This window comes from Neoaquamicrobium microcysteis (genome assembly GCF_008180155.1).
Taxonomy (GTDB): Bacteria; Pseudomonadota; Alphaproteobacteria; order Rhizobiales; family Rhizobiaceae; genus Aerobium; species Aerobium microcysteis.
Genome location: NZ_VSZS01000063.1, coordinates 165,970 through 221,387, shown reverse-complemented (window position 1 = coordinate 221,387; position 55,418 = coordinate 165,970). Strand labels below are relative to the sequence as shown.

At 65.2% G+C, this 55,418-nt stretch carries 57 protein-coding genes and 1 pseudogene (2 of these 58 only partly in view); 35 read left to right on the top strand and 23 right to left on the bottom strand.

Features of this window, described 5'->3' with window-relative positions:
• The 7 genes in view from FY036_RS13075 to glcF are tightly spaced (at most 56 nt apart) and all read left to right on the top strand, a layout consistent with a single transcriptional unit that may run on beyond the window.
• Positions 1-866 carry the 3' portion of an FAD-linked oxidase C-terminal domain-containing protein gene (locus FY036_RS13075; RefSeq protein WP_148915171.1) on the top strand. Its footprint begins 631 nt before the window's first position, so the window shows 866 of its 1,497 coding nt (coding positions 632-1,497); its start codon lies off the left edge, out of view; it ends in the stop codon at positions 864-866.
• Between the two features lie 56 nt (positions 867-922).
• Entirely contained in the window at positions 923-1,174 is a 252-nt protein-coding gene (locus tag FY036_RS13070) for an AbrB/MazE/SpoVT family DNA-binding domain-containing protein (RefSeq protein WP_148915170.1), read from the top strand.
• On the top strand, positions 1,171-1,578 hold the full coding sequence (locus FY036_RS13065; protein WP_148915169.1) for a type II toxin-antitoxin system VapC family toxin: 408 nt from the start codon (positions 1,171-1,173) through the stop codon (positions 1,576-1,578). The genes FY036_RS13070 and FY036_RS13065 overlap by 4 nt, the downstream gene beginning before the upstream one ends.
• Positions 1,575-2,774 carry a glycolate oxidase subunit GlcE gene (gene glcE, locus FY036_RS13060; protein ID WP_148915168.1) on the top strand — a complete coding sequence of 400 codons (1,200 nt, stop codon included), beginning with the start codon at positions 1,575-1,577 and terminating at the stop codon, positions 2,772-2,774. The genes FY036_RS13065 and glcE overlap by 4 nt, the downstream gene beginning before the upstream one ends.
• A gap of 51 nt (positions 2,775-2,825) precedes the next feature.
• Positions 2,826-3,203, top strand: a complete 378-nt coding sequence (locus tag FY036_RS13055) for a DUF4870 family protein (protein ID WP_148915167.1) — start codon at positions 2,826-2,828, stop codon at positions 3,201-3,203.
• Positions 3,204-3,236: 33 nt separating this feature from the next.
• A complete protein-coding gene (locus FY036_RS13050) occupies positions 3,237-3,716 on the top strand; it encodes a hypothetical protein (protein WP_148915166.1) in 480 nt (159 codons plus the stop codon).
• Positions 3,716-5,035 carry a glycolate oxidase subunit GlcF gene (glcF, locus tag FY036_RS13045; RefSeq protein ID WP_148915165.1) on the top strand — a complete coding sequence of 440 codons (1,320 nt, stop codon included), beginning with the start codon at positions 3,716-3,718 and terminating at the stop codon, positions 5,033-5,035. Before FY036_RS13050 ends, glcF begins: the two co-directional genes overlap by 1 nt.
• Before the next feature lies 1 nt (position 5,036).
• Here the strand turns inward: glcF and FY036_RS13040 are convergent, their stop codons facing one another.
• From FY036_RS13040 to FY036_RS13025, 4 genes are all read right to left on the bottom strand, one after another.
• Entirely contained in the window at positions 5,037-5,399 is a 363-nt protein-coding gene (locus FY036_RS13040; protein ID WP_148915164.1) for an HVO_A0114 family putative DNA-binding protein, read from the bottom strand.
• On the bottom strand, positions 5,392-5,646 hold the full coding sequence (locus FY036_RS13035; RefSeq protein ID WP_235897664.1) for a toxin-antitoxin system TumE family protein: 255 nt from the start codon (positions 5,644-5,646) through the stop codon (positions 5,392-5,394). Before FY036_RS13035 ends, FY036_RS13040 begins: the two co-directional genes overlap by 8 nt.
• A gap of 70 nt (positions 5,647-5,716) precedes the next feature.
• A complete protein-coding gene (locus FY036_RS13030; protein WP_148915162.1) occupies positions 5,717-6,574 on the bottom strand; it encodes a bile acid:sodium symporter family protein in 858 nt (285 codons plus the stop codon).
• 238 nt (positions 6,575-6,812) lie between these two features.
• Positions 6,813-7,589, bottom strand: coding sequence for a L,D-transpeptidase (locus FY036_RS13025; RefSeq protein ID WP_148915161.1), 777 nt, complete (start codon positions 7,587-7,589; stop codon positions 6,813-6,815).
• A gap of 194 nt (positions 7,590-7,783) precedes the next feature.
• Here FY036_RS13025 and FY036_RS13020 point away from each other — a divergent pair, with 194 nt between their 5' ends.
• Entirely contained in the window at positions 7,784-8,419 is a 636-nt protein-coding gene (locus tag FY036_RS13020; protein ID WP_148915160.1) for a DNA-3-methyladenine glycosylase I, read from the top strand.
• A gap of 100 nt (positions 8,420-8,519) precedes the next feature.
• On the opposite strand, the gene FY036_RS13015 is transcribed toward FY036_RS13020, so the two are convergent.
• Entirely contained in the window at positions 8,520-10,379 is a 1,860-nt protein-coding gene (locus FY036_RS13015) for a pilus assembly protein (protein WP_148915159.1), read from the bottom strand.
• Positions 10,380-10,581: 202 nt separating this feature from the next.
• Between FY036_RS13015 and FY036_RS13010 the strand changes: the two genes are divergently transcribed.
• Together FY036_RS13010 and FY036_RS13005 are read left to right on the top strand one after the other, a co-directional pair.
• Positions 10,582-11,436, top strand: a complete 855-nt coding sequence (locus FY036_RS13010; protein ID WP_148915158.1) for a TIGR01459 family HAD-type hydrolase — start codon at positions 10,582-10,584, stop codon at positions 11,434-11,436.
• A gap of 7 nt (positions 11,437-11,443) precedes the next feature.
• Entirely contained in the window at positions 11,444-12,430 is a 987-nt protein-coding gene (locus FY036_RS13005; protein WP_148915157.1) for a bifunctional riboflavin kinase/FAD synthetase, read from the top strand.
• A 3-nt stretch (positions 12,431-12,433) separates the two neighbouring features.
• Here the strand turns inward: FY036_RS13005 and vapC are convergent, their stop codons facing one another.
• Positions 12,434-12,826 carry a type II toxin-antitoxin system VapC family toxin gene (vapC, locus tag FY036_RS13000; RefSeq protein WP_148915156.1) on the bottom strand — a complete coding sequence of 131 codons (393 nt, stop codon included), beginning with the start codon at positions 12,824-12,826 and terminating at the stop codon, positions 12,434-12,436.
• On the bottom strand, positions 12,827-13,036 hold the full coding sequence (locus FY036_RS12995) for a type II toxin-antitoxin system VapB family antitoxin (RefSeq protein WP_148915155.1): 210 nt from the start codon (positions 13,034-13,036) through the stop codon (positions 12,827-12,829).
• A gap of 158 nt (positions 13,037-13,194) precedes the next feature.
• Here FY036_RS12995 and FY036_RS12990 point away from each other — a divergent pair, with 158 nt between their 5' ends.
• The 3 genes from FY036_RS12990 to FY036_RS12980 all read left to right on the top strand — a co-directional run bounded on the left by FY036_RS12990 (position 13,195) and on the right by FY036_RS12980 (position 17,989).
• Entirely contained in the window at positions 13,195-13,998 is an 804-nt protein-coding gene (locus FY036_RS12990) for a MipA/OmpV family protein (RefSeq protein WP_235897663.1), read from the top strand.
• A gap of 247 nt (positions 13,999-14,245) precedes the next feature.
• Positions 14,246-17,188, top strand: a complete 2,943-nt coding sequence (ileS, locus tag FY036_RS12985; RefSeq protein ID WP_148915153.1) for an isoleucine--tRNA ligase — start codon at positions 14,246-14,248, stop codon at positions 17,186-17,188.
• A gap of 138 nt (positions 17,189-17,326) precedes the next feature.
• Positions 17,327-17,989 (top strand): hypothetical protein, encoded by a 663-nt coding sequence (locus tag FY036_RS12980; RefSeq protein ID WP_407941182.1) that lies wholly within the window; start codon positions 17,327-17,329, stop codon positions 17,987-17,989.
• An 11-nt stretch (positions 17,990-18,000) separates the two neighbouring features.
• Here FY036_RS12980 and FY036_RS12975 read toward each other — a convergent pair whose 3' ends face one another.
• Positions 18,001-18,447 (bottom strand): nucleoside deaminase, encoded by a 447-nt coding sequence (locus FY036_RS12975; RefSeq protein ID WP_235897662.1) that lies wholly within the window; start codon positions 18,445-18,447, stop codon positions 18,001-18,003.
• A gap of 78 nt (positions 18,448-18,525) precedes the next feature.
• Between FY036_RS12975 and FY036_RS12970 the strand changes: the two genes are divergently transcribed.
• The 6 genes and pseudogenes from FY036_RS12970 (at position 18,526) to FY036_RS23775 (ending at position 25,065) form a co-directional block, all read left to right on the top strand.
• Positions 18,526-20,436 (top strand): pseudouridine synthase, encoded by a 1,911-nt coding sequence (locus tag FY036_RS12970; protein ID WP_148915152.1) that lies wholly within the window; start codon positions 18,526-18,528, stop codon positions 20,434-20,436.
• 3 nt (positions 20,437-20,439) lie between these two features.
• Positions 20,440-20,994: a 16S rRNA (guanine(966)-N(2))-methyltransferase RsmD gene (rsmD, locus tag FY036_RS12965; protein ID WP_148915151.1), complete on the top strand. Its 555-nt coding sequence runs from the start codon at positions 20,440-20,442 to the stop codon at positions 20,992-20,994.
• 104 nt (positions 20,995-21,098) lie between these two features.
• A complete protein-coding gene (locus FY036_RS12960; RefSeq protein WP_148915150.1) occupies positions 21,099-22,472 on the top strand; it encodes a M16 family metallopeptidase in 1,374 nt (457 codons plus the stop codon).
• Positions 22,469-23,599, top strand: a pseudogene (locus FY036_RS12955) (M16 family metallopeptidase); the annotation flags it as partial. The gene FY036_RS12960 and the pseudogene FY036_RS12955, both read left to right, overlap by 4 nt.
• Before the next feature lie 243 nt (positions 23,600-23,842).
• Positions 23,843-24,745, top strand: a complete 903-nt coding sequence (locus FY036_RS12950; protein ID WP_148915148.1) for a patatin-like phospholipase family protein — start codon at positions 23,843-23,845, stop codon at positions 24,743-24,745.
• A 146-nt stretch (positions 24,746-24,891) separates the two neighbouring features.
• The gene (locus FY036_RS23775; RefSeq protein ID WP_161601132.1) at positions 24,892-25,065 is read left to right on the top strand and encodes a hypothetical protein; all 174 of its coding nucleotides are present in this window, start codon (positions 24,892-24,894) and stop codon (positions 25,063-25,065) included.
• A 3-nt stretch (positions 25,066-25,068) separates the two neighbouring features.
• On the opposite strand, the gene FY036_RS12945 is transcribed toward FY036_RS23775, so the two are convergent.
• The gene (locus FY036_RS12945) at positions 25,069-26,499 is read right to left on the bottom strand and encodes an MATE family efflux transporter (protein ID WP_235897661.1); all 1,431 of its coding nucleotides are present in this window, start codon (positions 26,497-26,499) and stop codon (positions 25,069-25,071) included.
• A gap of 135 nt (positions 26,500-26,634) precedes the next feature.
• Here FY036_RS12945 and FY036_RS12940 point away from each other — a divergent pair, with 135 nt between their 5' ends.
• The 6 genes from FY036_RS12940 to lpxK all read left to right on the top strand — a co-directional run bounded on the left by FY036_RS12940 (position 26,635) and on the right by lpxK (position 32,302).
• Positions 26,635-27,978, top strand: coding sequence for a TldD/PmbA family protein (locus tag FY036_RS12940; protein WP_148915147.1), 1,344 nt, complete (start codon positions 26,635-26,637; stop codon positions 27,976-27,978).
• Positions 27,965-28,762 (top strand): 3'(2'),5'-bisphosphate nucleotidase CysQ, encoded by a 798-nt coding sequence (locus FY036_RS12935; RefSeq protein WP_148915146.1) that lies wholly within the window; start codon positions 27,965-27,967, stop codon positions 28,760-28,762. Before FY036_RS12940 ends, FY036_RS12935 begins: the two co-directional genes overlap by 14 nt.
• A 115-nt stretch (positions 28,763-28,877) precedes the next feature.
• Positions 28,878-29,114, top strand: coding sequence for a DUF4170 domain-containing protein (locus FY036_RS12930; RefSeq protein WP_148915145.1), 237 nt, complete (start codon positions 28,878-28,880; stop codon positions 29,112-29,114).
• 35 nt (positions 29,115-29,149) lie between these two features.
• The gene (locus FY036_RS12925; protein ID WP_148915144.1) at positions 29,150-29,941 is read left to right on the top strand and encodes a lysophospholipid acyltransferase family protein; all 792 of its coding nucleotides are present in this window, start codon (positions 29,150-29,152) and stop codon (positions 29,939-29,941) included.
• Positions 29,938-31,263 carry a lipid IV(A) 3-deoxy-D-manno-octulosonic acid transferase gene (gene waaA, locus FY036_RS12920; RefSeq protein WP_148915143.1) on the top strand — a complete coding sequence of 442 codons (1,326 nt, stop codon included), beginning with the start codon at positions 29,938-29,940 and terminating at the stop codon, positions 31,261-31,263. The genes FY036_RS12925 and waaA overlap by 4 nt, the downstream gene beginning before the upstream one ends.
• 7 nt (positions 31,264-31,270) lie before the next feature.
• Positions 31,271-32,302, top strand: coding sequence for a tetraacyldisaccharide 4'-kinase (gene lpxK, locus FY036_RS12915; protein WP_148915142.1), 1,032 nt, complete (start codon positions 31,271-31,273; stop codon positions 32,300-32,302).
• Between the two features lie 2 nt (positions 32,303-32,304).
• Here the strand turns inward: lpxK and FY036_RS12910 are convergent, their stop codons facing one another.
• The 6 genes from FY036_RS12910 to FY036_RS12885 all read right to left on the bottom strand — a co-directional run bounded on the left by FY036_RS12910 (position 32,305) and on the right by FY036_RS12885 (position 38,203).
• Positions 32,305-32,535: a DUF2093 domain-containing protein gene (locus tag FY036_RS12910; RefSeq protein ID WP_148915141.1), complete on the bottom strand. Its 231-nt coding sequence runs from the start codon at positions 32,533-32,535 to the stop codon at positions 32,305-32,307.
• Positions 32,536-32,605: 70 nt separating this feature from the next.
• On the bottom strand, positions 32,606-34,417 hold the full coding sequence (mutL, locus tag FY036_RS12905) for a DNA mismatch repair endonuclease MutL (protein ID WP_148915140.1): 1,812 nt from the start codon (positions 34,415-34,417) through the stop codon (positions 32,606-32,608).
• Positions 34,418-34,589: 172 nt separating this feature from the next.
• A complete protein-coding gene (locus FY036_RS12900; protein WP_148915139.1) occupies positions 34,590-35,774 on the bottom strand; it encodes a glycine C-acetyltransferase in 1,185 nt (394 codons plus the stop codon).
• Between the two features lie 117 nt (positions 35,775-35,891).
• Positions 35,892-36,938 carry an amino acid ABC transporter permease gene (locus FY036_RS12895; protein WP_235897660.1) on the bottom strand — a complete coding sequence of 349 codons (1,047 nt, stop codon included), beginning with the start codon at positions 36,936-36,938 and terminating at the stop codon, positions 35,892-35,894.
• A 1-nt stretch (position 36,939) separates the two neighbouring features.
• The gene (locus FY036_RS12890; RefSeq protein WP_148915138.1) at positions 36,940-37,767 is read right to left on the bottom strand and encodes a transporter substrate-binding domain-containing protein; all 828 of its coding nucleotides are present in this window, start codon (positions 37,765-37,767) and stop codon (positions 36,940-36,942) included.
• On the bottom strand, positions 37,694-38,203 hold the full coding sequence (locus tag FY036_RS12885; RefSeq protein WP_148915137.1) for a hypothetical protein: 510 nt from the start codon (positions 38,201-38,203) through the stop codon (positions 37,694-37,696). The genes FY036_RS12890 and FY036_RS12885 overlap by 74 nt, the downstream gene beginning before the upstream one ends.
• Before the next feature lie 217 nt (positions 38,204-38,420).
• On the opposite strand from FY036_RS12885, the gene FY036_RS12880 reads away from it, so the two are divergent.
• Positions 38,421-40,487 carry a putative bifunctional diguanylate cyclase/phosphodiesterase gene (locus tag FY036_RS12880; RefSeq protein ID WP_235897659.1) on the top strand — a complete coding sequence of 689 codons (2,067 nt, stop codon included), beginning with the start codon at positions 38,421-38,423 and terminating at the stop codon, positions 40,485-40,487.
• A gap of 6 nt (positions 40,488-40,493) precedes the next feature.
• Here the strand turns inward: FY036_RS12880 and FY036_RS12875 are convergent, their stop codons facing one another.
• Positions 40,494-42,536, bottom strand: coding sequence for an NADH:flavin oxidoreductase (locus tag FY036_RS12875; RefSeq protein ID WP_148915136.1), 2,043 nt, complete (start codon positions 42,534-42,536; stop codon positions 40,494-40,496).
• Positions 42,537-42,573: 37 nt separating this feature from the next.
• The gene (locus FY036_RS12870; RefSeq protein ID WP_148915135.1) at positions 42,574-44,136 is read right to left on the bottom strand and encodes a trimethylamine methyltransferase family protein; all 1,563 of its coding nucleotides are present in this window, start codon (positions 44,134-44,136) and stop codon (positions 42,574-42,576) included.
• A 127-nt stretch (positions 44,137-44,263) separates the two neighbouring features.
• On the opposite strand from FY036_RS12870, the gene tdh reads away from it, so the two are divergent.
• A complete protein-coding gene (tdh, locus tag FY036_RS12865; RefSeq protein WP_148915134.1) occupies positions 44,264-45,298 on the top strand; it encodes an L-threonine 3-dehydrogenase in 1,035 nt (344 codons plus the stop codon).
• A 3-nt stretch (positions 45,299-45,301) separates the two neighbouring features.
• Here tdh and FY036_RS23770 read toward each other — a convergent pair whose 3' ends face one another.
• The gene (locus tag FY036_RS23770; protein ID WP_161601131.1) at positions 45,302-45,466 is read right to left on the bottom strand and encodes a hypothetical protein; all 165 of its coding nucleotides are present in this window, start codon (positions 45,464-45,466) and stop codon (positions 45,302-45,304) included.
• On the bottom strand, positions 45,466-45,705 hold the full coding sequence (locus FY036_RS12860) for a hypothetical protein (RefSeq protein ID WP_148915133.1): 240 nt from the start codon (positions 45,703-45,705) through the stop codon (positions 45,466-45,468). Before FY036_RS12860 ends, FY036_RS23770 begins: the two co-directional genes overlap by 1 nt.
• A 233-nt stretch (positions 45,706-45,938) precedes the next feature.
• Here FY036_RS12860 and FY036_RS12855 point away from each other — a divergent pair, with 233 nt between their 5' ends.
• Positions 45,939-46,874: a hypothetical protein gene (locus tag FY036_RS12855; RefSeq protein WP_148915132.1), complete on the top strand. Its 936-nt coding sequence runs from the start codon at positions 45,939-45,941 to the stop codon at positions 46,872-46,874.
• A 42-nt stretch (positions 46,875-46,916) separates the two neighbouring features.
• Here FY036_RS12855 and FY036_RS12850 read toward each other — a convergent pair whose 3' ends face one another.
• Positions 46,917-47,363 (bottom strand): MarR family winged helix-turn-helix transcriptional regulator, encoded by a 447-nt coding sequence (locus tag FY036_RS12850; protein WP_148915131.1) that lies wholly within the window; start codon positions 47,361-47,363, stop codon positions 46,917-46,919.
• A 106-nt stretch (positions 47,364-47,469) separates the two neighbouring features.
• Here FY036_RS12850 and hmgA point away from each other — a divergent pair, with 106 nt between their 5' ends.
• The 5 genes from hmgA to FY036_RS12825 all read left to right on the top strand — a co-directional run bounded on the left by hmgA (position 47,470) and on the right by FY036_RS12825 (position 52,141).
• Positions 47,470-48,783: a homogentisate 1,2-dioxygenase gene (gene hmgA, locus FY036_RS12845; RefSeq protein WP_148915130.1), complete on the top strand. Its 1,314-nt coding sequence runs from the start codon at positions 47,470-47,472 to the stop codon at positions 48,781-48,783.
• A gap of 74 nt (positions 48,784-48,857) precedes the next feature.
• The gene (locus FY036_RS12840) at positions 48,858-49,211 is read left to right on the top strand and encodes a DUF1428 domain-containing protein (RefSeq protein ID WP_148915129.1); all 354 of its coding nucleotides are present in this window, start codon (positions 48,858-48,860) and stop codon (positions 49,209-49,211) included.
• Between the two features lie 10 nt (positions 49,212-49,221).
• Positions 49,222-50,235 carry a fumarylacetoacetate hydrolase family protein gene (locus FY036_RS12835; protein ID WP_148915128.1) on the top strand — a complete coding sequence of 338 codons (1,014 nt, stop codon included), beginning with the start codon at positions 49,222-49,224 and terminating at the stop codon, positions 50,233-50,235.
• Between the two features lie 42 nt (positions 50,236-50,277).
• A complete protein-coding gene (locus FY036_RS12830; protein ID WP_148915127.1) occupies positions 50,278-51,228 on the top strand; it encodes an MBL fold metallo-hydrolase in 951 nt (316 codons plus the stop codon).
• A gap of 358 nt (positions 51,229-51,586) precedes the next feature.
• The gene (locus FY036_RS12825; RefSeq protein ID WP_328593103.1) at positions 51,587-52,141 is read left to right on the top strand and encodes a DinB family protein; all 555 of its coding nucleotides are present in this window, start codon (positions 51,587-51,589) and stop codon (positions 52,139-52,141) included.
• Here FY036_RS12825 and FY036_RS12820 read toward each other — a convergent pair.
• Together FY036_RS12820 and FY036_RS12815 are read right to left on the bottom strand one after the other, a co-directional pair.
• On the bottom strand, positions 52,113-52,484 hold the full coding sequence (locus FY036_RS12820; protein ID WP_148915126.1) for a type II toxin-antitoxin system VapC family toxin: 372 nt from the start codon (positions 52,482-52,484) through the stop codon (positions 52,113-52,115). The two genes, FY036_RS12825 and FY036_RS12820, sit on opposite strands and share 29 nt — an antisense overlap.
• Positions 52,481-52,708: a type II toxin-antitoxin system Phd/YefM family antitoxin gene (locus tag FY036_RS12815; protein WP_148915125.1), complete on the bottom strand. Its 228-nt coding sequence runs from the start codon at positions 52,706-52,708 to the stop codon at positions 52,481-52,483. The genes FY036_RS12820 and FY036_RS12815 overlap by 4 nt, the downstream gene beginning before the upstream one ends.
• Before the next feature lie 66 nt (positions 52,709-52,774).
• Between FY036_RS12815 and FY036_RS12810 the strand changes: the two genes are divergently transcribed.
• The gene (locus FY036_RS12810; protein WP_148915124.1) at positions 52,775-54,397 is read left to right on the top strand and encodes an FAD-dependent oxidoreductase; all 1,623 of its coding nucleotides are present in this window, start codon (positions 52,775-52,777) and stop codon (positions 54,395-54,397) included.
• On the top strand, positions 54,397-54,588 hold the full coding sequence (locus tag FY036_RS12805) for a DUF2783 domain-containing protein (RefSeq protein WP_148915123.1): 192 nt from the start codon (positions 54,397-54,399) through the stop codon (positions 54,586-54,588). Before FY036_RS12810 ends, FY036_RS12805 begins: the two co-directional genes overlap by 1 nt.
• A gap of 16 nt (positions 54,589-54,604) precedes the next feature.
• Here the strand turns inward: FY036_RS12805 and hppD are convergent, their stop codons facing one another.
• Positions 54,605-55,418 carry the 3' portion of a 4-hydroxyphenylpyruvate dioxygenase gene (gene hppD / locus FY036_RS12800; RefSeq protein WP_148915122.1) on the bottom strand. It continues 302 nt past the right edge of the window, so the window shows 814 of its 1,116 coding nt (coding positions 303-1,116); the start codon falls outside the window, past its right edge — the gene reads right to left on this strand; its stop codon occupies positions 54,605-54,607.

The following is a 55,418-nucleotide window of genomic DNA, read 5'->3' as shown; positions in this document are numbered from 1 at the left end:
GCTCCGAAGGCCTGCTCGGCGTCGTTACCGAGGTAACTGTACGCATCCTCAAGAAACCCGAGACCGCACGCGCCGTGCTGCTTGGCTTCCCGTCCAGCGAGCAGGCGGGGCAATGCGTTGCCGACATCATCGGCGCGGGCATCATTCCCGGCGGCATGGAGATGATGGACCGCCCGGCCATCAAGGCGGCGGAGGATTTCGTTCAGGTCGGCTACCCGCTCGACGTCGAGGCGCTGCTGATCGTGGAACTCGACGGCCCCGCCGCCGAGGTCGATCATCTGATTTCCGAGGTCGAGGCCATCGCGTTGCGCAACGGCTCCACCACCTGCCGCATCTCCACCTCGGAAGAGGAGCGCATGGCGTTCTGGGCCGGCCGCAAGGCGGCGTTCCCTGCCGTGGGCCGTATCTCGCCCGACTATCTGTGCATGGACGGCACCATTCCCCGCAAGGAACTGCCGAAGGTGCTGGCCGGCATGCGCGAGCTCTCGGAAAAATACGGCCTGCGCGTCGCCAACGTCTTCCATGCCGGCGATGGAAACCTCCATCCCCTCATCCTCTACGACGCCAACAAGGATGACGAGCTGGAGCGCGCGGAAGCCTTCGGTGCCGACATATTGCGGCTCTGCGTTAGGGTAGGCGGCGTGCTGACGGGCGAGCACGGCGTCGGCGTCGAAAAGCGCGATCTCATGCCCGAAATGTTCTCAGAGGACGATCTGAACCAGCAGATCCGCGTCAAATGCGCCTTCGACCCCAACCATTTACTCAATCCGGGCAAGGTGTTTCCCCAACTCCACCGCTGCGCCGAGCTCGGCCGCATGCACGTCCACCGTGGGCAAGTCGCCTTCCCGGACATCCCGAGGTTCTGACATTGAAGGTAAGGCAAATATGCCTTACTTTTGAGTGTCAACGCAGGAGACGTGTCATGACGACTTTGACTGTGACGGCCAAGGGGCAGGTCACCCTCAAGAAGGAGCTGCTGCAGCATCTCGGCGTGAAGCCGGGGCAGAAGGTGGAGGTAGATGTCGCGCCCGGCCGGCGTCTGACGGTCAAGGCCTCCGAGCGAAAGAGCGGATGGGAAGAGGTCTATGGAATATTGGCAGGCAGAACTGACAAGGTGGCTACGATCGAGGAAATGAACGAGGCTATCAGGAAAGGATGGGCCGGCCTTAAATGAGGATAACGGCAGACACCAACCTCCTGGTTCGGATCGCTGTCAAAGATGATCTCGAACAGGCGCGCGTGGCATTTGAACTGCTATCGTCGGCGGACCTCGTAGTCATCCCGCTTCCGTGCCTTTGCGAGGTCGTGTGGGTTCTGGATAGCATCTATAATTTCTCGAACGCTGAACTCGAGATGGCCATTCGTGCAATCGTCGAGCCACGAAATGCCGTCGTCGACACTGCGGTCGTCGAAGCAGGGCTGACCATGCTTTCTCTTGGCGGAGATTTCGCCGACGCGGTGATTGCAGCCGCTGGAAATATTAGGGGGGGAGAGATGTTCGTATCCTTTGATCGCAAGGCTGTCTCGCGCCTCAGCGCCATGGGCTTTTCGGCCGGAACACCTCGCGACCTGGCATGACCACCTTCACCCCCACCACTGCCGAAGAAACGCTCGACGCCGTCCGCTGGGCCGTGTCCGAGGAGACGCCGCTGGAAGTGCTCGGCCATGGGTCCAAGCGCGGGATCGGCCGGCCCGCCCAGACCGAGCACGCCATCGACCTCTCGCAACTCACAGGCGTCACGCTTTACGAGCCCGAGGAACTGGTGCTGTCGGTCCGCGCCGGCACGCCGCTGGCCGAAATCGAGAAGTTGCTCGAAGCGCACAATCAGGAGTTCGCGTTCGAGCCTATGGACTACGCGCCGCTTCTGGGAGGCGAGGCGGGCAGGGGCACCATCGGTGGCATGCTTGCGGCCAACCTTTCCGGCCCGAGGCGCATCAAGGCCGGTGCCGCGCGCGATCACGTGCTGGGCGTCCACGCCGTCTCCGGTCGTGGCGAGATTTTCAAGTCGGGGGGGCGGGTGGTCAAGAACGTCACCGGCTACGATCTGTCCAAGGCCATGGCCGGTTCGTGGGGCACGCTGGCCGTCGTCACCGACGTCACGTTCAAAGTGCTGCCGCGTTCGCAGACGGAGGCCACCCTCGTGCTTCGCGGCCTCACCGAGGAGCAGGCTGCCGACGCTATGGCGGTCTCCATGGGCTCCAGCGGCGAGGTGGCCGCCGCCGCCCATTTGCCCGAGAGCGTCACCGGCCGCGTGCTGTCCGGTGCGCTGCGGGGCAGGGGCTCGACGCTGCTGCGGCTGGAAGGTTTCGGCCCGTCCGTCGATTATCGTTTCGCAAGGCTGGCAGACCTGCTTGCCGGTTTCGGCGCGGCGGAGCGGCTGGAGGCGGAAGACTCGCGAAAGCTGTGGCGCGAGATGCGCGACTGCACCCCGTTCGTTGACGGCACGCAGCGCCCGGTCTGGCGTGTTTCGATGGCGCCGTCGCAGGGGCATCGCATGGTCATGGCGCTGCGCATGCAGGCTGCCGTCGACGCCTTCTACGACTGGCAGGGCGGGCTGATCTGGCTGCGCATGGAAGCCGACCCGGAAGCCGAAACGCTGCGCGCGCTGGTCGCCGCACATGGCGGCGGCCACGCGACGCTGGCGCGCGCCGCGCCCGCCATCCGCGCCGCAACGCAGGTGTTCCAGCCACAGCCGCCGGCGCTTGCGGCCTTGTCGGTCAGGCTCAAGGAACAGTTCGATCCGCATGGTCTGCTCAATCCGGGCAGGATGTAAGCACTCGGGCGCCGTGATAGCCTGCGTGTCATTGAAAGGGGGAATACGACAATGAGCGATCCGAACATGTCACCCGCCACCCGGCCCGGCGATGGCTGGCTGGACCCGGGGCCGTCCAACATCCAGCTCATCTACATCTGCTATCTCGTCGGCTTCGTCGTCGGCATCACCACGCTCATTGGCGTAGTCGTCGCCTACCTGAACCGGGGCAAGGCGGGCGGCTGGGTCGAAACCCACTACACCTGGGCGATCCGCACCTTTTGGATAGGCCTGCTCTACGGCTTCGTCTCGTTCCTGCTGATGTTCCTCGTCATCGGGTTCCTCACCGCGCTGGCAACCGTCATATGGGTCATCGTCCGCGTGGTCATCGGTCTGCAGGCCGTCAGCAAGCGCGAGCCGATCCGGAACCCTGAAAGCTGGATCATCTAGAGAGATACGGAAGCGGAAAAGCGAGCGGCCAATATGAAATTATATACCTTTATATGCAAGAATAAGACAAATATCTGGGCAGGAATAGGAGCCGGATTGTGGGCTGTTTCCGATGCGGATCCTTCAATTATGAAGGCAAGAAGAACCAGATCGTACAATATAAGGCCTGGAAATATTGGGTTGATATATTGTAGCGACGAATCAAGTAAGTCTCTAACCACTCCCTTCATATTTGTTTCCGCGCCGGATCCGGAAGAGACGGAAAAGGATGTGTGGCCTGAAGAGTGGAAGATGCCTTTTCGGATTCACCCGTTGGGAACTCCGCGCAAAGAGTGGAACGCTCATGAAGCAGCGAAAGCTCTACCCTTCAATACAGCGTCGCAAAACACCAACGTCACAAGTGTTTTCAAAGCAGTCGGCACCGCCGTCTTCACGCCCATTGAAATTGGTGATGAAGATTGGGCGATGATCCTGGATCGCCTGGCCGACAAGACATCTGCCGGTTCCAAATAGTGCAAACCAGCTTCTCGCTTGCCCAGCTTGCCGATCCGCACGTGGCGGAGTCGGAAGCCATCTTGCGCAAATGCGTGCATTGCGGCTTCTGCACCGCCACCTGCCCGACCTACGTCACGCTGGGCAACGAGCTGGATTCGCCGCGCGGCCGCATCTACCTCATCAAGGACATGCTGGAGAACGGCCGCCCTGCCGACGAGCAGATCGTCACCCATATCGACCGCTGCCTCTCCTGCCTGTCCTGCATGACGACATGCCCTTCCGGCGTGCACTATATGCATCTGGTCGATCACGCTCGCGCGCATATCGAGCAGACCTACAGGCGGCCGCTTCTGGACAGGCTCACCCGCTCGCTGCTTGCGGCCATCCTGCCCTATCCGGCGCGCTTCCGCGCCGCACTCCGGCTGGCGGGTCTTGGCCGTCCCTTCGCCGGGCTGTTCGACGCCATTAAGCCGCTGAGGCCGGTGGCTGCCATGCTGCGTCTTGCGCCCTCCGCCGTGCCGCCAAGGTCGCCGGTCTCGGATCCTTCGACCCATCCGGCCGCCGGTCCGCAGCGTGGCCGCGTCGCAATCCTCACCGGCTGCGCGCAATCGGTGCTGGAGCCGGGCATCAACGAGGCGACGGTATCGCTGTTGACCCGCCTCGGCGTCGAGGTGGTCGTCCCGCAGGGCGAGGGCTGCTGCGGCGCGCTGGTGCACCATATGGGTCGCGAGGAAGCAGCACTCGATGCCGCCCGCCGCAACGTCGATGCCTGGACGCGCGAGATCGAAGCCGGCGGGCTGGACGCGATCGTCATCACCGCGTCGGGCTGCGGCACGACGATCAAGGACTACGGCTTCATGCTGCGCCTCGATTCGGCCTATGCCGAAAAAGCCGCTCGCGTGTCGGGTCTGGCCAAGGACGTAACGGAGTATCTTTCGACGCTCGAACTTCCCGAGCCCGCCATCCGTCCGGGTCTCGCTGTCGCCTACCACTCCGCCTGTTCGATGCAGCACGGGCAGAAGATCGTGCGCCAGCCCAAGGAACTGCTCACCCGCGCCGGCTTCGTGGTGAAGGAGCCGGCAGAAGGGCATCTGTGCTGCGGGTCGGCCGGAACCTACAACATCCTCCAGCCGGAGATTTCAGCGCAGCTGCGTGACCGCAAGGTCAGGAACATCGAGGCAACCGGCGCAGCACTGGTCGCCACCGGCAACATCGGCTGCATGACCCAGATCGCCTCAGGCTCCAGCCTCCCCGTCGTGCACACCGTGCGTCTTCTCGACTGGGCCTATGGCGGAGCAAGGCCCGAAGGTGTGCCGGAGACGGCGCAGGTGGCGTGACCTATGCCACGGCTTCCAGAACCACCTCGGCAGTGATCTTGGACCACGGCACCAGGATTCTGCCGGTTTGATCTTTCTCGACCAACCCGACGTCCATGAGTCTTGCGACGTCTGCGTGTACACCACGGTAGTCGCGCGACAACGCCTGTGCCAGTGCGCGGATAGACGACGGGCCCGTCTCCCTGAGCTTGGTCAGCAACGCCCAGCGGTTCCCCGAAAGCGTTGCAAACAGCTGCTCGGCGCTTTCGAACGAAAGAGATGGTGTGCTGGCGGAAAAATCTCCGGCATCCATCTTCTTTGCCGCTGCATGGGCCGCGGTAAAGAAATCCGGCAGGTTCTCAACGCGTATCTTCAACTCAGTCATTGCCCTGCTCCCGCATGACGTCGGCCATGAAATCGGCCATCAGCCTTTCCATGCTGGTGAACTTGTACGGCGTTTCAAGGTTTCGAAGATGCCGATGGTCGCCTTTGCCCGCCTCGTTGTCATAGCCGACGATACGTTCGCCGGGCCGGCCGTAAAACAGCGAATATTTGAGACCATGAGGTCTTTCCTCGGTGGACAAGGGCAGCCGCCATATTCGAATCTGAATGATATGGCCGCTCGCCAGCACCAGCTTGTCGGAAAGTATCAGTGATGCTTTCCGCAGCATATGTCACATATATCATATGTTGCTGATTTCATCAACGCCCCCGCAGCCACAGCACGAACGGGATCGACACGATGTACATCGTGATGCCGTAGACCGCTGAAGGCAGGCTGAACGGCGGCAGGGCGCTTGCCTGCTCCACGATCAGCGATCCGACGGTGATCCCCAGCGTCGCGTTCTGCACGCCCGTTTCCAGCGCGATTGCCTTGCCCTCGGGCATGGTCAGGCCGAACAGACGGGCAAAGAAGATGCCGGCGGCCAGCAGCACCACGTTCAGGATGATGAGCGCCGGAGCCAGCACGGTCAGGTTGGCAAGAAAAAGGCTCCAATTGGCAGCCAGCGCGCCCACGACCACCACCACGAACAGCACCACGGCGACACGCGAAACGATGGCGTCGAGGCGCAGCGCCGCACTTTCGGCGAAGCTGCGGATGGCAAGGCCGATCAGCACCGGCACCAGCGTGATGAGGAACATCGAGACGCCCAGCGCGGTCACGTCGATGGCCGGCGCATCGAGGCCCATGAAATGGCCGGCGAAGAAAGCGACCAGCACGGGCACGGTGACAACGGCGACGAGGCTGATGATGCCGGTCAGCGAGATCGACAGCGCCACCTCACCGCCCGCAAGCTTGGTCAGCAGGTTGGCGGTCACCCCGCCGGGGCATAGCGCCAGGATCATCATGCCGACGGCAAGCTCCGGCGGCAGCCGAAACAGGATCGTCAGCACATAGGCGACCAGCGGTATGAGGATGAGCTGCGTCGACGCGCCGATGGCGAAGGCCTTGGGCCGCGTGACGACGCGGCGGAAGTCCTCCACCGTAAGCCCGAGCCCCAGCGAGAACATGATGATCGCCAGCGCAAGCGGCAGAAAGACCGTTATCAGGCTGTCCATGAGTGCTCCCCCCTCGAATCAGCGCTTCTGCCGTAAGTGTCGTTCAGGATGGGGAGCGTTCCAACCGCCTTCGACCATGCGCACAAAGACGAAAGGGCGGCGCGGTCCCTCACCGCGCCGCCCTGTCAGCGGCAGTGGAGCTTGCCTGCCGCGTGTCGGCGGCGTCCGTCCCCTGGACGCGCCATCCCCTCTCCGGGATTGTTGCCCGTCGCCGTCGAGCGTACGGTCGTTGGCTCGTCTAGATCACGATCACCGTCGCGCCGACCGGTACGCGCTCGTACAGGTCCATGACATCCTCGTTGCGCATGCGGATGCAGCCTGAAGAAACCGCCTGTCCGATGGTGGTCGGCTGGTTTGTGCCGTGGATGCGGTAGAGCGTCGAGCCGAGATAGAGAGCACGTGCGCCCAGCGGGTTCTCGGGTCCGCCCTTCATGTGGACGGGCAGGATGCGGCCCTTTTTCTTCTCGCGCGCGATCATCTCTGCCGGCGGGCGCCAGTCGGGCCATTCGGCCTTGCGCGTCACCTTGTGCGAGCCGGCCCACTCGAAGCCCGGCTTGCCGGTGCCGACGCCATAGCGCCGCGCCTGTCCGCCCTCTTCGACGAGGTAGAGCAGGTGCTGCGTCGTGTCGATCACGATGGTGCCGGGCTTGTGCGGCCCGTCATAGGCGACCATTTGCGGCAGGAATTTCGGGTCGATCTGGTGCCGCGCGTCGCGGGCGGCGCTCGATACTGCCGCCGTCTGCACCTGGTCGCGCATTGGCGGCTCCGGCGCGCGGTGGCGGCTGCGCACCACCGGTTCGGCCGCGATGCCGACGCGGACGCCGGGAAGGCCATGCTGCACCTGCCGGCGCGGCTGCGCGCCCGGCGTGCGCTGCAATTGCAGCACCCAGGGCGCGGAAAGATCGGGGCTGACGACGACCGGCGGGCGCTCGCGATAGCGCTCCTGCGCAAAGCCGGCCTGCGGCGCTGCCGCGACCATCGTCGCCACCGCCAAGAGGGAAAGTGTGTGCTTCATCGGACGTACTCGCAACGTTTCGCCACGGAGCGCAAACCGGGTGGCTTGCCCTCTTTTCGTCCGCGATTGTCAGCAGAGGCGCCGCAAAAAGAGTGAACGCGCTTCCATAAAATGCGCGGTATCGCGTAAACCGTTTGGTGTGGTTACCGGCCGGTTGAGCGGCATGGTAAAGGCCAGATTAAGCAGGCGGCGGCATGAGCGAATTGAACGGACTGACGGTAGGTGAAGACGGCGAGACGCGCTGCGCATGGCACGGCAACCTGCCGGACTACCGGCGCTACCACGACGAGGAATGGGGCCGCCCGGTCGCAGACGACATCCGCCTGTTCGAAAAGCTCTGCCTCGAAGGTTTCCAGTCGGGTCTGTCGTGGCTCACCATCCTGCGCAAGCGCGAGAACTTTCGTGCGGCCTTCCATGGCTTCGACTTCCGCATTCTAGCGGTCGAGGACGAGGCGCCTGCCGTAGAGCGGCATTTGCAGGATGCCGGCATCATCCGCCATCGCGGCAAGATCGCCTCGGTCTACAACAATGCCCGCCGCGCCGTGGCGCTGGCCGAGGAGCACGGATCGCTCGCCCGCTTCTTCTGGTCGTTCGAGCCCGGCCCTCATCAGCGCCCGAAAGTCATGGACCTATCCGCCCTGCGCGCGATGCCGAAGACCGAGACCTCGACGCGCATCTCGAAGGAGCTGAAAAAGCGAGGCTGGAGCTTCGTCGGCCCGACCACCGTCTATGCCTTCATGCAGGCCATGGGCATGGTCAACGACCATCTGGAAGGCTGCATCTGCCGTCCGCGCATCGAGGAGGCGAGGGCAGCGTTCGACCGGCCTTAAGGCATGTCTCCCGAAAGTGGGAACCGGTTTCGGGACCAAGACATGCGTCAAGACAAGTAGCTAAAGCGCATGGAGCGAATCTGAAAGATCGCGATGCGCTTTAGCCCACTATCCGTAGGTTCGACAGCTCGTTGGCGATGTCCTTGAAATCGTCCGATAGCGTCGCGCCTGTGGCGTTCCAGAACAGCTTTGCCGGCTTCGACGGATCGTTGGGATCCTTGCGAAAACGCGAGCCGGATGCGCAGCTGCGCAGCGAATCGATCGCCGCCGCCTGCACCGAATTGGCGGCGTCGAGGTCCAGCGCCACCGTCATCACGATCACGCCCGAAGCCTTGGCTGCCTCGCACACCGTGTTCATGTGCTGGTTCATCGCCGAAGTGAAGTTGGCGTTGGAGTGGATGGAGCTTGCCACCGTCGATCCCATGTAGAGCCGCGTCCGCGTCTGGCCGGGATAGTTCTTCGCCGTATAGCCCTTGTTGGAATAGATCGACCGGTTGGTGGCGAGGTCGTTGTAGCCGAGCGAACTCGGCGTGTAGTAGGTGTTCTCGCCGTCGGTCAGCACGATCAGCACCTTGTCGTTGCCGATCTCGTTTTCGGGCCGCCCGTGGGCGAACGGCTCGGTGCTCGACAGGGTGCGCCAGCCCCACGCCGTACCCTCCGGCACGTCTGTTCCGCCCAGTGCGGCCATGCTGCCTATCGCGCCTTTCAGCGTTGCCAGCCCTTCCTCAGTCGTCACGTCGGTCAGCGGCGTTATAGGGGTGGAGGAGCACATTCCGTTCGGCCCTTCATACATGCCCTTGGCCGCCGTTCCCTTGGGCGCGGCCTGGAAGTATTTCGGCATGTAGCGCTGGCGCGCGGCATCGTTGCTGCCTGTGGTCACATCGGCCCACCAGTTGCCCATCGCCGCTCGGTTGTTGCCGTCGCGCCGGTCGGTCTCGTCGGGCGCGAACATCGGCACGAACAGCGTGGCCGGCTCCGCGGCCGAAGGTTCGGTCGTGTCGTAGGCATAGGGGTGCGGCCTGGTTTCCACGCATCCGCCCCAGCTTGCGAAGGGCGCGTAGGTATAGGTCGTGGTGCAGGTCTGGTTGCTGCCGCTGCCGGTGCAGGTTTGCTGCTCGTCGGTGATGCGCCGCAACTCGTTGAAGAGCGAGAACCGCGTCACGCGCTGGCCTTCCTCGATCCCCCATCCTTCGCCGACCTTGTAGTGTACGCCAAGCGAGGGCACGACCTTGCGGCCGGTCGGCATGGTCGCCCAGTCGAAATTCTCGTGGTGGTAAGGCGCGCGGCCGTCCGTATCCATCCATGATGCGTCGGCGTTGTCCGTGCCGACATTCACCGACGCGGCGAAGGGCACCAGCGAGAACTGCACCGGCTTTTCGACCTGCTTCATCTGCGCAGCCTGCAGCGCGATGGTCTCGACCAGCTGGGTGGCCGCCTCCTTCAACAGGTCCATCCGCTTCTGGCCCGAGCCCGAACCCAGCCTGTCCATCGAGCCCGAATTGTCGAGCACGAGCGCGACTTCCAGCGTGTTCTTCAGCCGGATTTCCGTGTCGGCGTCATAGGCGACGTTGTTGGACTGCGGCTTGCCGAGCAGTTCCTGGAACACGGGCAGGAAATAGGGCTTGTAGTTCAGCTCGGCCGCCAGCTTCAGCGTTCCGCCGCCGAACTCGTTGCTGGGCAGCGTGACGTGCAGCGTGGCGCTGTCCGGGTCGACGGGGCCGAGATTGGCATGGAAGAAGCTGGTCGCGTAGGCGACGATATCCTGCTCGCTCGCCCCGGTGACGATCTGTCTTGCCGTCGCGATGCCGGCCGCGTCCAGCGCGTTCAGTGTCGCCTGCTTCTGGCGGGTAAGTTCGGCATAGTCGATAGCCAGCGCAACCCCGCCCATGATCGGCACGAGGGCGACGGTCATGGCAATCGCAAAATTGCCGCTGGCGTCGCGCAGAAACCTGCCGATCATGAAAGCCCGCTCCGGTCGTTGCCTCAACCCTGCGACCTTTTCACAAAGCCGCTAACCGACGGTTCGCGAAACGCGTCCAATCGCGCGCCGGCGCGCAACGGCCGGTTAACCAAGCTTCGAAAGCGGGTGACAGTGCCGGCCGGTTCCGCTAATCCCCGAACGCCGCATGCGCCGGTGGATTTGCAGGGACGGACGGAACACGATGGCTGAACTGATAGACGGGCTGGATCGGGTCGTGGATGGCTACGCGGCCATCCTGTGCGATGTGTGGGGCGTCGTGCACAACGGCGTCAGCGTCTTTCCGCAGGCCGTCTCCGCGCTTCGCGCCGCGCGCGACAGGGGCTGCGCCGTGGTGCTCATCACCAACTCCCCCCGGCCCCGCCAGGGCGTCATCGAACAGCTCGAGATCATCGGCGTGCCGCGCGATGCGTGGGACGGCATCGTCACCTCCGGCGACGTGACGCGCGACCTGATCCGCGCCGGCTCCCGGCGCGTGTTCCACCTCGGTCCCGACCGCGACCTGATGATCTATGACGGGCTGGACGTGGAGCTGGTGGAGGAGTTCGAGGCCCATGCGATCGTCTGCACCGGTCTCTTCGACGACGAGACGGAGACGCCGGAAGACTATGCGGAAATGCTGCAGCGTCTGCGCGCCCGCAACCTGCCCTTCATCTGCGCCAATCCCGACATCGTGGTCGAGCGCGGCGACAGGCTCATCTGGTGCGCCGGCGCTCTTGCCCGCGACTATGCCCAGCTCGGCGGCCGCACCGAGATAGCCGGCAAGCCGCATCGCCCCATCTACGAGGCGTCGCTGAAGGTCGCCGCCGAGACGCTGGGGCGCGACCTGTCGCGCAGCGAGGTGCTGGCCATCGGCGACGGCATGTTCACCGACGTCAAGGGCGCGGCCGATTTCGGTCTCGACGTCCTTTACGTGTCGGGCGGCATCCATGCGGCGGAATACGCTGACGGCCATGCCGCGGCCGATCCTGCGCGCCTCGCAGCCTTCCTGGAAAAGCACGGCTACCGGCCGGTCGCCACCATCCCGCGTCTGGCATAGGTCGTCCATGGCGTCGGCATCCATCGAGCGCATCGCCTCGTCCTCCACCCTTCCGGCGACCTGCCGGGGCGGGGTGGTGGCGATCGGCAATTTCGATGGTGTCCATCGCGGCCATCAGACGGTGCTCGCACGCGCTCTTGCCGAAGCCGAACGGCGCGGCGTGCCCGCGCTGGTGCTGACCTTCGAGCCGCATCCGCGTACCGTCTTTCGGCCCGACATACCCCTTTTCCGCATCACGCCAGCGCCCGTGCGGGCCCGGTTGCTGGAGGCGTTGGGCTTCCGCGCCGTGATCGAACAGCCTTTCTCGCGCGATTTCGCCGATCTCAGCGCCGAGGATTTCGTGCGCCGCGTGCTGGTGGAGGATCTCGGTATCGGCCATGCGGTCACCGGCTTCGATTTCCATTTCGGCCACAACCGGCAGGGCGGGCCCGCTTTCTTGATGGAGGCGGGCGAGCGCCACGGCTTCGGCGTCACGCTGGTCGACGCGTTCCGCGACGAGGGCTCCGAGGTCGTGTCCTCCAGCCGTATCCGCGGCCTGCATTGCGAAGGCGACGTGTCGCAGGCTGCTGGCCTGCTCGGCTACCGCTACACCGTCGAGGCGAAGGTCTCCCACGGCAAGAAGCTCGGCCGGGATCTGGGCTTCCCCACAGCCAACATGGAGCTGCCGCCCTCGACCCTGCTCCGGCACGGCATCTACGCCGTCCGGCTGCGCCGCGCCGACGGTTCGCTGCATGACGGCGTTGCCAGCTTCGGCCGCCGCCCCACGGTCGACGACGACGGCGCCCCGCTGCTCGAAACCTTCGTGTTCGATTTTGCAGGCGACCTTTACGACGAGGTTTGCAGCGTCTCCTTCTTCGGCTTCCTGCGGGGCGAGGTGAAGTTCGATGGCCTGGAGCCGCTGGTCGCGCAGATGAAGCGCGACGAGCAGGAGGCGAGGGCGCTGCTATCAGGCGTGCGACCCCTGTCGGAACTCGACATCGCGATGGGTTTCTAACGATCAGACGACCGTTCGCAGCCCCAGATGTTGGGTGAACGGCAGAAAATCATGGTCTTGATGCAGAAGCTCGTGATCGTTCTCGATGCAGAACGTAGCGATTATCAGGTCCGTCGTTTTGCGTACGGAAACACCCAGCCCCCTGAGCCTGCGAAAATTTTGAGCGGCACTGCATGCGATGTCCATGTCGAGCAGCGAAACAATGGGAAACTTGCGCATCTTGCGTTCAAGGCTGGCCGCATGTGCTTCGTCCCGCGCGCCCCGAAGCACTTCAAGCAGAATCAGGTCTCCCACGATTATCTTCGCGGGATCGTGGATTGTTCTCAGCCTCTCGACTTGAACGGTTGGAGTATTGCGAAGATTGGCGATCCAGACTGAGCTATCGACGACGATCACCTAGATCTCACCGAAGTCGCGGCCTTGCCTCATCTGATCCAGATCGCCCTCCCAGCCCATGCCGATCATGTCGCGGATGGCTTTCCGTTGTTCGTTCTGGCGCACAAGGCGTTTGAGCGCTTCTTCCACAGTAGCCTTCTTGCTCGAAAGCCCCGTCGCCTTCATCGCCTCGGCCATGAGGTCGTCGTCTATGTCAATGTTCGTGCGCATGGCGGCATCTGCCCAATGTGTATAATACGCGAACAATATACACATCGCGGCGTCGCTTCGCAAACCTGTTGGCCGCGTCGCAACGACGGTTAATTCAAACTTTACCCAAACCGGCGACTGCTGATACGGGTACCTATGGCGTGCGTAAGGCGGATATGATGATCGCTCGGAAGCGAATTTTTGTTGCGGCGGCGGTTCTCGCCGGCCTGGCTATCTCACCCGCATCGGCACAGACCTGGTTTTCCGGCGACTGGTATCTCAAGGTTGGCGGCGCGGTGCTTCACGCGCCCAAATTCGAGGGCGCGTCGGGCCGCTCCTTCATGCTCAAGCCGATGATCTCGCTGGGCAGGCAGGGCCCATCGGCCCGCTTCACCTCGCGCAACGACAACATCTCGCTGGCGCTCATGGACACCGGCACCTTCCGCGCTGGTGCCGCAGGCAAGCTCATCTTCCGCCGCGACGGCGACACCGACAGCGCGCTGGCCGGCCTTTCCCCGGTGCGGTTCGGCGGCGAGGCGGGCGTCTTCGCGGAGGTCTATCCCACCGATTTCGTTCGCCTGCGCGGCGAGGTGCGGCGCGGCATCCGCTCGCATGACGGCGTAGTGGCCGACGTTGCCGCCGATGCGTTCTTCGACATCACCGAGACGATCCAGCTTTCCGGCGGCCCGCGCGCCTCTTGGGCGTCGAGCGGCTATTTCGATGCCTATTACGGCGTCAACGCCGCCGAGGCGGCCGCTTCGGGCCTGTCGGAATACGCGCCCGGCAGCGGCATGAAATCCTACGGCGTCGGCGGCGCGGTCACGTGGAAGGCGACCGACCAGATCGACACGGCCATCTTTGCCGAATACGCGCGGCTCACCGGGCCGGCCGCTCGCTCCAGCCTCGTGCGCGAGCGCGGCTCGAAGAATCAGGTCACGCTCGGCGCTTCGGCGACCTACCGTTTCGACTTTTCGCTGCCGTGAGGCGCGAGCCTCCCGCAATCGCCTCTTTATTCCGCGGTGCGCCTCGGCTAAAAGCGCAGCCCATGACACAGCGCGCGCACTTCATCGCGATCTCGATACGAATTACCGGCCCGGCCTTCCGGGCGGCCTGAGCGGCTGCCGGAAGGTCCGGGATTTTCGCGCGCCGCCCGCCCGCGCGCCTTCGCCTGTTTGACCCCAGCCTTGCCCGGCGTGCTTTCCCCGTTCGGGCCGACGATGCGATGAGACCATGACGACCGCCGAGAAGCTCGATTATTCCAGGACCCTTTATCTGCCGCAGACGGAGTTTCCGATGCGCGCCGGCCTGCCCGAGAAGGAGCCGCTGCTCGTCAAACGCTGGCAGGAGATGAAGCTCTACAACAGGCTGCGCGAGAGCGCGGCCGGCCGCCCGCTCTACGTGCTGCACGATGGCCCGCCCTACGCCAACGGCAACATCCACATCGGCCACGCGCTCAACAAGATCCTCAAGGACGTCATCACGCGCTCGTTCCAGATGCGCGGCTACAACTCCAACTACGTTCCGGGCTGGGATTGTCATGGCCTGCCGATCGAGTGGAAGATCGAGGAGAAGTACCGCGCGGCCGGCAGGAACAAGGACGAGGTGCCCGTCAACGAGTTCCGCAGGGAATGCCGCGACTTCGCCCAGCACTGGATCGACGTGCAGACCGAGGAGTTCAAGCGGCTGGGCGTCGAGGGCGACTTCGACAACCCCTACACGACGATGAACTACCACGCCGAGGCGCGCATCGCCGGCGAGCTCTTGAAGTTCGCCATGTCCGGCCAGCTCTATCGCGGCTCCAAGCCGGTGATGTGGTCGGTCGTCGAGCGCACCGCGCTGGCCGAGGCCGAGGTCGAATACCACGACTACGAGTCGGATACGATCTGGGTGAAGTTCCCTGTGGGCGCAGCCGGCGGTATTGGTGGCGAGAAGGGTGAAGCAGACATTCGTGAGCTTCTGGATGCCCATGTGGTTATCTGGACGACCACCCCTTGGACGATCCCCGGCAATCGTGCAGTCGCGTATTCGCCGCGTATTTCCTATAGCCTCTACGAGGTCACGGCAGCCGAAAACGATTTCGGGCCGCAGCCGGGCGATAAGCTGATCTTTGCCGATGCACTGGCCGACGAATCTTTCGCCAAGGCGAAGCTCGAATCCAAGCGACTGCGCAAGGTTACCGCTGAGCAATTGGAAGACATCACGCTCGCCCACCCCCTCAAGGGCCTCGGCGGCGGCTACGACTTCGCCGTCCCCATGCTCCCCGGCGACCATGTCACCGACGACGCGGGCACCGGCTTCGTCCACACCGCCCCCGGCCATGGCCGCGAGGACTTTGACGCGTGGATGGATGCGGCCAAGGATCTCGCAGCCCGCGGCATCGAAACGCGCATCCCCTTCACCGTGGACGACGCCGGCTTCTTCACCAAGGACGCGCCGGGCTTCGGGCCGGACCGCGAAGGCGGCGCCGCACGCGTCATCGACGACAACGGCAAGAAGGGCGACGCCAACAAGGCGGTCATCGAGGCATTGATCGCAGCCAACATGCTGTTCGCACGCGGCCGCCTCAAGCACTCCTATCCGCACTCCTGGCGCTCCAAGAAGCCGGTGATCTTCCGCAACACACCGCAGTGGTTCGTCTACATGGACAAAGACCTCGGCGACACCACCACCCTGCGCTCCCGCGCTCTTGCGGCCATCGACGCCACCCGCTTCGTGCCCGCCGCCGGGCAGACGCGCCTGCGCGCGATGATCGAGGATCGGCCCGACTGGGTGCTGTCGCGTCAGCGCGCCTGGGGCGTGCCGATCTGCATCTTCGCAAACGAGGATGGCGAGGTACTGAAAGACACGGAGGTCAACGCCCGCATCCTCGAAGCGTTCGAGGCCGAGGGTGCAGACGCATGGTTCGCCGAAGGTGCGCGCGAGCGCTTCCTGGGATCGCGCGCCAACGAGCCGTGGGCGATGGTCACCGACATTCTCGATGTCTGGTTCGATTCCGGCTCCACCCACACCTTCACGCTGGAAGACCGCCCGGACATGAAATGGCCGGCGGATGTCTATCTCGAAGGCTCCGACCAGCATCGCGGCTGGTTCCACTCCTCGCTGCTCGAAAGCTGCGGCACGCGCGGCCGCGCGCCCTACGACGCGGTCATCACCCATGGCTTCACCATGGACGAGGACGGCCGCAAGATGTCGAAGTCGCTCGGCAACACGGTCGTTCCGCAGGACGTCATGAAGCAGTCGGGCGCAGACATCCTGCGCCTGTGGGTCATGACCACCGACTATTGGGAAGACCAGCGGCTGGGCAAGAACGTGCTCCAGACCAACATCGACGCCTACCGCAAGCTGCGCAACACCATCCGCTGGATGCTGGGCACGCTGGCGCACGACGAGGGCGAGCAGGTCGCGCTTTCCGACATGCCGGAGCTCGAACGCCTGATGCTCCACCGCATCGCCGAGCTGGATGAGCTGGTGCGCAAGGGCTACGATGCGTTCGATTTCAAGCGCATCACCCGCTCGCTCATCGACTTCATGGTGGTCGAGCTGTCGGCGTTCTATTTCGACGTGCGCAAGGACGCGCTCTACTGCGACGCGCCTTCGAGCGTGAAGCGCAAGTCGGCGATCGTCGTCGTGCGCCACCTGTTCGACCATCTCGTCACTTGGCTTGCGCCCATGCTCCCCTTCACGATGGAAGAAGCGTGGATGGAGCGTCACCCCGATGCCGTCTCGGTGCATCTGGAGCAGTTCCGCGACGTGCCGGCAGAATGGCGCGACGATGCGCTCGCCGCCAAGTGGCGCAAGGTGCGGCAGGTTCGCCGCGTCGTCACCGGCGCGCTGGAGATCGAGCGCCGCGAAAAGCGCATCGGCTCTTCGCTTGAGGCCGCCCCGATCGTGCACGTCGCCGACGCCGAGTTGCGTGCGGCCATCGCGGATGTCGACATGGCCGAGATCTGCATCACCAGCGGCATCTCCATCCTTGCCGAGGCGGCGCCAGAAATTTCGTTCACGCTCGACGACGTAAAGGGTGTCGGGGTCGTTCCCGCGCTTGCCGGCGGCACCAAATGCGCACGTTCTTGGCGCTACACCGACGATGTCGGCTCCGACGCGGAATTTCCCGACGTTTCGGCGCGCGATGCGGCGGCGCTCCACGAACTCAGGGCGCTTGGCCGGCTTTGAGCCGGCCGGCGTTGCCCGGTTGGGCTGAATAGGGTACAAGGCGGCGGTCCAGACGCCTTGTTGTCGCCGGATTTTCTGGCAAAACTAGGCGTTGATCCGGCGTTTTCCGCCTGATGTGAGAGGCAAGTTCCAGTGAAGATCGAACGCATTTCCACGCGTGGTGGCACGCAGCTCCTTCTTGGCGCATCGGTCGTTTGCGCCGCAGCGCTGCTGTCGGGCTGCATGAGTTCGCCGACCTACGGCACCGGCAAGTCCGCCAACCAGCAGCTTGTCGAGGACGTGACCGGCATTCTCTCCATCGGCCCGCGCGAGCGGGGGCCGGAGATCGCCTATAATCCGCGTCCGGGCCTCGTGAAGCCCGCCTCGCTGGAAGTGCTGCCCGAGCCGCAGCAGGACATGGCCTCTTCCGAAAACCCGCAGTGGCCCGAATCGCCCGAGGAGCGTCGTGCCCGCATCCGCGCCGACGCCACAGCCAACCAGGACAATCCGTTCTACCGTCCCGAGGTTGCACCCTCCGGCACCGGCAGCACGCAGACGGCCTCCTACGATCCCGAGCGCTGGGCCAGCGAGCCGGTGACGCGCAATCCCAACGCGCGTTCCGAGGTGCAGCGCCGCCTGCGCGAGCAGAACCAGGGCAGCCCCACCACCCGCCGCTACCTCAGCGAGCCGCCGGTCACCTACCGCCAGCCTGCGGCCACCGCTGCGGCCGGCGACATCGGTGAAGACGAGGCGGTCAAGGAGCGCCGTGCCCAGCGGGCCAGCGGCAAGTCGTCATGGCGGGACTTCATTCCCGGCCTTTGACGTACTGACGGTCAGCGCCGCTCTTTGAAGAAGGTCCGCAGCATGTCTGCGGACTTTGTTTCTGAAATACCCGCATAGATTTCCGGCGCGTGGTGGCATGTCGGCTGGTGAAAATACCGCCCGCCGCTAACCACCGCCCCGCCTTTCTCGTCCGCCGCTCCGAAATACAGCCTGCGAATGCGCGAAAACGATATCGCCGCCGCGCACATCGGGCAGGGCTCCAGCGTCACGTAGAGGTCGGCCTGCGGCAGGCGCTCGCTGGCCAGCAGTGCGCAGGCCTCGCGGATCGCCAGTATTTCGGCATGCGCGGTGGGGTCGTTGAGTTCGCGGGTGCGGTTGCCCGCGCGCGACAGCACGCGCCCGTCCATCGCCACCACGGCCCCGATCGGCACCTCGCCGCGCGCGGCGGCGGCCTCGGCCTCGGCGAATGCCGCTTCCATTAAGGGGGACGATTTCATGCGTTCACCGTCGATGACATTTCACTCGCAAGGCCCAATGTGGTCTGATAGTTACCCGCGCTGAAAGGCGAATGCCACATGAACGATGATACGAAAAAGCCGCCGCGCGGCGGTGCAGGACGCGGCCCGCGACGCGAAGGCGGCGATCGCAAGCCCTTCCGCCCCCGCGAGGATGGCGACCGCCCGCCCTACGCCAAGGCCGAAGGCGCCAAACGCCCCTACCAGAAGCGCGACGATCGTCCCGCAGGCGAGGGCGGAGACCGCAAGCCGTTCCGCCCCCGTGAGGACGGGGACCGCAAGCCGTTCCGCAAGGATGGCGACCGCCCGCCCTATGCCAAGGCCGAAGGCGCCAAGCGCCCCTACCAGAAGCGCGACGATCGTCCCGCGGGCGAAGGCGGCGATCGCAAGCCCTTCCGCAAGCGCGAGGACGGCGAACGTCGCCCCTATGCGAAGGCGGACGGCGAAAAGCGCCCGTTCCAGAAGCGCGACGACCGTCCCGCCGGCGAAAGCGGAGCCCGCAAGCCGTTCCGCCCCCGTGAGGACGGGGACCGCAAGCCTTTCCGCAAGGATGGCGACCGCCCGCCCTATGCCAAGGCCGAAGGCGACAAGCGCCCCTACCAGAAGCGTGACGACCGCCCGGCTCGCGAAGGCGACGACCGTAAACCCTTCCGCAAGCGCGAGGACGGCGAGCGCCGCCCCTACGCCAAGGCCGAAGGCGAACGCAAACCTTTCCGCAAGCGCGACGGTGACGACTTCAGGGGTCCGCGTCCTGGCCGCCGCGAGCGCGAGGGCGCTGCCGAAGCGACCGGCACTGGTGCCGACACGAGCGAACGCATAGCGCGGCGGCTGGCGCGTGCGGGCGTTGCCTCGCGCCGCGATGCCGAGGACATGATCGCGGCTGGCCGGGTCTCGCTGAATGGCAAGGTTCTGGACTCTCCGGCGGTCAACGTCTCGCCGACGGATCGCATCCAGCTCGACGGCAAGGACATCCCGGATATCGAGCGCACGCGCCTGTTCCTGTTCCACAAGCCGGCTGGCGTTGTCACCACCAACCGCGATCCCGAAGGCCGCAAGACCGTCTTCGATATCCTGCCCAAGAAGCTCCCGCGCCTGATGACGGTTGGCCGCCTCGACATCAACACCGAAGGCCTTCTGCTGCTGACCAACGATGGGGGCCTTTCGCGCGTGCTGGAATTGCCCGCTACCGGCTGGCTGCGCCGCTATCGCGTTCGCGTGCACGGCAAGGTCGAGCCCGAGGCGCTGGAGCAACTCAAGGAAGGCGTGGCGGTCGACGGTGTGTTCTACGGCGCGGTCGAGGCGACGCTGGACCGTGAGCAGGGCTCCAACGCATGGCTCACCATCGGCCTGCGCGAGGGCAAGAACCGCGAGGTGAAGAATATCCTCGGCTCGCTGGGGCTCGACGTGACCCGCCTCATCCGCATTTCCTACGGCCCGTTCCAGCTTGGCGAACTGGCCGAGGGCGAGGTGCGCGAACTCAAGGGCAAGCTGCTGCGCGACCAGCTGGGCGAGCGGCTCATCGAGGAATCGGGTGCGAATTTCGAGGCGCCCATCCTCAACGAGTTCTCCAACAAGCCGGTCTCGGAGCGTTCGGAGCGCAAGCGCGAGGAAGCGAGCGAGATGCCGCGCAACCGCAAACGCGAGCGCGAGCAGAAGCGCGAGGATGCGCTCGGCCGGCTGCAGACGAAACCCATGCGAGGCGGCGGCCCCCGGCGCGAAGACGGCCCGAAGCGCTTCGGCGGCGGCGGAAAGCCAGGTGGGCGCGAAGACCGGCCGGAAGAAAAGCAGCGTTCGCGCACGGCCAATGTCTGGATGGCGCCCGGCGCCCGCCCGATGGGCGAGAAGAAGGCTGCCGCCGTTGCCGAGCGCAACGAGGGCAAGCGCTACGCCGGCAAGCCGCGCCCCGCCGGCAAGGGCGGCAACTTTGCGGGTGGGCCCAAGGGGCCGCGCAAGCCGCGCGGAGACCGCTGATCCATGCGCATCGTGGGCGGGGAGTTTCGCGGCCGGCCGCTGGCCACGCCGCGTTCCAATGCGATCCGCCCGACCAGCGACCGCACGCGCGAGGCCGTGTTCAACATCCTCGCGCACAATCATCCGGAGCTTCTTGATGGCGGGCGCGTGCTCGACCTCTTCGCCGGCACCGGCGCGCTCGGTCTGGAGGCTCTGTCGCGCGGCGCGTCCAGCTGCGTGTTCGTCGAGGAATCGGCCGAGGGGCGCGGCCTGATCCGCACCAATGTCGAGGCCATGGGCCTTCAGGGCCGCACCAAGATTTTCAGGCGGGACGCGGCTACACTGGGCGAGGTCGGCACCATAATGCCTTTCGACATCGTGTTTGCCGATCCGCCCTACGGCAAGGGGCTGGCCGAGCGCGCGCTTTCGGCGGCTCTTGCCGGCGGCTGGCTCAAGCCGCAGGCGCTGGCGGTGGTGGAGGAGGCCGCTGCCTCGCCGTTCCGGCCTGTCGCGGGCTTCAGGCTCGTCGAGAAGCGCGACTATGGCGACACCACGGTGACTTTCTGCGACCGTGCCTGACTTTCGTCACCGTTGCCGCCGATGACGCAGATGTCAGCCGGCCGCGATTGCGCATGTCGCTTCTTGCGCTATCTCTGGCATGGTTTCGGAAGAAGGAATTTTTCATGACGCCTCGTCCCGGTCGCAATGCGCGCGCGGCATTCAGATTCGCTCTCGCCGCCGCATTCGTCGCCGCCCCGCTCTCGTTCGCTTCCGCCGAAGAGGAGCCGCTGGTCGAAAGCTACACGCTCGACAACGGCCTGGAAGTGGTGGTCATCCCCGACAGGCGCGCGCCCGTCGTCACCCACATGCTGTGGTACAAGGTCGGCAGCGCCGACGAGGAGCCCGGCAAGTCGGGCATCGCGCACTTCTTCGAGCATCTGATGTTCAAGGGCACGAGCACCCATGGCCCCGGCGAGTTTTCCGCCCGCATCTCCGATGTCGGCGGGCGCGAGAACGCCTTCACCTCCTACGACTACACCGCCTATTTCCAGCAGGTCGCACCAACCGAGCTCAGGACCATGATGGAGTTCGAGGCAGACCGGATGCGCAATCTGGTGCTCACCGACGATGTCATCGGGCCCGAGCGCGACGTCATCATCGAGGAGCGCAATTCGCGGGTGGAAAACAGCCCGCAGGCTCTGCACGGCGAGGAAGTCAACGCCACGCTCTACCAGAACCATCCCTATCGCATTCCCGTCATCGGCTGGATGCACGAGATCGAGCAGCTCAACCGGGCAGATGCGATAGAGTTCTACGACCGCTTCTACGCGCCCAACAACGCGGTCCTGGTGGTTGCCGGCGATGTCGATGTCGCCGAGGTGCGGGCCATGACCGAGGAAACCTACGGCAGGATAGAGCGCGGCCCGGATTTGCCTCCGCGCATCCGTCCCACCGAGCCAGAGCAGAACACGAAGCGCATCGTCGAGCTTAGCGACGAACGCGTCGGTGTCGCCAGCTATTCCAAGCGCTGGGTCGTGCCTTCCTACACCACCGCTGAAGAGGGCGGTGCCGAAGCGCTCGACATTCTGGCCGAAGTGCTAGGCGGCGGCATGCGCAGCCGCATCTATCAGGAGCTGATCGTCAAGCAGGGCATCGCCTCGTCGGCGGGGGCCTATTATCAGGGCACCTCGCTCGACGACACGGTCTTCATGGTCTACGGCTCGCCGCGCGGCGATGCCACGCTGGAAGCGGTCGAGCAGGCGATCGACGCAGAGATCGCGAAGATCGTCGAAGACGGCATCACCGAGGACGAGTTGGAGAAGTCGAAGACCCGCGCGCTGCGCTCGATGATCTTCGCCCGCGACGACCAGTCCGGCATGGCCCGCATCTACGGCGCCACGCTTACGACCGGCGGCACCGTCGAGGACATCGCCGAATGGCCCGACCGTCTCAAGGCCGTCACCGCCGCAGACGTGCAGGCCGCCGCCGCCCGCTATCTCGACCAGCGCCGCGCCGTCACCGGCTACCTGCTTCCGCAAGAGGACGACCGCTCATGAATGCCCGCGAAACCCTTCCGGATATGAAGCCGAACCGATACGTGACGGCTGTCGCTACGGCGATGTTCGCCCTCTTTTTCCTGACGCTGCCGGCCATCGTTCCGGCCCGCGCAGCGGTCGACATTCAGGAAGTGACGTCCGATGGCGGTGTCACGGCCTGGCTGGTCGAGGACTACACTGTCCCGCTCATTTCCGTCCGCTTCGCCTTCAGGGGCGGCACCACGCAGGATCCCGTCGGCAAGGAAGGCGCATCGACGCTGATGACCGGTCTGTTCGACGAGGGCGCGGGCGACTTGGACGACGACGCGTTCCAGGAGCGCCTGGACGATGTCGGCGCGGAGATGAGCTTCAACGCTTCCCGAGATGCGGTCTACGGCCAGATGCGCATGCTCTCCGACCAGCGCGACGATGCGTTCGACCTGTTGCGCATGGCGGTCAACAGCCCACGCTTCGATCAGGAGCCGGTGGACCGTATCCGCGGCCAGATACTCACCCGCATCCAGAGCGATATGCGCGATCCCGAGACGCTCGGGCAGGAAGAGTTCGCCAAGGCGCTCTACGGCGACCACCCCTATGCACGTCGGGGCGACGGTACGGCCGAGTCGCTGTCTTCGGTCACGCCCGAAGACCTCAAGGCGCTGCATGCGCGCACCTTCGCGCGCTCGAACATTTCCATCGCCGTCGTCGGCGCCATCGATGCCGACACGCTGAAGGCCGAACTCGACCGCGTCTTCGGCGGCCTGCCGGCGGAGGCGGAGTTGACCCCGGTGGAGAAGATCGAGCCCGCGCTGGCGCAGGAGGTGTCCTATCCCTACGCGCTGCCGCAATCGACCATCCAGCTGGTCTATCCCGGGCTCGAGCGTGACGATCCGGAGTTCTTCGCAGCCTTCATCATGAACCATATCCTCGGCGGCGGCACGTTCTCCTCGCGCCTGTTCGACGAGGTTCGTGAAAAGCGCGGGCTGGCCTACGGCGTCGGCTCCGGCCTCCAGACCGGCGACTATTCGAACATGCTGGTCATCGGCACGTCCACGCGTTCCGACCGTGCGCAGGAAGCGCTCGGCGTCATCCGCGACGAGGTGCGCAAGATGGCCGAGGAAGGCCCGACGAAGGAAGAGCTGGCGCGCGCCAAGACCTACCTGATCGGTGCGTATCCCATCAACAATCTGGACTCGTCGCTTGCCGTTGCCCGCACGCTGGTCGAGCTCCAGAAGGAAAATCGCGGCATAGACTATATCGACCGCCGCGTCGGCTACATCGAGGCCGTCACGCTTGACGAGGTGAAGGCGGCGGCGCAGCGGCTGCTTGTCGCGGATCCCGCCATTCTCGTGATCGGTCCAGAGGCTGCCGAAGGCGAGTGAGGATGGCGCATGGACGCCTTCATTCCCGAACGCGCGACTGAGCAGGGGGCCCCGCCCCGCAAGGCGGGTGCCCAGCCCACTTTTGCGGTCGCGTTCGGCGGCGGCGGCGCGCGGGGGCTCTCCCACATCCATGTGATGGAGGCTCTGGACGAGCTGGGCATCAGGCCCGTCGCCATCTCGGGCTCGTCCATCGGCGCGATCATGGGAGCTGGCATGGCGGCAGGCATGTCGGGCCGGGAGGTCCACGACTACGCCGCCTCCATTCTCGGCCGCCGCGCCGAGGTGGCGGCCCGTATGTGGCGCGCGCGTCCCGGCACGTTTGCCGAAATGGTCGCCGGCGGCGTCGGCTTCACCCAGTTCAACGTCGAGCGCATCCTGCACTCCTTCCTGCCATCCGGCATCCCCGACCGTTTCGACAAGCTGAAGATACCGCTGCGCGTCACCGCCACCGACTTCTTCGCCTATGGCGAGGCGGTGTTCGACAGCGGCAGCCTCTATGCCGCGCTCGCCGCGTCGGCCGCCATTCCCGCCGTCTTCCGGCCGGTACGTATTGATGGCCGTCTGCTCGTCGACGGCGGCATTTCCAATCCCGTCCCGTTCGATCTTCTCGAAGGCCTGGCCGACATCGTGATCGCCATCGACGTCGTCGGCGCACCGACGCCCGACCGTCGCAGCCGGCCCAATTCGCTCGACCTCGTTTTCGGCTCCAGCCAGATCATGATGCAGTCCATCATGGCGCTGAAGCTCCAGCGCTCGCGTCCGCAGATCCTGCTGCGCCCGCCGGTCTCGCATTTCCGCGTGCTCGACTTCATGAAGATCGAGCGCGTTCTTGCCGAAACCGTTTCCATCAAGGACGAGCTGAAGCACGCGGTCGCCGCCGCTGTCGAGCGCTTCGAGAACGACGACGACTGATATCTCCGCCCGCCCTCACATAAAGGTGATGGCGGTCTGTGTGCGGTTTCTCACCACTTCCGGCTTCCATTACGTAAGTTTAATGCGCGGCGCCGAAATATTGGCAAGGACGCTGCGTTGTTGAGGGGAACGTGGAGGTAAAGACGATGAATCAGCACGTTTCCGAAACACGCACGCGTGAGGGCCAGACGAGCCTGTGGACGCCATGGGGCAGCCAGCGCGTCCCCATCTTCCAGAAGAAGCGGGACAGGATGGCGAAGTCCTCGGACAAGCAGGCCGAAGCACCCAGGGACAGGGCGACCGGGCCGAAGATCCGGTAGCCGCTACTGCAGCGTCGCGGCCTTGCCTGTCGAGAATGGCGAGTTGGCCGCCGGCGGCGGAGGCGGCATATCCTCGTCGATCGGCGGCCTGTCGCCGATGTTGCGTACCACCCTGAAGGCCACGATGGCCGCCGCGATGCCGAACACCACCGCTCCAAGCCCCCATCCCGCGATGACGCCCTTGGCTCCGTAGAGCTGTGCTCCCGCCCACACGAACGGGATGACGCCCAGCGTCGAGCGCCCCCAGTTGAACACGGTCGAATAGGTCGCGAAGCCGAGATTGTTGAACGCCGCATTGGCGACGAAAAGCGCGCCGTTGAACAGGAAGCTGCCTGCCGCAAACAGGCAGAAGAACACGACCAGTTCGTTCGCCGGCCCGCTCGCACCGAACAGGCCTGCGATGGGCGTGGCGAAAAGCGCCAGCAGCCCCCACACCACAAGGCAGTATATGGTCACGAACACCAGCGCGTCGCGCAGCGCCATGTTCAGCCTGTCGTAGCGCCTTGCGCCGTAGTTCTGGCCGAGGATCGGCCCCACCGCTCCCGACAGCGCGAAGATGACGCCGAAGGCGACGGGTATCAGCCGCCCGATGATCGCCCAGCCCGCGACCGCGTCGTCGCCGAACCGCGCCATCTCCACGGTGACGTAGGTATTGCCCACCGGCGTGGCGAGCTGCGTCAGCACAGCCGGGATGCCGACGGCGAAGAACGGCCGCGCCGCAGCCGCCAGCCTTGCCCGGTCCGGCAGCGCCATCAGCCGGTGCACGCGGTGCGCGCCATGTATTCCGACGGCCAGAAGCACCATCCGCGACAGCACGGTCGAGATCGCCGCGCCGTCGAGCCCAAGTCCGAAGCCGAAGATGAACAGCGGGTCCAGCACGGCGGCCGCCACGCCTCCCGCCAGCGTCACATACATCGCGCGCCGCGCGTCGCCCGCCCCGCGCATGATGCCGGTGGCGCACATGCCCATGGCCACGATCGGTGATGAGGGGATGACGATCTGCAGGAAGCGCGTGGCAAGCCGCCTCGTCTCGCCGGTCGCCCCGATCATGCCGACCAGATCGTCTAGGAAGGGCCACACCGCCAGCGCGATCGCCGCCGTGGTCAGCCCCATGAACACCATCGACGCGCCGCCCATGCGCGCGGCCTCGCCCCGGTCGCCCCGCCCAAGCGCGCGCGACACGAGCGCGGATGCCGCGATGGTCAGGCCGATAGCGACCGAGATGGTGAAGAACATCAGCGTGCTGGCGAAGCCGATGGCGGCCGCCAGCTCCTGCACGCCCAGCATGGAGATGTAGAACAGGTTCAGCGCATCGACGATGAAGATCGCCACCAGCCCGACGGAGCCGGTCGCCGTCATTACGGCAACGTGGCGCATCGTCGATCCTGTGACGAATTTCGCCTGCTGGGGAATGGCGCGCGCGGTGTCGGACATCTGTCTTCGTTTCGCCTGTTGCCGGTCCTACCACGAATTGCCGCATTGGCCAGCCATTGCAACACGCGATACATGGCCATAGATGGAGGCGGTGTCTTTTCCCGTCATCCCCCTCCCGCCGCATAGAGTGATTTCATGACCCGTCCGATCGATTCCAGCAGCCTCGCCGACCTCGTCGCGCGGCTTGTGGAGGCCGCGAAGGATGCCGGCGCCGATGCGTCCGACGCTGTGGCGATCCGCTCGCGTTCCACCAGCGTTTCGGTGCGTCTGGGCAAGGTCGAGGGCACCGAGGCGTCCGAGAGCGACGACGTATCGCTGCGCGTCTTCGTCGGGCAGCGCTCGGCCAGCGTTTCGGCCAACGCCGCATCGGATGCCGCGGCACTTGCCGAGCGCGCCGTGGCGATGGCCAAGGCGTCGCCCGAAGACCCGCACCAGCGTCTCGCCGACGAGGCGCTTCTGGCCCGCGACATCCGGGATCTCGACCTCTTCGACGCCACCGAAATCCCCGCCGACCGTCTGCGCGAGGACGCGCTGGCGATGGAGGACGCAGCATTGGCGGTCGAAGGCGTCACCAATTCCTCCGGCGCCGGCGCATCCGCGGGAATGGGCGGCATGGTGCTTGCCACCTCGCACGGTTTCCTCGGCCAGTACATGGCGTCCCGCTTTTCTCGCTCCGTCAGCGTCATCGCCGGCGAAGGCACCGGCATGGAGCGCGACTACGAATATTCCTCGCGCCTCCACTTCGCCGATCTGGACCCCGTCGCCGCAATCGGCCGAAAGGCCGGCGGGCGCGTGGTCAAGCGGCTGGGCGCGCGCAAGGCGAAGACGGGGCCGGTCACGGTCGTCTTCGATCCCCGCGTCGCGCGCGGCATCGCCGGCCATCTCGCCGGCGCCATCAACGGCGCTTCCGTCGCCCGCAAGACCTCCTTCCTGCGCGACATGATGGGCCGGCAGGTCGCCTCGTCCGCCATCACCGTCACTGACGATCCGCTCAAGCCGCGTGGCCAGTCCTCCCGGCCCTTCGATGGCGAGGGCGTGGAAGGCGCTGCCCTCACCATGGTCGACAAGGGCGTGCTCAACCACTGGTTCCTGTCCACCTCCGCCGCTGGTGAGCTGGGCCTCGTCACCAACGGTCGCGGCGTGCGGGCGTCGTCGTCCGTGTCGCCGTCCTCCACCAATCTTGCCATCGAGCCCAGTTCGCAGACGCCGCAGGAGCTGCTTGCGTCGCTCAAGTCCGGCTTTTACGTCACCGAGGTGTTCGGGCAGGGCGTCAACATGGTCACGGGCGAATATTCGCGCGGCGCATCCGGCTTCTGGATCGACAATGGCGAGCTGGCATGGGCGGTCGCCGAGGTCACCATCGCGGCCAACCTCAAGGACATGTTCCTCAACATGGTGCCCGCCAGCGATCTGGACCGCAATTTCGGCACCGCCGCTCCCACGCTTCTGATCGAGGGGATGACGCTTGCAGGCGAGTGACCGCGTCTCCGAAGATTTGACGGCCGATCTGGCTCTGATCCGCGACGCGGCGCGCGAGGGCGGCGAGATCGCCATGCGCCATTTCGGCCGCGATCCCGACACGTGGATGAAGAACGGCACCTCGCCCGTCACCGCCGCCGACATCGCGGTCGACAATTTCCTGCGCGAGACGCTGCGCGCCGCCCGGCCCGCCTATGGCTGGCTTTCGGAAGAGACGGTGGACGGCCCGGAGCGTCTTTCGGCGGCGCGCACCTTCGTCGTCGATCCCATAGACGGCACCCGCGCCTTCATCGATGGCAAGCGCACATGGTGCGTGTCGATAGCGGTCGTTGAAAACGGCGTCTCGCTTGCTGGCGTGCTCGACTGTCCGGCCAGGGGCGAGATTTACGAGGCCGTCGCCGGCGGCGCGGCGCTCATGAACGGCACCGCGATCGCCGTGACCCAACCTGGCCCGGCCCCCCGCATCGCCGGCCCGAAGCCCATGTTGCAGAAGGCTCCGGCCTACATGCGTGCGCGCGCCCCCATCCCTTACGTCCCTTCGCTTGCCTACCGCATCGCCATGGTGGCCAGCGGCGAGCTCGATGCCACCTTCGTCAAGCCAAACTCGCATGACTGGGATCTCGCAGCCGCCGATCTCATCCTGCGGCAGGCAGGTGGCGCGGTGCTGGACGAAACCGGCTCCCCGCCGCTCTATGCCGGGCGTGATCCGCGCCACGGGGCGCTGGTTGCAGGCAGCGGTGCGCTCTTGCGCGAAATGGCCCGGCTCATCGCCGTGGAGCACTGATCCGTATGATCACGGACAGGTTTCAAATCGTAGCGAAATCATCTAGAGGAAGTCACCGCATCGGCGCCCATGACGCGCTGAAACGCAACCCTATCCTTTGATATGTGTGACTGACATGGCCGAAGAGACCGAAAACAAGCAGCTTCTCCACCTCGTTTTTGGCGGCGAGCTGAAGTCGCTGTCGAGCGTCGATTTCCGCAATCTCGACGAGCTCGACGTCGTGGGCATCTTCCCCGACTACAAATCTGCCGAAATTGCATGGAAAGCAAAGGCGCAGGCGACGGTGGACAACGCCCATATGCGCTATTTCATCGTGCATCTGCATCGCCTGCTGGACCCCCAGGCGAAATAACCAGTCCCGCAATAACAAGAAGAACAATACGACGCATGGAAGAAAACGCCGTTTCCCCCCTGCCGGAGGCGCAATCGCGCAGGCAGAAGTCCCGGCCGGGAGTGCTCAAGTCGGCCTGGAAGAAGGTGCGGCAACCGCTCGTGCGTTCGACCTTCGTCAAGCATCTGCTGGCGACGCTCATCGCGGGCATCGTCAAATTCACCTACTGGACCAATCCGTCGGTCGCCGGCTCCGACGATCCCGAGCCGAGGATCAGGGCGCTCACGCCGGCCATCGGCGCGCTCTGGCACGGCCAGCATCTTCTCGGTCCCGCCATCAACCCGCGTCACCACAAGCTGGTCGCGATGTTCTCGCGCAGCGCGGATGCCGAGCTGAACGCGCTGGTTGCGCAGAAGCTCGGCTTCGGCATCGTGCGCGGCTCCGGCGGCCGCGAGGACAGCAGGGCCAAGGCGGAAAAAGGCGGCGCCCGCGCTCTCATCACCCTGAAGCGAACGCTCGATTCGGGCATGAACGTCGCGATGATCGCCGACATTCCCCACGGCACTCCGCGCGAGGCGGGGCTGGGCATCGTCACGCTGGCCAAGGTATCGGGCCGCCCCATCGTGCCCATCGCCATCGCCACCAGCCGCCGCAAGGTGCTGGAGCGCAGCTGGGATAAGACCACCATCAACCTGCCCTTCGGCCGCCGCTCTCTGACGGTGGGCGAGCCCATCTATGTGCCATCCGACGCCGGCCCGGAGCTGATGGAAGAGAAGCGGCGCGAAGTCACGGCCGCCCTCAACGAGGCCACCCGTCGTTCCTACGAACTGGTCGATGCCCCACGATGAGCGAGCGTTGGGCCCGCGCGTTCCTCACCTCCTACCGCTGGGCAGGCGCGGCGGCCTATCCGCTCATCGGCGGCTATGTCGCGTGGCGCGCCAGCAAGGGCAAGGAAGACCACGCAAGGCGTCGTGAGCGCTACGGCAGGGCAGGGCAGCCCCGCCCGCAGGGCCCGCTGGTCTGGGTGCACGCAGCCAGCGTCGGCGAGACCATCGCCGTCACGCCGCTGATCGAGCGCATCCTCGGCTTCGGCATCAACGTGGTTCTCACCACCGGCACCGTTACCTCCGCCCATGTCGCCAGAGAGCGTCTGGGCGACCGCATCATCCATCAATATGTGCCGCTGGATTTGAAGCCCGCCGTCAGCCGCTTCCTCGACCACTGGCAGCCCGATCTCGCCATCATCGCCGAATCCGAGATTTGGCCGATGACCATCCTCGAGCTCGGCGCGCGCCGCGTCCCGCAGGTGCTGGTCAACGGCCGGCTCTCCGACCGCTCCTTTGCAAGCTGGAGCAAGCGCAGCTTCCTGGCCGAGGCTCTGCTGGAAAATCTCGCCCACGTCGTGGCGCAATCGGAAGTGGACGCCGAGCGTTTCCGCGCTCTCGGCGCGCGCCCCGTGACGGTGTCGGGCAACCTCAAGGTCGATACCGTGCCTCCGCCGGTTGACGAAGCGGAGCTTACGCGCCTGCGCGGCGAGATCGGCGACCGCAAGGTCTGGGCGGCCGTCTCCACGCATGAAGGCGAGGAGCTTGCCGCCGCCGAGGTGCACAAGCTCATCAAGGGGCGTCATCCGGGCCTGCTCACCATCATCGTGCCGCGCCACCCGGATCGCGCCGACGCCGTCGCCGCTTCCTGCGCTGCCATGGGTCTAACCGTCGCGCGCCGCAGCCTCGGCGACACCATCGCGCCCGGCACCGACATTTTCCTCGGCGACACCATCGGCGAGATGGGGCTTTACCTGCGCCTGACCGAGATCGCCTTCGTCGGCCGCTCGCTCACGGGGCAGGGCGGCCAGAACCCGCTGGAGCCGGCTATGCTCGGAACCGCCGTCCTGTCCGGTCGCAACGTCCAGAACTTCCGAGAGTCCTATCAGAAGCTTGCCGCCAACGGCGGCGCGCGCTTCATCCGCGACAAGGAGGTTCTGGCCGGCGCGGTCAACTTCCTGCTCAACAACGAGGCCGAGCGTCGCAAGATGATGGAAGCCGGCCGCCGCACCGTCGAGGACATGCGCGGTTCGCTCACCAAGACGCTGCAGGCGCTTGAGCCCTACATCCATCCGCTCATAGTGCAGGCGCGGCTCGACACGCCCAATGTAGCGGAAGGCAGGTAGGGCGCGCATGGTCAGCGAGGCGCCCCCCTTCTGGTGGAGGAAAGCGGACTGGCGCGCCTGGTCGCTGTGGCCGTTCTCGGCAGCCTACGGCGCGGTTGCGCGCCGCCGGCTTCTCAACGCTCCGCGCGAGAAGGTCGACGCGCCGGTGCTGTGCGTCGGCAATCTCACCGTCGGCGGCTCGGGCAAGACCCCTGTCGCCATCGCGCTGGCGCGTCAGGCGGCCGCCATGGGCCTCAAGCCCGGCATCCTGTCGCGCGGTCATGGCGGCTCGGTTGCCGGCCACCCGCATTTCGTCGATCCGCATCACGACAGCGCCCGCCATGTCGGCGACGAACCACTGCTTCTGGCGCGTGCCGCCCCCGTGGCCGTGACGGCCGACCGCGCCGCCGGCGCCCGCATGCTCATCGCGCGCGGCTGCAATTTCATCATCATGGACGACGGTTTCCAGAGCGCGCGCATCCACATCGATCACGCGCTGATCGTGGTCGACGCCCGTCGCGGCATCGGCAACGGACACACTATCCCCGGCGGCCCGATGCGCGCCTCGCTGGTAGACCAGATGCGCTACGCGGACGGCGTGCTCAAGGTCGGCGAGGGGCCAGCCGCCGAAACCGTGCTGCGTCAGGCGGCCCGCGCCGGCCGGCCCTTCTACGAGGCTTCCGTCGTGCCAACCGCGCCCGAAGGCATCGCCGGTGCGCGCTGCCTCGCCTTCGCCGGCATCGGCGAGCCGGAAAAGTTCTTCGACACCGTCACGGCCGTCGGCGGCGAGCTGATCGTGTCGAAAAGCTTCGGCGACCATCATTTCTACAGCGATTTCGACGCCCAGGATTTGCTTGCTACGGCCGACGCGCAGGGCCTCCAGCTCGTCACCACCGCCAAGGACGCCGTGCGCCTCGACAATTCCAGCGAAGCGCTGTCAGCGCTGCGCAAACGCGCAAAAATTATCGAGATCGAGGCGGTTTTCGAGCTGGAGCGCACCCCGCGCGTGCTGATCGAAGCCACCCTCGACGCCTGGCGCCTCCGCCGCGCGGGCTCGTAGGGCTACTTCCGGCTGCGCAAACCCGGGTCGAGTTCCAGTTCGCGCGCCAGCGAAGCGTTGGCGTTCACATACGGCTCCTGCCGCGCGACACTCCAGTATTTCAGCTCGTCCAGCGGGATGGTTTCGCCGGTCACGGCGCAGCGCACGAACGCGCCGGGCGTCATCACCTGGAAATCGCCGTCCAGATAACGAATGCGCGCTTCCCTGCCGCCGGGTCCTTCGAAACGGTTCATCTCACTCACCTTCCGTCAGGCCCTGTACCGCCACAAATGCGTGGCGCGGTCAAGTCCGGGCCGCCGATAGCTACCGCCGCCCGAACAGCCTTTCGATGTCGGAGAGCTTCAGCTCGATATAGGTCGGCCGGCCGTGATTGCACGTGCCAGAGCCCGGCGTCGCCTCCATCTGCCGCAGCAGCGCGTTCATCTCCTCCGCCCTCAGCCTGCGTCCCGACCGTACCGAGCCGTGGCACGCCATCGTCGCAGCGATCGTGTGGAGCCGCTCTTTCAGCGTTTCGACCGTGTCGTTTTCCGCGATCTCGTCGGCAAGGTCGCGCACCATCCGCTGCACGTCCACCTCGCCCAGCATCGACGGCGTCTCGCGCACCGCCACCGCGCCCGGCCCGAACCGCTCCAGCCCCAGCCCGAAACGAGCCAGAAGCTCGCCGTGCGCCGCCAGCCGGTCGGCGTCTTCCTCCGGCAGGTCCACGATCTCGGGCAGCAGCAGCATCTGCGAGGGCACCGCGCGTGAAGACAGCGCCTGCTTCAGCGCCTCGTAGACCAGCCTTTCATGCGCGGCGTGCTGGTCCACGATCACCAGCGAATCCTCCGTCTGCGCGACGATGTAGTTTTCGTGCACCTGCGCGCGCGCAGCACCCAGCGGGCGGGCCGTCAGTGCGGGCGTCGCCTCCACCGCGCCTGCCCGCGCATCCGCGCTCGTAGCCGAAGCGAACATCGTCTGCACCGCTTCCCCGAACCCCGTTTCCAGCGGCCGGTGCACCGAAGTCTGCGGGTCGAAGCCGGGCGCGGCGGGCTCCGCATAGGCGAAGCTGTAGCCGCGCGGGCGCGTGCCTTGCGGGCGAAACGCCTCCATCATGGCGCTCGCCGCCGTGGTTGCCGGCCGCACGCCGGAGCGCGCCAGCGCCTCGCGGATCGAGCCGACGATCAGCCCGCGCACCAGTCCCGGGTCGCGGAAGCGCACATCCGCCTTGGCCGGGTGCACGTTCACGTCCACCAGCGCCGGGTCGAGCTCGAGAAACAGCGCCGTCACCGCGTGGCGGTCGCGCGGCAGCACGTCGGTATAGGCGCCACGGATCGCGCCCGCCAGCATCTTGTCGCGCACCGGGCGGCCATTGACGTAGAGATACTGGTGCAGCGAGTTCGCCCGCGTGAAGGACGGGATCGACGCGTACCCGCTCAGCCGCACGCCTTCGCGCGCAGCCTCGATCGCCAGCGCGTTGTCGGCGAACTCGCGCCCGATCACCTGGCCGATCCGCTGCTGCACGCCGTCCTCCGTCCGCTCGCAGGCGGCAAGGTCCAGCGTCGAGCGGTCGGTGCCCGAAAGCGTGAACCGCACATGCGGGAACGCGATGGCGACGCGCCGCACGATCTCGGCTATGGCGGTCGCTTCCGCCCGCTCGCCTTTCATGAATTTCAGCCGCGCAGGCGTGGCGAAGAACAGGTCGCGCACCTCCACCAGCGTGCCGCGATTGGCCGCCACCGGCCGCACCGGCGAAACCCTTCCGCCTTCCACGGCGATCTCGTGTCCGCTGTCCGCACCCGCCGTGCGTGAGCGGATCGAAAGCTTGCCGACCGATCCGATCGAAGGCAGCGCCTCGCCGCGAAAACCCAGCGAGCGTATGTCGTGAATGTCGTCCGACAGCTTCGACGTGCAGTGCCGCGCGATCGACAGGCCGAGGTCGCCCGCATCCATGCCGGTTCCGTCGTCGGTGACGCGGATCAGCGCCAGCCCGCCTCCCGCCGTCGCGATCTCGACGCGCGACGCGCCCGCGTCCAGCGCGTTCTCCACCAACTCTTTCACCACGCTCGCCGGCCGCTCGATGACCTCGCCGGCTGCGATCTGGTTGATGACGGTTTCGGAAAGCTGGCGGATGCTCATGCCACTATTCTATCGGGATTCGGGCAGCGGCGGTAAGGGCGAACATGGCGACGCTTTTCGTCCCGAGCACCCCATCCCCCGTGAGGCCGAGGGGGCGCCAGCGTCTCAGAATCCCCCTCCCCCTTGAGGGGAGGGGTAAGGGGTGGGGGTACACCAGGCATCCGCGTTTCCGCTAGATAACCCCCAGCTCCTTGCCCACCTCGGTGAACGCCGCCACCGCCCGGTCGATGTCGTCCGGCGAATGCGCGGCCGACATCTGCGTGCGGATGCGCGCCTGGCCCTTCGGCACCACCGGGAACGAAAACCCGATCACGTAGATGCCGCGTTCCAGCATCTTCGCCGCCATTTCGCCCGCAAGCGCAGCATCGCCGATCATCACCGGGATGATCGGGTGGTCGGCGCCTGCCAGCCTGAAGCCCGCCTTCGTCATCGCCTCGCGAAAGCGGTCGGCGTTCGCGTAGAGCCGTTCCCGCAGCTCGTCGCCTTCGTCGATCATGTCGAACACCTTCAGCGACGCGCCCGCGATCGCCGGCATCAGCGTGTTGGAAAAGAGATAGGGCCGCGAGCGCTGGCGCAGCCATTCCACCACTTCCTTCCTTGCCGAGGTGTAGCCGCCCGAAGCCCCGCCCAGCGCCTTGCCGAGAGTGCCGGTGATGATATCGACGCGGCCTTCCACGCCGCAATGCTCGGCAGAGCCGCGACCGTTCTGGCCGACGAAGCCGACCGCGTGGCTGTCGTCCACCATCACCATTGCGCCGTATTCCTCCGCCAGGTCGCACACCCCGCGCAGATTGGCGATGATGCCGTCCATCGAGAACACGCCGTCGGTGGCGATCAGCCTGAAGCGCGCATCCTTCGCTTCCTCCAGCCGCGCGCGCAGTTCGCCCATGTCGTTGTTGGCGTAGCGATAGCGTCTGGCCTTCGAAAGCCGCACCCCGTCGATGATCGAGGCGTGGTTCAGCGCATCCGAGATGATCGCATCCTCCTCGCCAAGCAGCGTCTCGAACAGCCCGGCATTGGCGTCGAAGCAGGACGAATAGAGGATCGTGTCCTCCATGCCGAGAAACCGCGAGATGCGGTCTTCCAGCTGTTTGTGCTCCTCCTGCGTGCCGCAAATGAAGCGCACCGAGGCCATGCCGTAGCCGTAGCGGTCCAGCGCGGCCTTTGCCGCCTCGCGCAGCTCCTCGCTGTCGGCGAGCCCCAGATAGTTGTTGGCGCAGAAATTCAGCACGCTCTTTCCGCCCACGTCGATCTGCGCCGACTGCATCGACGAGATCACGCGTTCGGACTTGTAGAGCCCACCTTCCTTCAGCGCGCCGAGCTCCGTGGAAAGATGCGAGATGAAGGCGTCGGTCATGCGATCTCCAGGGTTGGGGAATACCGATATGAAGGCCAATCTCCCCCCTTGAGGGGGAGATGTCCGGCAGGACAGAGGGGGGTGAAGTCGCCCAGCGGTGCTGAATGGCGCATTCGCCTATTTCCTCTCATAACCCTTGCCGTAATGGCGTTCGATGCGGGACTGGATCAGCTCGAAGCAGATCGAGAGCACCCAGTAGATGATGGCGGCCGCGATCAGCATCTCGAACACGCGGAAATCGCGCCTGCCGATGATCTGCGCCGTGCGCGTCAGTTCCCACACGCCCATCACCGACACAAGCGATGAATCCTTCAGCATGGCGATGAACTGGTTTCCCGTCGGCGGCACGATGAAGCGCATCGCCTGCGGCAGTACGATCTTGCGGAAGGTCAGGCGCGGCGGCAGGCCCAGCGCCTTGGCGGCGTCGTGCTGGCCGTGCGGCACGCCGATGATGCCCGCGCGGAAGATTTCCGCCAGATACGCGCCGTAGCACAGCGACAGCGCGAGGATGCCCGACGGCACCGCGTCCATGGCGAATTGCGGGCCCAGCTGCGGCAGGCCGAGATAGATCAGGTACACCTGCAGCAACAGCGGCGTGCCGCGAAAGAACGAGATGTAGAACGTCGCCGCAGCATAGGCCGGCCCGATGTTTGACAGCCGGGCCAGTGCCGCCAGCATCGCGATCAGGCAGGCGATCACGATGGATATGAGCGACACGTAGAGCGTCGTCACCGCGCCGGTGGTGATGAGATAGGCGAAGTTGGTGGTGCCGTCCTGGCTGGTCGCGAACCAGATGCCGAAGTCGCGGTCGAAACTGCCTACGAAGGCGATGAAAAGCAGCAGCAGCTCGGCCCACACCACGGCCACCTGCGCGCGGAACGGCAGCAGCCGCAGCACGATGATGTTGACCCACACCGCGCCGGCCACCAGCAGCCCGGTAAGCGCGTTGAGCGCGAAGCCCGGCGTCGTGCCCGGCCCTGTCGCTCCACCCGTCAGCGGCGCGATAAGCCCGCCGATGCGTGTCCCGCCCAGCTGCATCCAGATCAACAAGACGGCGAGGCACGCCATCGCCGCCGCCTCCACGCCGGACGGTTTTGCGCCTTCCAGCCACGCGCGCGCGGAAAACTCCGCGCGCGGTGGGCCGTCTTCGGTTGTGACAGTCACGTCACTCGACCGTGGTCAGGTCCACGCCGTACCACTTCTCCGACAGCGCCTTGAGCGTGCCGTCCTCGTGCATTTCGCCGACGATTTCTGCGATCTTCGCGTCGAACTCGTCGTCGCCCTTGTCGGTGGCGACCGAAAGCGGCTCGTAGAACGCGGGTTCGCCCAAGACCTTCAGCGGATAGCCGTTCTTGATCGCCTCCTGGATGGTCGGCAGCGCCGAGAACACCGCGTCGACGCGCACCCCGTCACCCAGCCGCAGGTCGTCGAAGGCGTTGGTATCGGTCTCGTAGGTGCGGATTTCGCCGGCCGTCACCTGATATTCGAACGGTGGTGCGCCTTCCGCATCGATCTCGAGGTCCTTGTTCAGATAGGCGTCGTAGGTGCAGCCGCCGCAGGTGCCGATGACTTTGCCATTCAGCTCTTCCAGCGTCGCCACGGGCGAATCCGTGTGCACGGCGAACGAGGCGGGCGTGTAATAGTAGACGGCTGGGAAGTTCAGCACCTGCGCGCGCGCCGCCGTCGGCGTCATCGAGCCGACCGACATGTCCCAGCGTCCGGCCCATCCGCCCGCGGTGATGACCTCCCACGACGGCGTCACGATGGCCAGCTCCACGCCCATCCGCTTGGCGATCTCCTTGCCCACATCGACGTCGAACCCGTCCATCTCGTTGGAATCGTTGAGGAACGACTGCGGTGGATATTCCGGGTCCGACGACATGGTCAGCTTGCCGGAGCTGGTCACCCGGTCCAGCGTCTCACCCGCCATGGCCTGCCCGGCCATCAGCGCGAGAGCGGACGCGGCGATCAGTGCGAATTTCTTGATGTACATGAGCTTCCCCTTTGGTGTTCTGGTTCTTGTGCCCTTCATCGTTGCGGCGCCGTGCGACGAACAGGGGCATCAACCCGAATCCGGCCTGCCCGATCAGCGTCAGCGCGCCGCGCAATGTGGCATAGTCCGCGAAGTGTTGCCCCACGGTCTGGCCGAACAGTGCCACCCCGAGCACCGTTTCGGCAAGAACCAACAGGCAAAGCGCGGCAAAACCCATGCGCAGCCTGGCAGCGGGCGCATCGCCGACGCGTACCCGCACAACCAGAAAACGCGCCGCCAGCCACGAGACCGCAAGCATCGCCGGCAGCTCGGCGGCCACCGCAAGCTCGGTGCCGATAAGGCCTTCGACAAAGAGGACGCGGACCGTGCCGAACAGGAAGCCTGTTGCAAACACGGCCGCGAAATAGGCGAGGCCCGCGCGTTCCGGTCGGCCCATCGGACGGCTCCCTGCATTTGCTCCATGATGCGCGTCTGCACGGCTGCCGGCCTTGATCGCGCGCAATCGCGCCAATTGGAACGATCGCGTGAACGCGCCGCTAACCAGCCGGGCCGAAATGGCTTCTTCCGGCGGGTCTCCCGCGCCCCCTGTTAACCTCTGCGCGCGCATGAAAGGGAGCAAGTGGGCCGCATAGGGACATCGGGGGCAACGATCCATGGACTTGACGGGCCAGCCGCGCTCAGGCTCCGACCGACTTATCCTCACCATCAAGGCCGCCTATTGGATGGCGCTGATGATAATCGCCGCCATGGCGCTGGCGACCTATCTGCTGCTCCAGCACATGATCGCCGCCCACCAGCGCGACGAGGATTTGATGACGCTGGTGAGCGCCCAGAAGGCGCTGTCGCAGCGCATCGTCTTCCTCGCCAACGCCGCCACGCAGGCCGCGCCCGACAACCGGCGTCCGCTCGTCGGCTCGCTGCGCCAGGCGACCTCGCAGTTTGAGCGCAACTACGACGAGATACTCGACCGGCTGGACCAGGACGAAGCCGCCGGCGAGGACGATGCGCGCGCGATCCTGTTTTCTGCCCCCCATCATCTCGACCACTTCTCGACCAGCCTTGCGGCCAATGGCTGGCGCTTCGTATCCTCGCTGGAGGCATGGCTGGGGCAGAGCAATCCCAGTGCCGGCTATCGCGGCGGCAGCGAGCGCGCCGCTCTAGATGAGGCGGTCGCCAACGCCACGCTCATCGGCTACTCCGCGCTGCGCGAGAAGCTCGCCGCAGGCTCGCGCACCATGCTCGAGCGCATGTTGAACACCCACCGGCTCCTGTTCTACGCCACCATCCTCGTCATCGCGCTCGTGGCGATGTTCATCTTCCGGCCGATGGCCGAGGTCATCCGCCGCCGCACCAGCGAGCTGGTCGACGCACGCAATTCCATGGCCTTCGTCGCCATTCACGACGGACTGACCGGCCTGCACAACCGCACCTTCATGCACGATCATTTCGACACGCTCATCAAGTCGGCCCACCGGCGCGGCGAGCGTCTGGCGGTCATCCAGATCGACCTCGACCGCTTCAAGCAGATCAACGACTCGCTCGGCCACGCGGCGGGCGACTACGTTCTGGTCACGACGGCAGAGCGTATGCGTGCATCGTGTCGCGCCTCCGACATCTGCGCCCGGCTGGGCGGCGACGAGTTCATCATGGTGATGCCGGCGGCAGGCAGCTCCGAGGACATCGACACGCTGGCCCGCCGCATTCTCGGCCAGCTCAACGAGCCCATCGTCTACGAGGGCGCGACCATCTTCTGCGGCGCCAGTGCCGGCATCGCCGTCTATCCGGTCGATGCAGAAAACGCCGGCGACCTTATGGTCCACGCCGACCTTGCGCTCTACGCGGCCAAGAAGCACGGCGGGGGCACGTTCTCCTTCTTCTCCGAAGAGCTGCGCCGCGAGCTCGAGCACCGCAAGCAACTGGAGCGCGACATCGCGGCGGCCATCGCGCACGACGCCTTCAGCGTCTATTTCCAGCCGCAAGTCTCGCTCACCAACGGCTCCATCGCGGGCGTCGAGGCGCTGGTGCGGTGGCATCATCCCGAGCGCGGCATGATCTCGCCCGGCGAGTTCATCCCCATCGCCGAGAAGGCGGGCGACATGCCCCGCATCGGCCGCATCGTCATGCGCAAGGCCATTCAGGAAGCCGCTTCCTGGTATCGCACCGGCATCCAGTTCGGGCGTCTGGCGGTCAACGTCTCGGGCACCGAGCTGCGCGAGCCCGACTTCACCCGCTTCCTGTTTGCGATGCTTGAGGATGCGGGCCTGCCGCCCCAGAAGCTCTCACTGGAGATCGTCGAATCCGTCATCCTCGACGACGAGAAGACCGGCATCGCCTCCAAGCTGCGCATGATCCGCGCCGCAGGCGTCCATCTCGAGCTCGACGATTTCGGCACCGGCTACGCCTCGCTCACCCACGTCAATCCCAACGAGATCGACCGGCTCAAGATCGATCGCCGCTTCGTCCAGAACATCAACCTCAACGACGACAACTCCAAGATCGTGCGCGCCATCACCGAGCTTGCGCGCGGCTTGGGCATCTCCATCATCGCCGAGGGCGCGGAGACGGAGGAGGAGCTGTCCTCGCTGCTGTCCATCGGTTGCGACCAGGTGCAGGGCTATTCCATCGCCTTCCCGATGCCCGACACCCAGGCGCGCGAATGGCTGGAAGCCCGCTCCCCGCGCCGCCCGGTCCTCACGCTGGTCGACGGCGCACGGGCCTGAGGCAGCTCAAAACCGCAGCGCGAACCGTATCCCGTCATAGATCGCGGCGTGGATGTTGCGTGAGGCGACCGCGTCGCCGATCCGCACCAGCGTGAAGCCGGCTTCCGGCTCGCTCACCGGAAATATCTCCCCGCCGCCCACCAGCGCTTCGTAGTCCACCGCGCCACGGTTCTTCGATAGCGGCTTCAGCGCGTGGTACAGCTCGTCGTTTGGCGCGGTCCCGTGTTCCACCACCACCTGATCGACCCGCCGTTCGACCCGCCATCCCGGCGCGAAGTCCGAGCCCAGCGTCGCGACCAGCCGGTTGCCCTCGCGATGCACGGCCACGACGCGCGTGTTGATCGTCACCGTCACGCCCTTTTCGTGGAACGCGCGCATGTAGGGCACATGGTTCAGCCCGCCCATCTCCGGCGCGAAGAAGCGCTCGGGCGAAACCAGCTCGACCTTCGACCCCGCCTGCGCCAGAAATTCGGCGGCACTCATGCCCGGATGCCCGCCATTGTCGTCATAGACCAGCACGTTCTCCGCGGGCTTCACCCCGCCCGAAAGAATGTCCCAGCTCGAGGTCACGAACTCGTCGCCCGCTTCCAGCGGCGGGTTCTGCGGCATGCCGCCGGTGGCGATCACCACCACGTCCGGCGCCAGCGCGAGCACGTCGTCTGCCTCCGCCCAGCAGCCGTAGCGGATGCTGACGCCCAGCGCGTCCAACTCGGAGAGCCGCCAGTCCACGATGCCCACCAGCTCGCGCCGGCGCGGGTTCTGGATGGCGAGGTTGATCTGGCCGCCGGCCCTGTCCGAAGCCTCCAGCACGCTCACCGAATGCCCGCGCTCGGCCGCCACCCGCGCCGCCTCCAGTCCCGCCGGCCCTGCGCCCACCACGACCACCGTCTTGGCTGTCCCCTCGGCCCGCGCGATCACATGCGGTATCGCTGCCTCCCGGCCGGTCGCCGCGTTGTGGATGCACAGCGCTTCGCCGCCCTCGTAGATGCGGTCGAGGCAGTAGGTCGCGCCCACGCAGGGGCGGATGCGGTGTTCCTGCCCCGCGGCCACCTTGCGGGCGATGTGCGGGTCGGCGATGTGCGGCCGCGTCATGCCCACCATGTCGAGCTTGCCGCTGGCAATCGCGTGCCGCGCGGTCGCCACGTCCGAAATGCGCGCGGCATGAAACACCGGAAAGCCCGTCGCCGCGCGAACCTCTCCGGCGAAGTCCAGATGCGGGGCCGAGCGCATGCCGGTGATGGGGATCACCTCGGCCAGCGCTGCGTCCGTCTCGATATGGCCCCGGATGATATTGAGGAAATCGACCTTGCCGCCCGCCGCCAGCCGCCGCGCGATCTCCACCCCCTCGTCGCGCGAGATGCCGGTTGCGAGGTCCTCGTCCGCCACCATGCGCACGCCGACGACGAAGTCCGGCCCCACTGCATCCCGCACGGCGTCGATCACGCGCGTCGAAAACCGAAGCCGGTTGTCGAGGCCGCCGCCATACTCGTCCTCGCGCCGGTTCGTCGCCGGCGACCAGAACCCGTCCATCAGATGGCCGTAGGCCTCGAACTCGATCCCGTCCAGCCCGGCCGCCTGCATCCGCTGAGCGGCGGCCGCATAATCCGCCACGATGCGCTCGATATCCCATTCCTCCGCCTCCTTGGGGAAGGCGCGGTGGGCCGGCTCGCGAACCGGCGAGGCCGAAAGCACCGGCAGCCAGTCGGCCTTGTTCCAGCCGGTCCGGCGGCCGAGATGCGTGATCTGGATCATCACCTTGCAGTCGTGCTCGTGGCAGGCATCCGCCAGTTCGCGCAGCCACGGCACGATCTCGTCGCGATAGGCCTGCAGGTTGCCGAAGGCTGCCGGGCTGTCGCGGGACACGATGGCCGACCCCGCCGTCATCGTCATGGCGATGCCGCCCTTCGCCTTCTCCGCGTGATAGAGCCGGTAGCGCTCCTTCGGCAGCCCGTCTTCCGAATAGGCCGGCTCATGCGCCGTCGACATCAGCCGGTTCTTGAGCGTCAGGTGCTTGAGGCGAAAGGGCTGGAGAAGCGGATCGGCAGTCATGGTATCCAATGCCGGTGTCGGGCCTGGCTGCAATATCTCAGTACCACGCATCCTCCATCGCGGCCTTTTTGCGCGCCATGAAGTCGTTCAGCGCATCATCTATGGCTTCGTCCAGCGGCGGCGCTTCGTATTCGGCCAGCGTCTTCTTCCATTTGCAGTTGGCGCGCACGGCCGCATCCTCCGAGCCCGCTGCCTCCCACTTCTCGAACGGCTCGTTGTCGGCGATCTCCGAATCCCAGAACGCTGTCTCGTAGTTCGCCATCGTGTGCGCGCAGCCGAAGAAATGGCTGCCCGGTCCCACCTCGCGAAAGGCGTCCAGCGCCAGTTGGTTGTCGTCGATGACGACGCCGTCGAGATAGGTGTGCAGCGCGCCGCAGAAATCGGCATCCATCACGAACTTCTCGTAGGACATGGAAAGCAGACCGTCGAGAAAGCCCGCCGAATGCAGGATGAAGTTCGCGCCGCAATGCACGGCCGCCAGCATCGACATCGTGCCCTCGTTCATGGCGTGGGCGTCAGGCAGCTTCGAGGTGGTGAAGTTGCCCGAGCACCGCAGCGGCAGGTTCAGCCTGCGCGCAAGCTGCCCGATCACCATCGAGCCGATGGCCGGCTCCGGCGTGCCGAATGTCGGCGAGCCCGAGCGCAGCGACATGGATGACAGGAAATTGCCGAAGATCACCGGCGCACCCGGCCGCTCCAGTTGCGTCAGCGCGCAGCCGGCCATCGTCTCGGCCAGCGACTGCGCGATCGCGCCGGCATTGGTCACCGGTCCCATCGCGCCGCCGAGGATGAACGGCACCACCACCGCCGCCTGGTTGGCGCGCGCATAAGCCCGCAGCGCGAGCGTCATCGTGCCGTCCCACACCAGCGGCGAGTTGACGTTGACGTTTCCGAGGATGACGCAATTCTCGTCCACGAAGTCGCGGCCGAAGACGATGCGCGCCATGTCGATGGAATCTTCGGCGCGGCTTTCGGCCGTCACCGAGCCCATGAAAGGCCGGTCGGAGTAGCGGATATGCGCGTACACCATGTCGAGATGGCGCTTGTTCACCGGCACGTCCACCGGCTCGCAGATCGTGCCGCCCGAATGGTGAAGCCAGGGTGACGCCTGCGCCAGCTTCACGAAATTGGCGAAGTCCTCGATGGTGCCGTAGCGCCGGCCCCGGTCGAGGTCCATCACGAAGGGCGAGCCGTAGGCCGGCGCGAAGACGACGCTCTTGCCGCCGATCTCGACCGAATTGGCGCTGTTGCGCGCATGCTGGGTGAACTGCGCCGGCGCGGTCGCCAGCACCTCGCGCAGCATGCCCGGCTCGAACCGCACGAGGTCGCCCTCCAGTTTCGCGCCGGCGCGTTTCCAGTGGTCCAGCGCCACCGGGTCGTCGCGAAACTCGATGCCGATCTCGGCCAGGATGCGGTCGGCCGTCTGCTCGATGCGAACGAGGTTTTCTTCCGACAGGATGTCGTATGTCGGTATGTTGCGCACGATATAGGGGCGGCCGTGGCCCTGCTGGCCGTGGCTGCGCTGTTCGCGCCGCGCTACCCTGCCGCCACGCTCGCGGCGGGGTGTTGTTGCGGACGATGCGGCTTCGGAGGCGTTCATTTCGGTCTCCCTTAACGTGCAAGGCTAGGGGCCGTTACGCTGCGTGACCATGCCTCTTTGCGGCTTTCGGTGACGCAATTGCGGAAACCTTGTGCTATCTGGCCCGGAAACGACGAAGGAACATGTCATGTCGAACATGATGCGCGCACTGGTGAAGGCGAAGGCGGAGCCGGGCATCTGGATGGAGCAGGTGCCGGTTCCCGAGATCGGGCCGAACGACGTGCTCATAAAGGTGAAGAAGACCGCGATCTGCGGCACCGACGTGCACATCTACAATTGGGACCAGTGGGCGCAGAAGACGGTGCCCGTGCCGATGGTCACCGGGCACGAGTTTGTGGGCGAGGTCGCCGATTTCGGCGCCGCCGTCACCGAATACAAGGTCGGCCAGCGCGTCTCGGGCGAGGGCCATATCGTCTGCGGTCACTGCCGCAACTGCCGGGCGGGCAGGGGGCATCTGTGCCGCAATACGCTCGGCGTCGGCGTCAACAGGCCGGGCGCGTTCGGCGAATACATCGCCATCCCGCAGCACAACGTCGTGCCCATCCCCGACGACGTGCCCGACGAGATCGCAGCGATCTTCGATCCGCTGGGCAATGCTGTGCACACCGCGCTCTCGTTCGATCTGGTGGGCGAGGACGTGCTGGTCACGGGCGCGGGGCCCATCGGCATCATGGGCGCGCTGGTGGCCCAGTGCGTGGGCGCGCGCAAGGTCGTCATCACGGACATCAATCCCGTCCGCCTCGACCTTGCCCGCAAGCTCGGCGTGCATCACGTGGTCGATGCGTCGAACGAGAACCTGCGCGACGTGATGCGCGAAGAGGGCATGACGGAAGGCTTCGACGTGGGGCTGGAGATGTCCGGCTCGGCCGCCGCCTTCCGCGACATGATCGACACCATGAACAATGGCGGCAAGATCGCCATCCTCGGCATCGCCCCCACCGGCTTCGAGATCGACTGGAACAAGGTCATCTTCAAGATGCTGCATCTCAAGGGCATCTACGGCCGCGAGATGTTCGAGACCTGGTACAAGATGATCGCGCTGGTGCAGGGCCCGCTGGACGTGTCGGGCCTCATCACCCACCGCATCGGCATCGATGACTACATCGACGGCTTCGAAGCCATGAAGAGCGGCAATTCCGGCAAGGTGGTGATGGACTGGTAGTTTCTAGACCTTGTCCTCCGGGTCGGGTTCCTGTCCGCCCTTTCGGTTCATGATCCGGTCGAAAGCATCGAGATCGGCGCGGTTGCCCCGCTCGGCGAAGAGTTCTTTGGCGGGAACATTCTTGCAGTCGGCTGCAGAGCGCGGGTCTCTATTGGTGTCCGCGGGCATCAGATTGCTGCGAACCCAGCTTCTGTTAATCTAATCGAATTGTTAGGCCCGCCCTCAAACCATCCTGTATCCAACCCGTACTCGACACCTTTAGCAATGTCGCTGGTTCGCCAATCCCATTGGGCGCACATTGTTACAAGATTACGTTTATCCAGCACTTCGCCAGGACGAGTATCAAAATGCTTGAAAATGGTGAGGACCATACGGCCCTTGTCTTCTAGAGTAGGTAATGTTGCCATTGAAATCTCCAAATTTTGGTTGAAATGTATGGTCTGGCGTCGATAGCGGCAAGCCCGACCATATGGCTTCGAACAAGAATACTACAGCCTGTCACAGGACTCTCGATTCAATAAAATCGGCTGCATTGCGGTTATAATCCGCTCACTACGCCCCGCGAAAGTTCCGCTGCGTTAGCGTTTGTTTGGGTGCCTTCTGCGAATGAAGTTCCAGCGAAAAGGCATGGAGGCCGATCATGCGCGGGACTTTTCATTTCGAGGCAGACAATCTGGCGACCGAGTGGAACAAGAAGATCGTTCCGGTGCGTCACGACCTTGCGACCAACCCTCTGTTTTCCGACGAGGCGCTGGCGAAGCTGATCGAGGGCAATCCACAGGCGATCCGCGAGGTGTCCACCATGGACCCCAACCGCGAAGACCGCGCCACCTGGAAGCGGGCGTCGTTCGAGGACATGAGCGGGATGGAAATCCTGCAGGCCGTGCGCGATGGCCTTCTGTGGATCAATGTTGCCGAGGCCGGCAGCTTCGACCCGCGCTATCAGGCGATCATCGACCAGCTTCTGGGCGATCTCGCCGCGCAGGTGCCGGGGCTCAAGACCTTCCAGCACCGCATCGGCCTGCTGATTTCCTCGCCCAACGCCCGCGTCTTCTACCACTGCGACATTCCCGGCCAAGGCCTCATGCATGTGCGCGGCGAAAAGACGATCTGGATTTATCCCGATGGCGATCCGTTCCTGCCGCAGGAGGCGCTCGAGCGCGTCGTCACCGGCCTGTCCTACGAGGAGATCGACTACGATCCGTCCTTCGAGGACAAGGCGGCGGTGCTGCACCTCAAGCCCGGCATGGGCGCGCTGTGGCCGCTCAACTACCCGCACCGCGTGGTCAACGGCGACAGCCTCAACGTTTCGTTTACGGTCGAATACTGGACCGACGAGATCCGCCGCCACTATCTCGTCAATCTGGCCAACGGCGTCGGCCGCCACTTCCTCGGCTGGAAGCCGCGCTCGCGCGCCATCTCCGGTCCGCTGTTCTGGATGAAGGCGGGCTTCGCCGCCGCATGGAAGCTCTCCGGCGCGAAGAAGTATTTCGCCGCCAAGATCAAGCCCGACTTCGCCATCCGCAAGGAGCGCAAGGAACCGCCGGCGCAGCCTTTCCGGGAAGCTGCCGAATAGACACGGCTTCAGGGGCGGCGCGGATCATCCGCCCGCCCTTTCTCAATCGGAAGGGCAGGTCGCGCGTTCCATTGCGGCAATGCCTGCCAGCAGCGCCTTGCGGTCTTCCGCGCCTAACTTCCCCAGCAATTCCCGCTCGAACGCATGCGCCAGCGGGATGAGTTCGCGGTAGACCTCCTCGCCGGCCTTCGTCAGCGAAAGATGCTCCACGCGCCGGTCCGCCGTGTCGACGCGCCGCGCCAGCCACCGGCGCTTTTCCAGTCCCGTCACCGCCCGGCTTACCTTGGTCTTGTGCATCGCCGAATGCTGGCCGATCGCCGTCGCCGTCATCGTCCCGTATTGCCCCAGCGTCGCCAGCAGCCGCCATTCGGGCCGCGTCAGCCCGAACCGGTCGCGATAGATTTGCGCGAAGCTGCGGCTCACGGCGTCCGCCAGCCGGTTGAGGCGGTAGGGCAGGAAATCTTCAAGCGAGAGCAGTTCGTCGCTCATCTGGCGGTCCACATCGGCGGTTGATAGTTACATATTCGATAGTTACGGCTGAAACGAATTCGCCCGCCTGCATACGACGGGCGGTGTCGGTTTCGGGAGAGAGACGATGGCCTTCACCTACATGCCGGGCTTCGGCAACGATTTCGAGACGGAAACGCTTCCCGGCTCGCTTCCGCAAGGCCGCAATTCGCCGCAGCGTCCTGCCTACGGCCTTTATGCCGAGCAGCTTTCCGGCTCGCCCTTCACCGCGCCGCGCGGCACCAACGAGCGCTCCTGGCTCTATCGCATCCGCCCCAGCGTCAGGCATCACGGCCGCTTCACGCCGTTCGAGCTGCCATTGTGGAAGTCCGCGCCCACTGTCGGCGACCACGAGCTGCCGCTCGGCCAGCTGCGCTGGAACCCCACCCCGATGCCCTCGGAGAAGACCGACTTCATCCACGGCCTTCGTACCATCACCACCGCAGGCGACGTGTTCGGGCAGGCCGGCATGGCGGCCCACGTCTATGTCGCCAATGCCGACATGGTGGACGACCACTTTTTCAACGCCGACGGCGAGCTTCTGGTGGTGCCGCAGGTGGGCGGACTGCGCTTCGTCACCGAGATGGGCGTCATCGAGGTGCAGCCCGGCGAGATTTGCGTGCTGCCGCGCGGCCTCACCTTCAAGGTCGAGCTGATGGACGCGGAGGCGCGCGGCTATGTCTGCGAAAACTACGGCGCCAAGTTCACGCTGCCCGACCGCGGCCCCATCGGCGCCAACTGCCTCGCCAACCCGCGCGACTTCAAGACGCCGACCGCCTGGTACGAGGACAAGGAAACCCCCTGCCGCATCGTCGTCAAATGGTGCGGCAAGTTCTACGTCACCGAGATCGGCCACTCCCCGCTCGATGTCGCGGCGTGGCACGGCAACTACGCGCCCTACAAATACGACCTCGCCACCTATTCGCCGGTGGGTGCGATCCTGTTCGATCATCCCGATCCGTCGATCTTCACCGTGCTCACCGCGCCCAGCGGCGAGGAAGGTACGGCCAACATCGACTTCGTCATCTTCCCGCCGCGCTGGCTGGTGGCGGAGGACACGTTCCGCCCGCCCTGGTATCACCGCAACATCATGTCGGAGTTCATGGGCCTCATCCACGGCCAGTACGACGCCAAGGAGGAGGGCTTCGTGCCCGGCGGCATGAGCCTGCACAACATGATGCTCGCCCACGGCCCCGACGCCATGGGCTTCGAGAAGGCCTCGCGCGCCGACCTGAAGCCGGTGAAGCTGGAAAACACCATGGCCTTCATGTTCGAGACCCGTTTCCCCCAGCTTCTCACGCGCTACGCCGCCGAGCTGGACACGCTTCAGGACAACTACATCGACTGCTGGAACGACCTCAAGAAGCGCTTCAACGGCACCCCGGAGGGCGACTGGAGCTGATTTCGCGCAACCGTGTCGGAAATCGCGCCGTCCAATCGTCCTTTGACAGTCAACCCCCAACGAAGGAGTCTGTCATGGCCTATGTGGATGGTTTCGTGCTCGCGGTGCCGAACGCCGGGTTCGAGGAATATCGAAAGAACGCCGAACTCGGCAAAACGGTGTGGATGGAACACGGCGCACTGTCCTATGTTGAGGCCATCGCCGACGACGTGCCGGATGGAGAGGTGACGTCGTTCCCCATGGCGGTGAAGAAGGAGGAGGGCGAGACGGTCGTCTTTTCATACGCCACCTACAAGTCGCGCGAACATCGCGACGAAGTGATGAAGAAGGTGATGGCCGACCCGCGTCTGGCGGAAAGCATGGAAAACATGCCCGCCTACATGAAACGAATGATCTATGGCGGCTTCCGGATATTCGTGGAAGCCTGACGGAGGACAAATGAAACTTGCCAGCCTGAAAAACGGGACCCGCGACGGAAAGCTCGTCGTCGTCTCGCGGGATTTGACCCGCTACACCGACGCTTCCTATCTTGTTCCCACGCTTCAGGCCGCGCTCGACAACTGGTCGCGCATCGCCCCGCATCTGGAGGCACTGGCCGAAGGCCTCGACCATGGCTCCGTTCCGTCCGAGCGGTTCCACGAGCACGACGCGCATTCGCCGCTGCCGCGCGCCTACCAGTGGGCCGACGGTTCCGCGTACGTCAATCACGTCGAGCTGGTCCGCAAGTCACGCGGCGCCGAACTGCCGGAAAGTTTCTGGACCGACCCGCTGATGTATCAGGGCGGCTCCGACTCGTTCCTCGGGCCGCGCGACCCGATCGTGATGGCCGACGAGGCGTGGGGCATCGACATGGAAGGCGAGATCGCCGTCATCGTCGACGACGTGCCCATGGGCGCAAGTGTCGATCAGGCGCGACAGGCCATCCGCCTCGTCATGCTGGTCAACGACGTGTCGCTCCGCCGCCTCATCCCGGACGAGCTTGCCAAGGGCTTCGGCTTCTTCCAGGGCAAGCCTTCGTCCGCCTTCTCCCCCACCGCCGTCACGCCCGACGAGCTGGGCGAGGCATGGGATGGCGGGAGGCTGCATCTGCCGCTCTTCGTCGACCTCAACGGCAAGCCCTTCGGCCGCGCCAATGCCGGCGTGGACATGACATTCGATTTCCCCACCCTCATCGCCCATGCGGCCAAGACGCGCCCGCTCGCCGCCGGCACCATCGTCGGCTCCGGCACTGTCTCCAACAAGCTCGACGGCGGGCCCGGCAAGACCATCGCCGAAGGCGGCGTCGGCTATTCCTGCCTTGCCGAGCTGCGCATCGTCGAGACGCTCGCTAACGGCAAGGCCACCAGCGATTTCATGCGCTTCGGCGACACCGTCCGCATCGAGATGAAGGACGCCTCCGGCCACTCCATCTTCGGCGCCATCGAGCAGACGGTGGAGAAGTACGAGGGGTGAGGACGCACTAACAAGCCCCTGAAATTTTGGAGACGACCTGACATGACCAAACAATTCGCCTCGGCCGGCGACCTCGCTGAGAAGAAGATTTCCTTCACCGAGATCGGCCGTGACCTGTGGGCGTTCACGGCCGAGGGCGACCCCAACACCGGTGTCATCATCGGCGACGATGCGGTCATGATCGTCGATGCGCAGGCGACCCCGCGTCTCGCCAACAAAGTCATCGAGAAGATCAGGACCGTCACCGACAAGCCGATCAAATACGTGGTGCTGACCCACTATCACGCGGTGCGCGTGCTGGGCGCGTCGGCCTATGGCGCGTCGGAAATTTTCATGTCCGAAAAGGCCCGCTCCATGGTGGTCGAGCGCGGGCAGGAGGACTGGGATTCGGAGTTCGGCCGCTTCCCGCGCCTTTTCCAGGGCCATGAATCGATCCCCGGCCTCACCTGGCCGACCATGACCTTCAATGACAGGCTCACGGTCCATATGGGCAAGCGCCGCATCGACCTGATGTTCCTCGGCCGCGCGCACACGGCCGGAGACATCGTCGCCTATGTGCCGGACGAAAACGTCATGTTCACCGGCGACATCGTCGAATATCACTCGGCCTGCTATTGCGGCGACGGGCATTTTTCCGACTGGCCGATGACGCTCGAGGAAATCCGCGCCTTCGACCTCGACGCCATCGCGCCCGGTCGCGGCGATGCGCTCGTCGGGTCGGGCATGGTCAACGACGCCATCGACAGCACGGCCGATTTCGTCATGTCCACCTACCGCCCCATCGCGCGCGTGGCGCAGGGCGGCGGCTCGCTGAAAGAGGCGTGGGACGCATGCCGCGCGGCCTGCGACCCCAAATTCGCCGACTACGCCATCTACGAACACTGCCTCCCCTTCAATGTCGCCCGAGCCTATGACGAGGCGCTCGGCATCGACACCCCGCGCATCTGGACGGCCGAGCGCGACAAGGCGATGTGGGAGGCATTGCAGGGGTGACAGCCGCTCCCTCAACCTCCCCCTTGAGGGGAGGTCGGGGTAGAGTAACGATGAAAGGTACGGCGCCTCGGTACCCCCACCTTCTATTCCTCCCCACAAGGGGGAGGAAGGATGTCAAGCGTCGCACCTCAGCTCGGATGGATTTGTCTGATTTGAACGGCGGCCGCAACGCCGACGACTCCCTCCCCCTTGTGGGGAGGGATAAAGGGTGGGGGTGTTGAAGCGTACAGCGACCAACTGTTTCGCCCGTACGGAGACGCAGTAGGTCAGCACAACGCCGAGGTCTCCCTCCCCCTTGTGGGGAGGGATAAAGGGTGGGGGTATTGAAGCCCGCAACGCTTAGTAACGGGAGGACCAATTGACCAACCTGCCTGCGCATTTCTCCGCCATGGCCCGCAACAATCGCTGGTCGAACCATGTCCTCCTGCGCGCCTGCGCCCGGCTTGACGGCGCAGCCTTCACGGCAACGCGCACGTCCTTCTTCCCGTCCATCGCCGCGACGCTCTCCCACAACCACTTCGTCGATCTCTACTATATCGACGCGGTGGAAGAGGGTGGTTTGGGCGAAAGCGTCTATGACGACGAGATCGTCTTCGCCCACGCTTCCGACCTCGCGCCCCTGCAACAGGCCGCCGACGAACGCCTCATCGTCTTCTGCGACCGCCTTACCGACGCCGACATGTCGCGTATCGTCATCACCGACCGGGGCGAAAAGGGAAAAATTCCCGAGCGCATCGACAACCTGCTCGCCCACCTGTTCCAGCACCAGATCCACCATCGCGGGCAGGCGCACGCCATGCTGGCCGGGACCTCGGTCAAGCCGCCGCAGCTCGACGAGTTCTTCCTCGATTTCGAGCGTGACCCCGAAATCGCGCGACTGGACCTTACAGATGTTTCACGTCGTAACGCATGATCTGCGTATCGGCTGTGAGCAGCGTCACCCGTTCGGCCATTGCCTGGGCGACCAGCAAACGATCGAATGGATCGCGGTGATGATGCGGCAGGTTGCCAAGTACGCGGATATGCTCGGTGTTTATGGTCAGGAGATCGAAACCGGCTCTGACCACGCCGTCGAGGAAGTCCGCCGGGACGACGAGCTTCCCGAGCGACGTCTTGATGGTGATCTCCCACAAAGTCGCCACGCTGACGAAAACCTTCGCATCGGAATCGATGACGCGTCTTTGCTTCGCAGAGAGTTTGTCCCCGCCGTCCAGCGACCAGAGCAGCACATGGGTGTCCGCCAGATAAGCGGTCACTTGATGTACTCGTCCCACTCCGGCCCGAGCTCATCGAAATCGTCCGCGATCTTGATCTGCCCCTTGAAGGCCCCGAGGCGCGGAAGCTTGGTCATTGAAGACCGCTCAGGTCCGACCTTGACGTACGGTTTGCCGTGTCTCGTGACGATGACCTCTTCCCCCGCCGCAGCCTTGCGAAGGATTTCGGACAGATTTGCTTTCATTTCCGCGACGGTGACGTTCATCAGATACCACTCCGATTGTGTCCATAATTTAGGTCATTTTCTAAACATGTACAAGCGAGCCCGCTGATGCCGCGCTACCGCTACCAGCCATTCTCCTACCGCACCCCGCCGGAGCTTGCAGGCGGCGAGCCTACCCGCGCGCCGGTCGTCATCGTCGGGGCGGGGCCGGTCGGTCTCGCCGCCGCCATAGACTGCGCGCTGCAAGGCATCCGATGCGTGGTGCTGGATGACAACGACGTGGTCTCGCTGGGCAGTCGTGCCATCTGCTGGTCCAAGCGCACGCTGGAGATCATGGACCGCCTCGGCATCGGTGAGCGCATGGTGGCAAAAGGCGTCACGTGGAAGGTCGGCCGCCTGTTTCACCGCGACCGCGAGGTCTGGAACTTCGACCTTTTGCCGGAGGAGGGCCACAAGATGCCGGCCTTCATCAACCTCCAGCAATATTACGTCGAGCAGTACCTGGTCGAGCGCGCGATGCAGTTTCCGGAGCTCATCGACCTGCGCTGGAAGAACCGCGTCACCGGCGTCGAGTCATCCGCCAGCGGCGTCCGCGTTTCGGTCGAGACACCCGACGGCTCCTACGATCTCGATGCCGACTGGCTCGTCGCCTGCGACGGCGCGCGCTCACCGGTCCGCTCCATGATGGGCCTCGATTTCGCCGGCCGCGTCTTCGAGGAACGCTTCCTCATAGCCGATGTCGAGATGAAGGCGGATTTCCCGCCCGAGCGCTGGTTCTGGTTCGAGCCGCCTTTCCATCCCGGCCAGTCCGCGCTGCTCCACAAGCAGCCAGACGACATCTACCGCATCGACCTGCAGCTTGGCTGGGACGCCGACCCGGAAGAGGAAAAGAAGCCCGAAAACGTCATTCCGCGCATCGAGAAGGTCATCGGCCATCGCGATTTCGAGCTCGACTGGGTGTCGGTCTACACCTTCCAGTGCCGGCGGCTCGACCGCTTCGTCCACGGCCGCGTGGTTTTCGCCGGCGACTCGGCCCACATCGTCTCGCCCTTCGGCGCGCGCGGCGGCAATGGCGGCATCCAGGACGTGGACAATCTGGTCTGGAAGCTGGCGATGATCGTGAAGGGGCAGGCGCCCGAAAGCCTGATCGCCACCTACGACGAAGAGCGCATCCACGGTGCGGACGAGAACATCCTCAACTCCTCGCGCGCCACTGCCTTCATGACGCCGAAGACCGAGATGGAGCGCATCTTCCGCGACAGCGTGCTGGACCTTGCGGCCGACCATGAATTTGCACGCAGGCTGGTCAATTCAGGCCGCCTGTCCCGGCCGTGTTCGCTGGCCGGCATGAGCCTTCAAACGTCGGCCGAAGATGGCGGCATCGAGCCTGGAACCGCGGTGCCCGACGCTCCGGTCGGCGATGGCGATTGGCTGCTGAATCACCTTGGCGGACGCTTCGTTCTGCTGGCCGTGGATGCCGATCCATCCGAGGTTGGTTTGGGCCGTTCCGAGGATGCCAAAAACGAGCTTCTGGAGATGATAGTGTCAAGCGACCCTTCGCGGACGGCCGAGAACGTCAAAGTGCTGTACGACACGCAAGGATTCGCCGTTTCCCGGCTTGGAAGCGGCAATTTCTATCTCATAAGGCCCGATCAGCACGTCGCCGCGCGCTTCCGGGCGGGCTCGGGTAACCTCGGATCGGCGCTGTCTCGCGCGACAGGGAGGAGTTGATGCAAAATGCCATCGGCAGGGATCGCCTCGGAGCCTCCGGCGACGACTTCTACGCCGCCCTCATGGCTGCCCATGAGGGGCTTTCAATGGAAGAAAGCACCCGCCTCAATGCGAGGCTGGTGCTTCTTTTGGCCAACGAGGTCGGCGACCTCGAAAGGCTGAGGGCGGTGCTGACGGCAGCCAGAAAATAGCTGCCGTTACAACGAGTTACTCCGCCGCTTCCTGCGGCTTGATGACCCCGCGACGGATCTGGTCTTCCTCGATGCTCTCGAAAAGCGCGCGGAAATTGCCCTCGCCGAAGCCTTCGTCGCCCTTCCTCTGGATGAACTCGAAGAAGATCGGTCCGATGACCGTCTTGGAGAAGATCTGCAGCAGGATCTTCGTCATCCCGCCATTCACCACGCCTTCGCCGTCGATCAGAATACCGTGCTTTTTCATACGGTTGATCGGTTCATCATGGCCGTTCACCCGGTCCTGCGACATCTCGTAATAGGTCTCGGGCGGGCCCGGCATGAACTTCAGCCCGTTCTCGTCGAGCCTGTCCGTGGCGTCGTAAATCTCGTCCGTCCCGACCGCTATGTGCTGGATGCCTTCGCCATTGTACTTGCGCAGGTACTCCGCGATCTGGCTGGTGTCGTCCTTCGACTCGTTGAGCGGAATCCGGATTTTTCCGCAAGGGCTTGTAATCGCACGCGAAACCAGACCGGTAATGCGCCCGTCGATGTCGAAGAAGTGGATTTGCGTGAAGCCGAAAAGCTCGCGATAGAAGTCCCACCACTTGTCCATGTTGCCGCGATAGACATTGTGGGTCAGGTGGTCGAGATAGTAGAAGCCGACGCCCTCCGGCCTCGGATCGCGCTCGCCAAGCCACTCGAATTCGGCTTCGTAGGCCGAGCCCTTTTCGCCATATTTTTCAACGAAGTAGAGCAGCGATCCGCCGATGCCGACGATGGCCGGAACGTCCAGCGTCTTGTCGTCGCCTTCGTAGGGCGTTGCCCCCTTCGACACCGCGTGGTCGAAG

Coding starts and splice junctions, on each gene's coding strand:
- FY036_RS13050 (WP_148915166.1), top strand. CDS start 3,237: ATGAAATTATATACCTTTATATGCAAGAATAAGACAAATATCTGGGCA.
- FY036_RS13070 (WP_148915170.1), top strand. CDS start 923: ATGACGACTTTGACTGTGACGGCCAAGGGGCAGGTCACCCTCAAGAAG.
- FY036_RS13010 (WP_148915158.1), top strand. CDS start 10,582: ATGGCTGAACTGATAGACGGGCTGGATCGGGTCGTGGATGGCTACGCG.
- FY036_RS13040 (WP_148915164.1), bottom strand. CDS start 5,399: ATGACTGAGTTGAAGATACGCGTTGAGAACCTGCCGGATTTCTTTACC.
- FY036_RS12850 (WP_148915131.1), bottom strand. CDS start 47,363: ATGAGCGACGAACTGCTCTCGCTTGAAGATTTCCTGCCCTACCGCCTC.
- FY036_RS23770 (WP_161601131.1), bottom strand. CDS start 45,466: ATGCCCGCGGACACCAATAGAGACCCGCGCTCTGCAGCCGACTGCAAG.
- FY036_RS12810 (WP_148915124.1), top strand. CDS start 52,775: ATGCCGCGCTACCGCTACCAGCCATTCTCCTACCGCACCCCGCCGGAG.
- FY036_RS12880 (WP_235897659.1), top strand. CDS start 38,421: ATGGACTTGACGGGCCAGCCGCGCTCAGGCTCCGACCGACTTATCCTC.
- FY036_RS13025 (WP_148915161.1), bottom strand. CDS start 7,589: ATGAAGCACACACTTTCCCTCTTGGCGGTGGCGACGATGGTCGCGGCA.
- FY036_RS12945 (WP_235897661.1), bottom strand. CDS start 26,499: ATGTCCGACACCGCGCGCGCCATTCCCCAGCAGGCGAAATTCGTCACA.
- FY036_RS13055 (WP_148915167.1), top strand. CDS start 2,826: ATGAGCGATCCGAACATGTCACCCGCCACCCGGCCCGGCGATGGCTGG.
- FY036_RS12835 (WP_148915128.1), top strand. CDS start 49,222: ATGAAACTTGCCAGCCTGAAAAACGGGACCCGCGACGGAAAGCTCGTC.
- FY036_RS12855 (WP_148915132.1), top strand. CDS start 45,939: ATGCGCGGGACTTTTCATTTCGAGGCAGACAATCTGGCGACCGAGTGG.
- FY036_RS13020 (WP_148915160.1), top strand. CDS start 7,784: ATGAGCGAATTGAACGGACTGACGGTAGGTGAAGACGGCGAGACGCGC.
- FY036_RS13015 (WP_148915159.1), bottom strand. CDS start 10,379: ATGATCGGCAGGTTTCTGCGCGACGCCAGCGGCAATTTTGCGATTGCC.
- FY036_RS12940 (WP_148915147.1), top strand. CDS start 26,635: ATGACCCGTCCGATCGATTCCAGCAGCCTCGCCGACCTCGTCGCGCGG.
- FY036_RS12875 (WP_148915136.1), bottom strand. CDS start 42,536: ATGACTGCCGATCCGCTTCTCCAGCCCTTTCGCCTCAAGCACCTGACG.
- FY036_RS12910 (WP_148915141.1), bottom strand. CDS start 32,535: ATGAACCGTTTCGAAGGACCCGGCGGCAGGGAAGCGCGCATTCGTTAT.
- FY036_RS12930 (WP_148915145.1), top strand. CDS start 28,878: ATGGCCGAAGAGACCGAAAACAAGCAGCTTCTCCACCTCGTTTTTGGC.
- FY036_RS12840 (WP_148915129.1), top strand. CDS start 48,858: ATGGCCTATGTGGATGGTTTCGTGCTCGCGGTGCCGAACGCCGGGTTC.
- FY036_RS12990 (WP_235897663.1), top strand. CDS start 13,195: ATGATCGCTCGGAAGCGAATTTTTGTTGCGGCGGCGGTTCTCGCCGGC.
- FY036_RS12870 (WP_148915135.1), bottom strand. CDS start 44,136: ATGAACGCCTCCGAAGCCGCATCGTCCGCAACAACACCCCGCCGCGAG.
- FY036_RS12960 (WP_148915150.1), top strand. CDS start 21,099: ATGACGCCTCGTCCCGGTCGCAATGCGCGCGCGGCATTCAGATTCGCT.
- hmgA (WP_148915130.1), top strand. CDS start 47,470: ATGGCCTTCACCTACATGCCGGGCTTCGGCAACGATTTCGAGACGGAA.
- FY036_RS12950 (WP_148915148.1), top strand. CDS start 23,843: ATGGACGCCTTCATTCCCGAACGCGCGACTGAGCAGGGGGCCCCGCCC.
- FY036_RS12805 (WP_148915123.1), top strand. CDS start 54,397: ATGCAAAATGCCATCGGCAGGGATCGCCTCGGAGCCTCCGGCGACGAC.
- FY036_RS12975 (WP_235897662.1), bottom strand. CDS start 18,447: ATGAAATCGTCCCCCTTAATGGAAGCGGCATTCGCCGAGGCCGAGGCC.
- waaA (WP_148915143.1), top strand. CDS start 29,938: ATGAGCGAGCGTTGGGCCCGCGCGTTCCTCACCTCCTACCGCTGGGCA.
- FY036_RS13005 (WP_148915157.1), top strand. CDS start 11,444: ATGGCGTCGGCATCCATCGAGCGCATCGCCTCGTCCTCCACCCTTCCG.
- FY036_RS12970 (WP_148915152.1), top strand. CDS start 18,526: ATGAACGATGATACGAAAAAGCCGCCGCGCGGCGGTGCAGGACGCGGC.
- lpxK (WP_148915142.1), top strand. CDS start 31,271: ATGGTCAGCGAGGCGCCCCCCTTCTGGTGGAGGAAAGCGGACTGGCGC.
- FY036_RS13065 (WP_148915169.1), top strand. CDS start 1,171: ATGAGGATAACGGCAGACACCAACCTCCTGGTTCGGATCGCTGTCAAA.
- rsmD (WP_148915151.1), top strand. CDS start 20,440: ATGCGCATCGTGGGCGGGGAGTTTCGCGGCCGGCCGCTGGCCACGCCG.
- tdh (WP_148915134.1), top strand. CDS start 44,264: ATGTCGAACATGATGCGCGCACTGGTGAAGGCGAAGGCGGAGCCGGGC.
- FY036_RS12900 (WP_148915139.1), bottom strand. CDS start 35,774: ATGACCGACGCCTTCATCTCGCATCTTTCCACGGAGCTCGGCGCGCTG.
- FY036_RS12815 (WP_148915125.1), bottom strand. CDS start 52,708: ATGAACGTCACCGTCGCGGAAATGAAAGCAAATCTGTCCGAAATCCTT.
- mutL (WP_148915140.1), bottom strand. CDS start 34,417: ATGAGCATCCGCCAGCTTTCCGAAACCGTCATCAACCAGATCGCAGCC.
- FY036_RS12885 (WP_148915137.1), bottom strand. CDS start 38,203: ATGGGCCGACCGGAACGCGCGGGCCTCGCCTATTTCGCGGCCGTGTTT.
- FY036_RS13030 (WP_148915162.1), bottom strand. CDS start 6,574: ATGGACAGCCTGATAACGGTCTTTCTGCCGCTTGCGCTGGCGATCATC.
- FY036_RS12860 (WP_148915133.1), bottom strand. CDS start 45,705: ATGGCAACATTACCTACTCTAGAAGACAAGGGCCGTATGGTCCTCACC.
- glcE (WP_148915168.1), top strand. CDS start 1,575: ATGACCACCTTCACCCCCACCACTGCCGAAGAAACGCTCGACGCCGTC.
- ileS (WP_148915153.1), top strand. CDS start 14,246: ATGACGACCGCCGAGAAGCTCGATTATTCCAGGACCCTTTATCTGCCG.
- FY036_RS12925 (WP_148915144.1), top strand. CDS start 29,150: ATGGAAGAAAACGCCGTTTCCCCCCTGCCGGAGGCGCAATCGCGCAGG.
- FY036_RS12995 (WP_148915155.1), bottom strand. CDS start 13,036: ATGCGCACGAACATTGACATAGACGACGACCTCATGGCCGAGGCGATG.
- FY036_RS23775 (WP_161601132.1), top strand. CDS start 24,892: ATGAATCAGCACGTTTCCGAAACACGCACGCGTGAGGGCCAGACGAGC.
- FY036_RS12890 (WP_148915138.1), bottom strand. CDS start 37,767: ATGTACATCAAGAAATTCGCACTGATCGCCGCGTCCGCTCTCGCGCTG.
- FY036_RS12830 (WP_148915127.1), top strand. CDS start 50,278: ATGACCAAACAATTCGCCTCGGCCGGCGACCTCGCTGAGAAGAAGATT.